At 54.8% G+C, this 54,340-nt stretch carries 38 protein-coding genes (1 of these 38 only partly in view); 26 read left to right on the plus strand and 12 right to left on the minus strand.

Annotated elements, in window-relative coordinates; genetic code table 11:
* Nucleotides 1–627, minus strand: the 5' portion of a protein-coding gene (locus Poly51_RS25605) for a sugar transferase (RefSeq protein ID WP_146461450.1). The gene continues 177 nt to the left of window position 1, outside the view; the window shows 627 of its 804 coding nt (coding positions 1–627); the start codon lies at nucleotides 625–627; the stop codon falls past the left edge of the window.
* Between the two features lie 749 nt (nucleotides 628–1,376).
* On the opposite strand from Poly51_RS25605, the gene Poly51_RS25610 reads away from it, so the two are divergent.
* The 3 genes from Poly51_RS25610 (at nucleotide 1,377) to Poly51_RS25620 (ending at nucleotide 7,887) form a co-directional block, all read left to right on the plus strand.
* Nucleotides 1,377–3,512, plus strand: a complete 2,136-nt coding sequence (locus tag Poly51_RS25610) for a TolC family protein (RefSeq protein WP_146461452.1) — start codon at nucleotides 1,377–1,379, stop codon at nucleotides 3,510–3,512.
* A 353-nt stretch (nucleotides 3,513–3,865) separates the two neighbouring features.
* Nucleotides 3,866–5,971 carry a hypothetical protein gene (locus tag Poly51_RS25615; protein ID WP_222435926.1) on the plus strand — a complete coding sequence of 702 codons (2,106 nt, stop codon included), beginning with the start codon at nucleotides 3,866–3,868 and terminating at the stop codon, nucleotides 5,969–5,971.
* 437 nt (nucleotides 5,972–6,408) lie between these two features.
* Nucleotides 6,409–7,887 carry a tetratricopeptide repeat protein gene (locus Poly51_RS25620; protein ID WP_146461456.1) on the plus strand — a complete coding sequence of 493 codons (1,479 nt, stop codon included), beginning with the start codon at nucleotides 6,409–6,411 and terminating at the stop codon, nucleotides 7,885–7,887.
* Between the two features lie 12 nt (nucleotides 7,888–7,899).
* On the opposite strand, the gene Poly51_RS25625 is transcribed toward Poly51_RS25620, so the two are convergent.
* The gene (locus Poly51_RS25625; RefSeq protein WP_186775806.1) at nucleotides 7,900–10,836 is read right to left on the minus strand and encodes an O-antigen ligase family protein; all 2,937 of its coding nucleotides are present in this window, start codon (nucleotides 10,834–10,836) and stop codon (nucleotides 7,900–7,902) included.
* Nucleotides 10,837–11,231: 395 nt separating this feature from the next.
* On the opposite strand from Poly51_RS25625, the gene Poly51_RS25630 reads away from it, so the two are divergent.
* The 12 genes from Poly51_RS25630 (at nucleotide 11,232) to Poly51_RS25690 (ending at nucleotide 26,552) form a co-directional block, all read left to right on the plus strand.
* Nucleotides 11,232–12,476 carry a glycosyltransferase family 4 protein gene (locus tag Poly51_RS25630; RefSeq protein WP_146461459.1) on the plus strand — a complete coding sequence of 415 codons (1,245 nt, stop codon included), beginning with the start codon at nucleotides 11,232–11,234 and terminating at the stop codon, nucleotides 12,474–12,476.
* Nucleotides 12,473–13,471, plus strand: coding sequence for a GDP-mannose 4,6-dehydratase (locus tag Poly51_RS25635; RefSeq protein ID WP_146461461.1), 999 nt, complete (start codon nucleotides 12,473–12,475; stop codon nucleotides 13,469–13,471). The genes Poly51_RS25630 and Poly51_RS25635 overlap by 4 nt, the downstream gene beginning before the upstream one ends.
* Before the next feature lie 534 nt (nucleotides 13,472–14,005).
* On the plus strand, nucleotides 14,006–16,696 hold the full coding sequence (locus Poly51_RS25640; protein WP_146461463.1) for an O-antigen ligase family protein: 2,691 nt from the start codon (nucleotides 14,006–14,008) through the stop codon (nucleotides 16,694–16,696).
* Nucleotides 16,697–16,756: 60 nt separating this feature from the next.
* On the plus strand, nucleotides 16,757–18,118 hold the full coding sequence (locus Poly51_RS25645; RefSeq protein WP_146461465.1) for a flippase: 1,362 nt from the start codon (nucleotides 16,757–16,759) through the stop codon (nucleotides 18,116–18,118).
* Between the two features lie 15 nt (nucleotides 18,119–18,133).
* On the plus strand, nucleotides 18,134–18,871 hold the full coding sequence (locus tag Poly51_RS25650; protein ID WP_146461467.1) for a class I SAM-dependent methyltransferase: 738 nt from the start codon (nucleotides 18,134–18,136) through the stop codon (nucleotides 18,869–18,871).
* Nucleotides 18,872–19,287: 416 nt separating this feature from the next.
* Nucleotides 19,288–19,947 carry a hypothetical protein gene (locus tag Poly51_RS30730; protein ID WP_186775807.1) on the plus strand — a complete coding sequence of 220 codons (660 nt, stop codon included), beginning with the start codon at nucleotides 19,288–19,290 and terminating at the stop codon, nucleotides 19,945–19,947.
* The gene (locus Poly51_RS25665; protein ID WP_146461473.1) at nucleotides 19,944–20,849 is read left to right on the plus strand and encodes a glycosyltransferase family 2 protein; all 906 of its coding nucleotides are present in this window, start codon (nucleotides 19,944–19,946) and stop codon (nucleotides 20,847–20,849) included. The genes Poly51_RS30730 and Poly51_RS25665 overlap by 4 nt, the downstream gene beginning before the upstream one ends.
* A 77-nt stretch (nucleotides 20,850–20,926) precedes the next feature.
* Entirely contained in the window at nucleotides 20,927–21,754 is an 828-nt protein-coding gene (locus Poly51_RS25670; RefSeq protein WP_146461475.1) for an FkbM family methyltransferase, read from the plus strand.
* Nucleotides 21,751–23,043 (plus strand): glycosyltransferase, encoded by a 1,293-nt coding sequence (locus Poly51_RS25675; RefSeq protein WP_146461477.1) that lies wholly within the window; start codon nucleotides 21,751–21,753, stop codon nucleotides 23,041–23,043. The genes Poly51_RS25670 and Poly51_RS25675 overlap by 4 nt, the downstream gene beginning before the upstream one ends.
* 157 nt (nucleotides 23,044–23,200) lie before the next feature.
* Nucleotides 23,201–23,956 carry an FkbM family methyltransferase gene (locus Poly51_RS25680; protein WP_146461479.1) on the plus strand — a complete coding sequence of 252 codons (756 nt, stop codon included), beginning with the start codon at nucleotides 23,201–23,203 and terminating at the stop codon, nucleotides 23,954–23,956.
* On the plus strand, nucleotides 23,953–25,146 hold the full coding sequence (locus tag Poly51_RS25685; RefSeq protein WP_146461481.1) for a glycosyltransferase: 1,194 nt from the start codon (nucleotides 23,953–23,955) through the stop codon (nucleotides 25,144–25,146). Before Poly51_RS25680 ends, Poly51_RS25685 begins: the two co-directional genes overlap by 4 nt.
* Before the next feature lie 59 nt (nucleotides 25,147–25,205).
* Nucleotides 25,206–26,552, plus strand: coding sequence for a hypothetical protein (locus Poly51_RS25690; protein WP_146461483.1), 1,347 nt, complete (start codon nucleotides 25,206–25,208; stop codon nucleotides 26,550–26,552).
* Here Poly51_RS25690 and Poly51_RS25695 read toward each other — a convergent pair whose 3' ends face one another.
* A complete protein-coding gene (locus Poly51_RS25695; RefSeq protein ID WP_146461485.1) occupies nucleotides 26,553–26,735 on the minus strand; it encodes a hypothetical protein in 183 nt (60 codons plus the stop codon). It lies immediately after the preceding gene.
* Here Poly51_RS25695 and Poly51_RS25700 point away from each other — a divergent pair.
* From Poly51_RS25700 to Poly51_RS25730, 7 genes are all read left to right on the plus strand, one after another.
* Nucleotides 26,734–27,885: a glycosyltransferase family 4 protein gene (locus tag Poly51_RS25700; RefSeq protein ID WP_146461487.1), complete on the plus strand. Its 1,152-nt coding sequence runs from the start codon at nucleotides 26,734–26,736 to the stop codon at nucleotides 27,883–27,885. The two genes, Poly51_RS25695 and Poly51_RS25700, sit on opposite strands and share 2 nt — an antisense overlap.
* A complete protein-coding gene (locus Poly51_RS25705; protein WP_146461489.1) occupies nucleotides 27,885–29,030 on the plus strand; it encodes a glycosyltransferase in 1,146 nt (381 codons plus the stop codon). The genes Poly51_RS25700 and Poly51_RS25705 overlap by 1 nt, the downstream gene beginning before the upstream one ends.
* Before the next feature lie 113 nt (nucleotides 29,031–29,143).
* Nucleotides 29,144–30,868, plus strand: coding sequence for an exosortase U (gene xrtU, locus Poly51_RS25710; protein ID WP_146461491.1), 1,725 nt, complete (start codon nucleotides 29,144–29,146; stop codon nucleotides 30,866–30,868).
* Between the two features lie 6 nt (nucleotides 30,869–30,874).
* Entirely contained in the window at nucleotides 30,875–32,656 is a 1,782-nt protein-coding gene (locus tag Poly51_RS25715) for a hypothetical protein (protein WP_146461493.1), read from the plus strand.
* Between the two features lie 285 nt (nucleotides 32,657–32,941).
* Nucleotides 32,942–35,410: a polysaccharide biosynthesis tyrosine autokinase gene (locus tag Poly51_RS25720; RefSeq protein WP_146461495.1), complete on the plus strand. Its 2,469-nt coding sequence runs from the start codon at nucleotides 32,942–32,944 to the stop codon at nucleotides 35,408–35,410.
* A 157-nt stretch (nucleotides 35,411–35,567) separates the two neighbouring features.
* The gene (gene xrtU, locus Poly51_RS25725; RefSeq protein WP_146461497.1) at nucleotides 35,568–37,334 is read left to right on the plus strand and encodes an exosortase U; all 1,767 of its coding nucleotides are present in this window, start codon (nucleotides 35,568–35,570) and stop codon (nucleotides 37,332–37,334) included.
* The gene (locus tag Poly51_RS25730) at nucleotides 37,331–38,908 is read left to right on the plus strand and encodes a tetratricopeptide repeat protein (protein ID WP_146461499.1); all 1,578 of its coding nucleotides are present in this window, start codon (nucleotides 37,331–37,333) and stop codon (nucleotides 38,906–38,908) included. The genes xrtU (Poly51_RS25725) and Poly51_RS25730 overlap by 4 nt, the downstream gene beginning before the upstream one ends.
* A gap of 127 nt (nucleotides 38,909–39,035) precedes the next feature.
* Here Poly51_RS25730 and groL read toward each other — a convergent pair whose 3' ends face one another.
* The 7 genes from groL to leuB form a co-directional block, all read right to left on the minus strand.
* On the minus strand, nucleotides 39,036–40,652 hold the full coding sequence (gene groL / locus Poly51_RS25735; RefSeq protein ID WP_146461502.1) for a chaperonin GroEL: 1,617 nt from the start codon (nucleotides 40,650–40,652) through the stop codon (nucleotides 39,036–39,038).
* Between the two features lie 54 nt (nucleotides 40,653–40,706).
* The gene (gene groES / locus Poly51_RS25740) at nucleotides 40,707–41,024 is read right to left on the minus strand and encodes a co-chaperone GroES (protein WP_146461503.1); all 318 of its coding nucleotides are present in this window, start codon (nucleotides 41,022–41,024) and stop codon (nucleotides 40,707–40,709) included.
* A gap of 280 nt (nucleotides 41,025–41,304) precedes the next feature.
* The gene (gene acpS / locus Poly51_RS25745) at nucleotides 41,305–41,691 is read right to left on the minus strand and encodes a holo-ACP synthase (RefSeq protein ID WP_146461505.1); all 387 of its coding nucleotides are present in this window, start codon (nucleotides 41,689–41,691) and stop codon (nucleotides 41,305–41,307) included.
* A 7-nt stretch (nucleotides 41,692–41,698) separates the two neighbouring features.
* Nucleotides 41,699–42,676 carry a tryptophan--tRNA ligase gene (trpS, locus tag Poly51_RS25750; protein ID WP_146461507.1) on the minus strand — a complete coding sequence of 326 codons (978 nt, stop codon included), beginning with the start codon at nucleotides 42,674–42,676 and terminating at the stop codon, nucleotides 41,699–41,701.
* A 103-nt stretch (nucleotides 42,677–42,779) separates the two neighbouring features.
* Nucleotides 42,780–43,559 carry a TatD family hydrolase gene (locus Poly51_RS25755; RefSeq protein ID WP_146461509.1) on the minus strand — a complete coding sequence of 260 codons (780 nt, stop codon included), beginning with the start codon at nucleotides 43,557–43,559 and terminating at the stop codon, nucleotides 42,780–42,782.
* A gap of 5 nt (nucleotides 43,560–43,564) precedes the next feature.
* Nucleotides 43,565–44,599 (minus strand): phosphatidate cytidylyltransferase, encoded by a 1,035-nt coding sequence (locus Poly51_RS25760; RefSeq protein WP_146461511.1) that lies wholly within the window; start codon nucleotides 44,597–44,599, stop codon nucleotides 43,565–43,567.
* A 2-nt stretch (nucleotides 44,600–44,601) separates the two neighbouring features.
* On the minus strand, nucleotides 44,602–45,675 hold the full coding sequence (leuB, locus tag Poly51_RS25765) for a 3-isopropylmalate dehydrogenase (protein ID WP_146461513.1): 1,074 nt from the start codon (nucleotides 45,673–45,675) through the stop codon (nucleotides 44,602–44,604).
* Between the two features lie 256 nt (nucleotides 45,676–45,931).
* Between leuB and Poly51_RS25770 the strand changes: the two genes are divergently transcribed.
* Nucleotides 45,932–47,179 carry a glycosyltransferase family 4 protein gene (locus Poly51_RS25770; RefSeq protein WP_146461515.1) on the plus strand — a complete coding sequence of 416 codons (1,248 nt, stop codon included), beginning with the start codon at nucleotides 45,932–45,934 and terminating at the stop codon, nucleotides 47,177–47,179.
* A 109-nt stretch (nucleotides 47,180–47,288) separates the two neighbouring features.
* Nucleotides 47,289–48,242, plus strand: coding sequence for a ThuA domain-containing protein (locus Poly51_RS25775; RefSeq protein ID WP_146461517.1), 954 nt, complete (start codon nucleotides 47,289–47,291; stop codon nucleotides 48,240–48,242).
* Between the two features lie 88 nt (nucleotides 48,243–48,330).
* Here the strand turns inward: Poly51_RS25775 and Poly51_RS25780 are convergent, their stop codons facing one another.
* Nucleotides 48,331–49,764, minus strand: a complete 1,434-nt coding sequence (locus tag Poly51_RS25780; RefSeq protein WP_146461520.1) for a sigma-54-dependent transcriptional regulator — start codon at nucleotides 49,762–49,764, stop codon at nucleotides 48,331–48,333.
* Between the two features lie 71 nt (nucleotides 49,765–49,835).
* Nucleotides 49,836–52,376 carry a PAS domain S-box protein gene (locus Poly51_RS25785; protein WP_186775808.1) on the minus strand — a complete coding sequence of 847 codons (2,541 nt, stop codon included), beginning with the start codon at nucleotides 52,374–52,376 and terminating at the stop codon, nucleotides 49,836–49,838.
* A 321-nt stretch (nucleotides 52,377–52,697) separates the two neighbouring features.
* Here Poly51_RS25785 and Poly51_RS25790 point away from each other — a divergent pair, with 321 nt between their 5' ends.
* Nucleotides 52,698–53,069, plus strand: coding sequence for a hypothetical protein (locus Poly51_RS25790; protein WP_146461524.1), 372 nt, complete (start codon nucleotides 52,698–52,700; stop codon nucleotides 53,067–53,069).
* 229 nt (nucleotides 53,070–53,298) lie between these two features.
* Nucleotides 53,299–54,255 carry a porin gene (locus tag Poly51_RS25795; protein WP_186775809.1) on the plus strand — a complete coding sequence of 319 codons (957 nt, stop codon included), beginning with the start codon at nucleotides 53,299–53,301 and terminating at the stop codon, nucleotides 54,253–54,255.
* The last annotated feature ends 85 nt before the right edge of the window (nucleotides 54,256–54,340 follow it).

Consider the following 54,340-nt stretch of genomic DNA (forward strand, 5'->3'; position numbering starts at 1 on the left):
GATTCGCAGGTCAAGAAGCGACGTCGCGCTGAAGATGTACTCAATATCGAGCTCGAACTTACGCTTCACACAATTGATGGTTTCGTCAGGATCCAAATTCACCTGTGCCAATCCGGTGACCCCGGGCATGACGCCAAGGCGATGGCCGTAACCCGGAATTTCGGCTTCGATTTTGGCAATGATTTCGGGTCGTTCGGGCCGTGGTCCGACGAAACACATTTCCCCGCGAATGATATTGACCAGCTGGGGAAGTTCGTCGAGATGAAACAATCGCAGGTAGTAACCGATGACCGTCACCCGGGGATCGTCCTTGGTTGACCACACGGCTCCCGTTTCGCCCTCCGCGTCTTCCACCATCGATCGAAATTTGTAGATATAGAACGGACGTCTCCACAGGCCGGATCTGACCTGCCGGTAAATGACCGGCCCAGGACTCGAAAAATGGACGGCCAACGCCAACACGCCAATCAATGGGCTTACAACAATCAACATGCCGAGTGCTAGCACCCTCTCGGTACACTGACGAAGCAGCGAAGGCGGTTGAATCGGAAGTGTCGGTTCAGCGGCTACCCGACCGTCATCAACCGTGACAGGTTGCCGAGTTAGGGTTGGAGTTAGATCACTCATGTCAAAATCTTTGCCGAGCTGTAAGTTTGCCGAACTGTGAAATTGCAAAAGGTGCGGGAGCTAAGTCGTGACCAGGGTGGCGAGGGAAGAGCGGCTAGAATCCATTCGGGTGGCACACTGAATTGATTGAGACCTGTACCAGCACGAGCTTCCTATCGACGATCTCGCGGACATGTCACGCAGGTCTCCCCAAAATATGGGCTGTCAGGGGCGTTTCGTCGCCCATGTCGTCTCCGATGATGTTAGGGGTGCCAGCAGCGAAGATCCAGATTCAGTTGGCCATATTCATCGATTTTTTCTGATTATTCGCTACAAACGTCACCCTTGCGATCGCATGGCCAGGCGCGCTGCACTCGATTTGATTCGCGTTGCGGTGCGGCTCGAACCTTTCAAATCGTGTTAACGACGGGATCGTTCCCCCAAGTTTCCGGACGCCGTCGATCCGAGACAGCTTTGGCGAAAGCGGGTTTCGTTCATGAAAACCGACCAGGACCCGACACCAGCGCAGCCACCAGGGGGGATACTCAAGTGTCCGCCTCGAAACCCCTACATCTGGGGTGCCATTGCGGATCTGGCAAACTGTGCCAGTTTTCACGGTATTTGCTCGAGTGCTCAATTTGCCGATCAAGCGGCCGGGGGATAGCCGAAATACTGTGGGGACGGTCCCACGCCACACAGTGGGAGTCTCTTCAAGCGTTGGGATCGAGATGGATATCGAAACGCATTGCAGTCTCATCAAGCGAACCGCTTTGATCACGGTACTTTTTGCCGGTACCGGCGCATTGACTCCGACCGCTGCCCAGAGCACCGCTGCCCAGAGCACCGTCGCCCAGAGCACCGCTGCCCAGAGCACCGCTGCCCAGAGCACCGCTGCCCAGAGCACCGCTGCCCAGAGCACCGCTGCCCAGAGCACCGTCGCCCAGAGCGTTGACTCGCTATCACCCCAATCGCCAGCGCCGGTCTCGACGTCTTTCCGTGTGGCGCGTCCTCGACGACTGGCCGGCGATGAACATTTAGCCGAAGCCAGCCAACTCACAGAATCGTACAGAGCCTTCGTCAAAGCCGTTGAATCGCCGAACGGCGTCCATCAAATTCCCGGTGCCATCGACGTCGACGAATCTGTGTCGAATGCCCAGGTGGTGCTGAACGCATTCGTTTTCACCCTTGAAGACGAACGTGAAGAAGAAGCGGGACCAAGCTTGTCGGCTCCATCAGGACCAAATCCGACGCCCAGTCCGTTGAATCCGCTTGACGGCGCGAACGAACAAACGACACCCATGGTTTCCGACCGACTCTCGCCTGACGTCGGCAGGGATGAAATTGAGCTAGGCCGACCGGACGGGCAACGCCTACCCGCGCCGGCGCCGGACGCGGACCCAGAATGGGAACTCTCGCTCGACGATTCGATTCGGTTGGGCCTGGCGAACAACAAAGAAATTTCGGTCATCACGCCGTTGCCGTCGGTCGCCGCGGCGAAGGTTTCCGTTGAGCGTGGCGACTTCGATCCGGTATTTGGGATTTCGACGTTCGGCGGCGAGACGGATCGTCAGGTTCGCAGCCGGATTGCCACGTTCGGGGCTCCCGTCGATTTCCAAGAGACTGATTTTTTTCGTCCCCTATCGGGTCGGAACCAGACGTATCTACGCCAGCAGTTGCCCACCGGCGGGAAATACGAAATCGGCATGGGAACGAATTACCTTCGTTACGTTCCCGACGCAGCCCAATTGTTGGTCCCATCCGGCTGGGAGACAGCGCTCAACCTTGAATACACGCAGCCTCTCTTTCGTGGCCGAGGACGGTCTGCCGCGCAGCGAGAATTGCGGATCGCGTCGGCCAGGCAACGACAATCGGAACACGAATTTCGCATCAGATTGCGGAACATTGTTCGTGACATTGACGTTGGATATTGGGAACTGGCAGGCACGACACGTCAGTCCCGAGCTGCCGAAGCCTACGTTCGCTTAGCAGCGGAATACTCACGCCAAGAAGCTGAGCGGGCCGAACTGGGTCAAAGCGCCCGAACGGAAATTCTGCAGGTTGCTTCGGTGCTGAATGAATTTCGCGTAGCTCGCGAAAGCACGTTGCGTGACCGCCGAGTGGCCGAAATGAAGCTGCGAACGGAACTCGGCCTAGCTCAAATGGTGTATCCCGGTACCGATGAACCAATGGGTTTCGATTCCGAAGTCTATTGGGACATTCATGCGACCGGTCAGAATATTGAACCCGTCCTATCGACACCGATCGCCGCCGACATTGCCAAAGCCATGACACGGCCCGAATTGGCCGTCGCGAACGCTCGGATCGAAGAAGCGCGTGCGAACCTAGCGGCGGCAAAGAACAAGCTGCTTCCCGATGTGAATGCACACGCGATGTACTCGAAGCTTGGTTTAGAGAAAGGACTCGACGATTCCGTCGCGACGATTTTTGATGACGACTACCACACGTGGGGTGCGGGTGTCAGCTACGAGCGTCGCCTGCGTCAGCGTTCGGAAAATGGCGAGGTCCGCCAATACTCATTTCAGATTGCGCATGAACAGGCGCGACAAAACGAACTGTCACACGACTTCGTTGGCAAGCTACGTGAACTGCGTGCGGCGATCAACGGCTGGGAACGCGTCCTGAAAGTGGCTGCGGAATACGTCCAGGTTTTGACGGAACAACAGATCGCGTTGGGCGAACTGTACAAAGACGGAAGAGTCAGTCTTTTCCAACGTCTTGAAAACCTGCGGGCACTGCAAGCAGCCGAGTTGGATATGCACGACAAATGGATCGAACTTGCGAAAGCGGTTGCCCACTATCGATACGAACGCGGTGACGATCCGTCGATGTACGGAGTTCAGATCGATTCGTGCGGGCGATATTCGGCGAGCGGGTTCGGAGGTTGATCCTGCCCTGGAAGCCGCCGCAGACCCCTCTTTTGCAGCAACGGCCTCGCGCGGCGTCGACTTCATCACCGACGTGATCGAGTGACGGTAAGGCCAGGATGACCATTCGGGGAGGGCATTTTCGGGCATGGGGAACGTGTTCTATTGACGCCCATGACTCGGCGTGTAGCCTACTCGCACGAGTGTTTTTCGGTTGTGCCACGACCGGTCGTTCCACTCTCACGCGACATTCGAACCCGTTTCCGAGCCACTGATGGAATTGCGGCTGAACGGTTCCCACGCAATTTCCCGTCCGTTCGCGCCTCCCAGGCACCTCATTGGCGGTCCATCATCGCCGGAGCCCCCGATCGATCGTGCAAGCCACATCTAGCCCTCACAAAGTTCAACTCAGGTCTCCGGTCGAGTTTGCGATGCGCGGGATGCTGCGTCGCCCCATCTACTTGGTTTTCAGCCTGTTGGTCGCGATCCTGACCGGCGGCGCCATGGCTCACTTTTTTCGTAGCGAGCGACATCATTATTTCGGGAAAATGATGTATGTCCCCAACCGAGTGACGGAACCACTTTACACGTCCCCAAATCTTCGTGACTTGACCGCTGCGATGGTGAATCCAGTCATGCTGGAGGAATTACGGTCGCGTTGGAACTTGCGAGATGAACTGCAAGACCTTCGCAACCGGTTGGCGTTTCAGATGGCCGGTGAAGCGTCGCTGGATACGTCTTTTTGGTCCAGCGATCCACAGCAAGCAGAAGCTGTTTTACAACATGCGATGGAATACTTCGTCGACCAGTCGCGTTCGTTTCGGTCCGACGCGATTGCCAATCACATTGACGACTTTGAACGAGAAACCGAAGCGTCGAAATCCGCCCAGCGGGCCGCAGGCATTCGGCTGGAGAAAAAACTGCGTGAAGTTAGATTGCAAACGCCAACCGAATTGGTCGCTGAAATCTTTGACCTGCGACGGTCGATTGCCCAATCCACCGAACAAGTTGTGGCGACCCAGGATCGACTACAACTCAGCCGTGCCCAATTCGAAAGCCTATTGGCGATGCGCGAATCGAAAGCAAGCAGCGACTTGGGAATCGGCAACATCGATTCCGAAACCGAATCGATCGCAGATCCACCAACGTCTTCCCAAGTTCAAAACCCCGATGAGAGTCCGGCCCAGGGTGTTTCACTGGCTGTATTCGAAAACGAGAATGAAGCGGCAAGTGTCACTCATGACTTGCGAAAGCAAAAACTGTTAGAAGACCGTATTCGCCGCGAGAAAGAGCGGGCGCGGGCCAACGTCGAAGTCGAGCTTTTGAAAAAGGAATTTGATCGTTCCTCGCTACTTCATCAGAAAGGATTGATTAGCGATGCGCTGCTGGAAAAAGCAAAAGGAGACCTGGAAGTTCTGTTAGTGCAGCAGTCACAGCAGGTCAAAGAAATGGAAGGCCAATTGGATGAAATCCATGAGCGAATCGAACTTCAAACAAACGCACCCATGTTGATCGAACTGAATGGCTCCGCCGCGTCGACGGGCAGCAAACCGGTCGCGTCGCCCGGCGAACCCAACGAAAAACAAACGATCGCGATGTTACGAGGCAGCGAGGTTGCAGCGGACATTCACCTTGAATACCTCACCGAGGAACTCGAAGGCAAAACCGCCCGACTGCGAATCCTCACTGCGATCCAAAAGCAAATCGAGCCACTGGTCAAGGACGTCGACAACGGGGCAACGAAGCTGGACCGCTTGAACGCCCGAAACGAAACCTTCATCCAGACTTTGCGTTCGGCCACCAACGAATTGATCATCGTGCAGAACGCGTCACCGATGATCGACGGCGTTACTACCAATGCCAGAACATTGTTTGCGGCGGGATTCATCGCGTCGCTGGGCTGCCTCCTGGTTCCCCTTTTCCTCGCTGACCTGAGAACGGCAAGCAAACATAAGCCGACTACGCAGAAGGTTTTCGGATTCCCCGTCCTGGGCCGTACACCCGACGCTCGCCGACTTGAAAATGATCCGACGACAGCGGAAGACGAGTTACGGCGGCTGGCAATTCGAATTCGTCACAAATTTGATCACCCGAAAGGCGTGATGACGGTTGCCAGCGGACTCGGTGTGAATGAACTCGACGTGGATGGACTGGTTGCCAAACTTGCTCTGCAACTGGAAAGCGAAAACAAGAAAGTCCTTGTGGTCGACATGGCGGACATCGACCGACACGCGATTGCTTCCCAAGATGCGATGGTCGGTCGGAACGCGACCTTCGCTGAATTACGATCCCAATCGGATTTCGTTTTGATCCGTGCGCCCATGTTCGCCAGCGCACTTCGGCGGGATATCGCCGCATCGCTAAGCGACGCGATCGTCTTGGTGGTGCCAAAGGACGAAGCGAATTCCCCTCGAATGCAACAAGCGATCGTCGAACTTACAGTTCTCGAAACGAGTATCGTGGGCGTCATCTTGGCTTGACGGTGGTTTGCGGCCCGGACGTTCTCGCGGCTCGGTTCTGCGGCACCCATTCGCAGATAGCAGTTAGGAGTTGGTCGAGGGTTGATCTTGGGTGTGAAGCGGAAGTACCCTGAAGGGACCTTCGCTCACGCCTAGCGCAAACAACCTAGAAGTGTCGACCTAGCACGCAAAATCCGATTGGGTCGGTTGTAACGAATAGAATCGCAGCCAAGCGAGCAAACGTGCCCCAGGATGTATGTTTCTATGCACGATAAGCGATTCAGAGAGAGAAACATGTTTGTCGACGCTTGCATCCATCCCGCCAGAAACTTGTCCATCGCAGTTTCGGATTCCATTGATTAAAATCCAGGGTGCCGGGCTGGTGCGATGAACCGTTCAGCGAAAAACGGGCAACTTCCTTACCCCTCAGCTAACACCTAACACCCACGTCCTTTCCGATGAAACGATTTTTGCTGCGGTTTTTAAAATTCTCGCCGGTCATCCTGGTGATCCTGCTTGTCGGCGGGCTGATCGTTCGGGCGGTTTCGAAAAAGGATGACATTGCTAGCGAATATCGCGTCGCGGCACGCCAGGCGGTGGCGGACAAAGATCTGGACCAAGCCAAGTTTTATTACTCTCGCTTGGTCGGTTCCGGCGATCGAGGCAGCGAACAAGACCAGATGAACTGGGTCTCGATCCTGGACGCGTCGGGCGACACACAGGCAGCGCGTGAGATGCTTGAACGGATGGCGCCGGATGATTCGGTAGGTTTCGCGTCGGCCCACCGGCAAAAAGCAATCATGATCGGGGCTGCGATCGCTCGCGAAGGCACATCGCCGGAGCGTGTCGAACAGTTGCAATGGCATCTGCGTCACGGGGCTCGCGATTCAACGCCCGAGAACGACATTCTGTGGGCAAACTATCACTTGGCCGTTGAACAGGTCGACAAAGCAGTCGATAAGTTCGAATCGGCGGCTAGCCGCAAGCCAGAACTGTGGTTCGACATTAGCAACCTATACCGACGGCTGGGACGTACCGAAGAAGCGAATCGGGCGTCGAAACGAGCCCAAGATTACTCTGCCCAGATCTTGCAGTCCGAGCCTACCAATATTGGGCAAAGGCTAAGGTTGCTGGTGCTGTTGGCCAACGAAAAGAAATTCGATCAAGTGGAAGCGATCCTTGGGGAAGGGCTGCGGCTGAACAGCGATAACATCGAACTGCGCAATATGGCGTCCAACTTGACGCTGATTCGCTTGGAAGAAATCAAGGATGACACTTTAGAAGCCAAACGAAATCGATTGACGCTTTTCGCGCAAGCGGCAAAGTTGAACCCATCGAATCCGAACGTCTATAAGGTGCTAAACCAATTGTACGCCTTGAGTGATTCGAAGACGGAGCAGGCAACCATTCGAGACCAACTTGAAAAATGGATCACCGATGGCCATGCCGTTCCCATGGCACACTTCACCTTGGGCAACTTGCTTTGGCAAGAATCCGACACCAAGGGCGCCGTTTTCCACTTGGAAGCGGCGTTGAAAATCGATCCTTCCCTGGCAATCGTGGCGAACAACTTGGCGTGGGTTTTGAGCCAGGCAGAGGAGCCGGATTTTGAACGAGCGGAAGAGTTGATCAAAATGGCGATGGAAACAGCTCCCAAGAATCACTCGTTTCGCGACACCATGGCAACTGTCTTGTTTGAGCAAGAAAAGTACAAAGAGGCGCTGCCCTATCTGGAACATGTTTTGCCGCATGCCGTCGGCGAAAAGAAAGCAAAACTGCACGAACAGCTTGCGATCGTCTACGAATCATTGGGACAGGAAAGCATGGCAAAGCGACATCGCGAGCAAAGTGTAGCCGGGGAAGCGGCAACCGAAACGCAAAGCGAAGTCACGGAAGCAAACGTTCCTGAATCGACGGAGCCTGACTCGACGGAGTAACACAGGCGTCGTCTAGTCTCGGTCCTTCCGCAGACCTTGCAACTGTTGTTGCAGGCGTTGGTCGGTGGGTCGCTGCAGGATCGCTCGTTGAAGATGCTTGGCTGCTTCGTCATGGCGTTTCGCTACGATCAATGCCGCCACCAATGCATCTCGATATCGCCAGTTCGATGGCGACAATCGAACGGCAACATCCATCGCTTCAATCGCTTCTTCCGTACGTCCCTTGGCCATCGATATACGCGCGGACGCAAACGCGATTTCGTCGTCGGCCATTGGGTCGCCCGCCGAGTCGACCGGCCGCGTCTGCAACAGTGCTTCCGCTCGATCGAGCATCGCTTGACGAAACTCCTCAGGAACTCGGCGGCTTTCCGCGGCAAAAAGAACTGCATCTAACCGATCAGGGATCGATCCTTGGATGGATTCGGGATCAGGAATCACGCGAATCAGCGGCCACATCGCGTCGAATCGACTGGGGCGTAACGAAAGAAACCGATGAACGAAGGGCTCGATCGATTCCGGTCCGGGGAAGACAAAGCACCATCGTATCGCCCGATCGATCACATCGGGATTGCCTGACTGTAACCGAACCAAATCCGTTGCCAGCTGCCTCGTCAAATCTGCATTGGGGCCATCCGATGGAGCACCCGCCGTCACAAAGTCCGTGCGAATGATCGGGATTCGAATGAACGGATGCAACGGGCACCGAACCATCGCGTCGATCGCCAACTGCCGGGCAAGACGGATCTGGTCCACGTCTTGGCCTTCTAACAATGCAACAGAATTACTGGCTCGATCGACGTCGACCTTTCCCAGGGTGATCATTCGACGAACGGAAAGCCGCGGGTCGTTTTTTACATCGACCAGGGTTGCCAAATCAACTTGGTCGACGCCCGCTTTGGTAGTAACGGATTTGCCCGCATTTGCGGACGCGGATTCCTGTTCTTCAAGAATCGCAAGGCTGGTCAAAAAACCGATGTGCGGGGCAATGCGATCGTTGGTTAAACCGTTGGTCGCGATCGACTTGATCGCGATCAACTTGGTCGGGGAAAAGCCGGGTCGCAATCGTTTCAGCGCGCTGATGGAACCTTCATTGGCTTCATTCCGAAACCACTGCTGGACCTGATACGTCGTACGACTCTCATGCGCAAGGTTGGCGGCGTGGGACGTGGCCAGCGTCAACATCGTCCCCGCGGTCAAAGCAACAATAGCACTGAAAGTAACGGCAACCACGGCGGCCAGAAATCGCGTCGTACCGGCGGTCGGTTGCGGACTCAATCCCGATTCATCAACTTCGGCCGCATCCGACATTTCCATGGATTTTGTTCGCATTGGCTTGTCGATCGTCCGAGGCGATGAGTGAGCTTCCGAGCGATTTGTCGGTTTCGGAATCATCCCCAGGAACGCCCCCACCAACACGGAGGCGGTCAAATAGTTGGCAGGCAGCATTATCCCGAAATCGAAACAGCAAGCGACCAACTGTGAAACCATCACAAACCACCCCATGGCCGCAACAGCGACCAAGTGACTTCGTTGACGTGCCGCCATCTTCGACAAACTGCTAACCATCACCGTGATCGCCAAACCGATGATGACGATGATCCAGATTCCGCCTTCCACGAACCACTCAACGGGCATCGAATCGGCATGAACGTTGATTCGGATACCGGCGGACGTTCCTTGAAACGGAAGTGCCGCGTATTGATAAGTGCCGATGCCCGAACCGAAGGGCAGGTAGTGGACAGCAGCTCGCATCCCATCGACGATCAATTCGAGCCGCCCGACTTGTGAACCTTCCGATAGCGTGAAGATGGAATCGACGCGTTGCCCCACGGATCCGTCCAAACCCAAGTAAACGAGAGCGAATCGGCCCAGGACCACCAAAACGATCACGGTCGCCACGATAGCCGGGCTAACCGACCGTTGGCGGCGAGCCAATTGCCAAGTAGCGATCGTGCCACCCGCCACCGCAGCCACCAGGGCGCCACGCGAGTGACTCGCCGCAATGGCAACCGTTTGGATGACCATTGCGGCCAAAACGATGATGGCAGGCCCATCAAGGTTTTTCACTAGCGACGAGAGCGTGAAGACAATCCGCTCCCATTTGTTTGACGGTGGAATGACGTAAGTTGGGTCCACGGTGGCTCGCTTGTTTGATTTCCGCACCGTCCACACGAACAGTCCCAGCGTCGCCGCAAGCGTCAAATTCAGATATCCGCCCGCGTTATTGCGGTTGATAAACGGCCCGAACGAAGACTCGATCGCGTTGGCCGTCATGGACCACGAAGTCGCGCCGCTCGCAGGACCAATACGCGACGTGTTCAGCAGTCCGTATGTGGCAACACTGGTGCCTGCGATAGCGACAATCACAAGCATAATCACCAATGATTGCTGATCGCGGACGGTCAGCATCAAAACCGTGATCACGACTGCTGACAGTGCATACGGAATCAACGAACGCTGGGTCGTCGAACGGCAAACCGTCGACGGATGTCGTTCAGGGTTGAAATCTTTGGTTGCCTCCGGATCGTTCTGAGTCGCTTCGATGCGGATCGATTCAGGCACCCAATCCCGATAGGCAGCATCCGTTGCCGGCGAAACCCAACGGCCAAGCGACGACGGAAGAGTCTGTGTTTGGGCCCATCCGATGCCAAAAACCGTTGCGGCAAGCATTGGAATCAACCACTGGATTCGCAGCGTGCCACGGACGCGGACAAACAGAAACGGTATCGACAGAATCGCCAGGACGACGACCGCCCAACAAGCGACCCACTGGCTCCACGGCAACACACCGCCGTAGTCCCAAACGATCGCAGCCGGAACCAATGCCGACGAACCAGCGATGCAGGATGCAATCGTTTTTACGCCGCTGGCACCTGCCAATCGATGTAAACGTTGGGGTGATTGTTTTACCGCCCTTGCGATGCGTCGCAGCCATTTGGGTCGGTGCATGTTGGCGCGGACATAGAGTGGAGAATTGTTAGTGAACAGTTTTGATCGAGATTCGACGAGATGCAACAGGGCTTCCCCCCCACCAGTGGTTCGCTCCGTACAACCAAGCGAATCGTCGGATCCGAGCATTGTTATGTTACGATCCTGACGAATCGTTCGATTTTTCCGATGCCGTCGCGGCCGACTCTACGATCGACACAGAAGGTCAATTGTCACGTCGGTGGCAAATGATCATCTTAGAAACGGCCCCGCGTTGGTATCGACGCACTGTTGCCTGAAAAATTCACCAAGCCGACGGCGTTCGCCGTAAGCGAGGGCCTGTCGATAGACATCTTTTGTGGGCAGCTCCCTCCTTTTCCACAGCCCTCTTTTCCCTAGCCCTCGTCACACGCCCCGTGTCTTCAAAACCGACGATCGCATTCCTGAACCGATGTTACTGGCCTGATTCCGAAGCGACGGGGCAATTGCTGACGGATCTCTGCATTGATTTGTCTGACCAGTTCGACGTGCACGTCATCTGCGGAGCACCCAATTCGCCAACGACAGATGACTTTGTTCGCCAGGGGATCGAGGTCCGCGACGGAGTCACCATCCATCGTTTGCCGCACACCCGATTCGCCAAACGCGTCCCGGCGGGCCGCATTCTGAACTTGATTTCGTTCTCGCGTGCGGCGTCGAAGTACTTAAAAACGTCGAGTTTTCGGCCACAGGCGATCGTTTGTGAAACAGATCCTTTCCTGTTGCCGATCGTGGCGGCGACGTACACAACGAGAAGTCGGACGAAGCTGGTTTGCTATCTCCAAGACATTTACCCGGATGTGGCCGAGGCGATTGGGAAAGTCCGATCGGGTTGGCTGACCAGTAAAATTCGCAGTCGGCTGCGGGTCGCCTATGAGCACGCCGATCGGGTGGTGGTGCTTGGCGACTGCATGAAGCAAAGGCTTGCGAATTCGCCGTGGTCGATCGACGCCGAAAAAATGCGAGTCCTGCCGAATTGGTCTGATTGCCAGTCCATTGAACCGGTCGACGCGTCGCAGAGCCAATTTCGTGTTCATCACGATTTGGTTGGCCAATTCGTCGTCATGCACAGCGGCAATATGGGGCTGACCCAGCGGTTGGATGTTTTGATCGACGCGACTCGACAACCTGATTGGCCAGCCGAAGCCGTATTGATGCTGATCGGTGACGGTGCCGCTCGCGAACAACTGGAATCACAAGCCGCTTCCATTGGAAATCATCGCGTCCGTTTTCTTCCCTACCAACCTCGTCATTTGTTGGGCGAAAGTCTGTCAGCGGCCGACTTGCACGTGGTATCAATGCACCCCGAGATCACGGGATGTTTGTGCCCCAGCAAGCTTTACGGCATTTTGGCGGCGGGGCGGCCGGTGTTGGCGATCGCTGACGCAGCAACGGATCTGTGCGAAACGGTCAGCCGAAACGGACTCGGGTGGACCTGCCCTCCCAAAGCTGCGGATTCGATCGCCAAGGCGGTTTCACAGGCTGCCAAGAACCCCGCTGAATTGGCCGCCGCCGGACGCCGGGCCCGTCAAATCGCGTTGGACCGATTCGATCGCCCCGTCGTTACGCGACAATTCGGAGAACTGCTAAGCGAAGTGCTCGCGATCGAGTCGACACCATGAAATCAGCAATGATCACCGGTATCACTGGTCAAGACGGTTCGTATTTGGCAGAGCTGTTGCTTGCAAAAGGCTACACCGTTCACGGCTTCGTACGCCGCAATAGCTCGACGACGCGACTGCGTTTGGACCCGTTGTTTCGCGACAAAAAAGTCTATAACGAACGATTGTTTTTGCACTATGCGGACTTAGACGATGCAACGACGATCCGCCGCGTGCTCAATAGAACCCAGCCGGACGAAATGTATCATTTGGCCGGTCAAAGTCACGTCGGCGCCAGCTTTGATATCCCCGAATCGACGTGTCAGTTCACAGCAATGGGCACGTTGAAGCTGCTGGAAATCATTCGCGACTTGGTCAAAAAACCAAAGTTTTTGCACATCAGCAGCAGCGAGATCTTTGGTTGCCCGGACGAAAGTCCGCAAAACGAATGGACACCGATGCGGCCGGTTTCACCCTATGGTGTTGCCAAGGCGTTTGCCACTCAAATGACTCGGTTGTACCGCGAATCGTTCGGCTTATTTGCTGTGAATGTGATTTGTTACAACCACGAATCGCCTCGTCGGGGCGAGTCATTTGTAACCCGAAAGATCACCCGAACTGCCGCGGAAATTTCGCTTGGCATCGAGGATAAACTAAGAATGGGTTCGCTCGACGGGCGCCGCGACTGGGGTTACGCCCCCGACTTCGTCGACGCGATGTGGCGGACGCTCCAGCAGGAAACGGCGGACGATTACGTATTGGCGACGGGGGTCACACACAGTGTCAAAGATTTCCTCGAAGCTGCGTTCCAATCCGTGGGGCTTGATTGGCGTGACCACTACCAATCAGACCCACGTTACATGCGACCAGCCGAGGTCACGAATCTGGTGGGAGACGCGACAAACGCACAGCGAAAACTCGGGTGGACGGCTACAACAAAGCTAGAGGGCATCGTTAAATCAATGGTGAAAAAGGATTTAGAGTTGGTCACAGAGTCGATCGCGAAGCAAAAGTGATGGTTCTGATTGAATCGGTTGTTTCGTCTGTTCCGAACTGAATTTGCAAAGTCGCTGTTATGGACGGAGTGAAGTTTGCATCGTGATTATCAAGCGGTCATCCTACGCCTAGGAACTCCCATTTTTCGTAAGGGTGGATCAGGGATGACGCGAAGGAGCGGTTTGCCCCGAAGTTGAAAAGCAATCCAAAGGACGCCCCTCCTTAACGAACGCGGCTTGGCCAAGCCAGTTCCAGGTTAGCGTCTTCTTGTTCTTGCGATTTTCGATTTGTTCCACCTCGCAACCTTCAAGGTAAGTCCGTTCGACACCCGATTGCCTGCACCGGATCGCCGACGCTTGATGGCGGGTATTCGCCGTCGGACGACATTGCATTTCGAGGGACTCGTCCAACGGACACAAACCATGGGGTGACACATTTTAACGTCACCCAAGCGGACGAAGTCCGCGCCGTTCGACGGTGATGAAACTGATGCTACGCTTACCCCCTCACCACATGCACCCCGCTTACCTCTTTTTGCAGCGTCGAACGACCGGATGAATTCGCTACGCTTATTCGCGGCTTTCACCACCGCCATCGCCGCATTCCTGTTGGCTCTGGTGCCGTTGGCGGTCGCATTGGACTTCGGTGGCGTACTTTGGTGGACCCAATACGTCGCCGGGTTGGCGGTCGTTTCGGCTTTCGTACTGGCTGTACCATCGGTTGCGAGTTGGTGGACTTATAACCGCCCCCGTCACGCCCTGGTGATGATTCCGTTGGTGGTATGGCTCGCCTATTCGTGGTTTCAAACTGTCGATCTTTGGCCGTCACTTGTGGGAATGCTAAGCCCGGGGTCTCAGACCGCTTACACGGATTGGCTGGAACCGGTCTTACCCGCCAACACGTTGCCAACGGCGTTTTCAATATCGATCGCACCGGACGATACTTCACACGCTGTCGCCTTCTTAGCCATCATTGTGGTTTTGGCTTGGACGTCGCTACGCGTCTTCAACAGCCGCGCCAGATTGATCGGCCTGCTCAGCGCCGTCGCCATCACCGGCGCCGTGATCTCGGTACTTGGCATCGTGTCACTGACGCTTCCCGATTTGAAGTGGGTGAGGTTCTTTGACGAAGCCACCACTTCTCATTTCGCCACATTCGTCAATCGCAACAATGCGGCACTGACATTGAACTTGGGGCTGGCGGCAAGTTTTGGATTGTTGGGATGGCGTCTGTCCGCATTGACCGGACAAGAAATCGACGGTGACGAATTCGAGTTCGGCGAATTGTTCGCGCTGGCGAGTGACCGCGATTCCATCATTGGCCTTGGTTGTGCAGTGCTTTGCGTCGCCGGTCTGCTGGTGTGCGGATCTCGTGGCGGACTGGGGGCCGCGGTACTTGCGACCACGATCTCATTCGGTTGGATGCGTCGGCGCAAAGGCGTGGCGACGGTCCCAGTAGCATTGGCTGTCTTTGCGATCGCGGTGGCCATCTTGGTTGTTCCCCTGCAATTGAATCTGGAATCGATCAAACGCTTCGAACTTTTTTCCTCCCAAGCAAAAACACTGACCACGGACGGTCGATTTTCGCACTGGCCCGAAGGCGTGGACGCAGGAATTGCTCACCTACCAGCCGGTTCGGGCTTGTCGACCTATGCCTATGCGTATCTGCCTCATCAAAATGAAATCCCCAAAAATTGGTGCATTCATGCGGACAACTTGTGGTTGGAACTGTTCGTCGAACAAGGCATCGTAGGTATCGGACTTGCACTCTTCATCTTTGCCGCTTTGATTTGGTGCTTGTCAACCATTTCAGAAACGCATGATGCACTCGATCACGGCGTACGCATCATGGGATGGTACTGTTTATCGGCCGTCGCCTTCTCGCAGTGTTTTGATTTCGGATTGATCATTCCGGCGAATCTTATGATCTTCGTGATGTTAATGGCTGCGATGGTATCGCGGTCGGCGGAAGCAGAGGTGCTGATTCCCGACTCGACCGCGCGTCCTTCACTTCTGTCCAGGATCATCAACGGCAATGCAACGGCGATGACCGCAGCGGTGGCTTCGCCTGTGATGGTATTGGCCGCCCTACTGGCAGCGTTTGCATCGCTACCAAGACTGCATGATGACGCAGTGCTGTCGACTCGAATCCGCACAGCAAACATGCGAATGGCGGCCGGGCAAGGCGACGCGGAACGCCTGAAGTCATTAAAAGAATCACTCGATTCAACGCCTGGTGAATCATTGGATGCGGCTTTGATCTTTTCGCCAGCGACTTTACCAGTCAGCCAACTGACGATGCAGGCACAACTCGAACATCGATTAGCGCGCTTCGATGAAGTTCGAACGAAGCAACCCGAAACGGCGAACGAGGCCAAAGAATTGTACTTGGTCACATCGCCAAACTATCGCCGCCTGGTCGGTCGCGACGCTTCGCAATACATCGACGGTTTGCCACCGGGGCTCGAACAGATAGAAGCCAAGTCGATCCCCGACGGATATCGAAAGGCCATCGAAGCGTATCAAGAAGCGCTCAAACGGTTGCCGCTCGACCCAGAAATTCGAGGCAAGTTGGTTGCGTTGGATTTCGCCATGACGCCTGCGGACAATCCATCGGACGGTTCATCGATCTCCGAGTCACTCCTTAAGCAACTCGGAATGCTTCATCGTGCTCATCCGTTCCAACTAAGAGACATCGCGGTCTTGGCGGCGCAAATCCGCTACAACGAAATCGCTGCCGACTTCTGGAATCAATCACTGGTACACTCGCCCCAATGGACCGCCCATGCGATGAACTCGATCTTGCGATACAAGCAGGTCAACTTGTTGGATGCGTTGCCAGCCGACCCGAAAGTGATGCGGACGGCGGTCAACGAAATATTGATGCGCCAGTTCGAAGCATCGTACCCGCTTTTGGATGCGATGACAAAAGAACTGAAGTGCGAACAATGCGAAAGTATCGACGACAAATCGAAGTGCTTGCGATTGACCGCTCTCGCGCTAATGAAGCTAAACCAGTTCGAGAAAGCAGCCGAGTATTTTGAAGAAGCCGTTTCCCTTGCGCCCAGCAATGCAACGTTCCGTTTGGATCTAATTGCGGCTCTGCGAAAAACGGGGAACCGGCAGGCCGCTTTGCAACAGGCTCGGATGGGTCGTCAAATCGATAGCTCGGACGTGCGGTTCGACAACGTCATCAAACAAATGGCGCAGTTCGAACTTGAATCGACCAAAGCGGCGAAACCATAACATCGTTTTCGAATTAAAAATCATGCCCCCGACGGTTTGCTTGCCGCTTATCGCCGCTAGATGAATCTGATTGGTCGCATTGAAAACGTCGCCGCTATCGCATCATTGCGTCAGCGATTTCCGATACTTGGCCAAGCGTTTCGAAACAGCGGATGGATATTCGCGTGCGGCATTCTTTCGAACGCGACCGCGTTCGTTGCAAGTGTGCTCGTCGCCCGGCATCTGGGTGCGACGGAAATTGGCGCAATTGGCTTCGCCGCATCGATCATCGCGATCGTTCGCATTTTCGCCAGCCTCGGCTTGGACGAGGTTGCACTTCGCGAGATTTCCCAAGATCCTGGTTCATCGGCAAGGATCATTCATTCGTGTTTGTTGATCCGCTTCGCATCGACGATACTTGTCCTTCCCGCCATCGCTGTCACCGCACTCGTCTTCACTCCGGACGCCCTGCAGGGGCGGGTCTTCATCCTGCTCCTCCTGAGCATCGGCTTGATCGGTGTTCCGTTCTCATCGGCAAGCATCTTTTACGCCAGCCGACTTCGAGCCTCCGTACCACAGATAATCAATGCCAGCCTAGCCATCATCTATATGATCGCCGTCGCTTTGGGTGTCTACCTGCAATGGAGCGTGATCTACTTCGTTTCGGTCATCAGCATTCAACAGATTCTCAGTGGCTGGATTGTCTATCAGTTTTACCGATCCGAGATGCGACCAACGGAGAATTGGAAATCAGTACAACGGACCACAAAGTCTTTGATTCGTGATTCGTGGCCGCAAACCCTTTCAGGGTTCGGAATTTTGGTTCAGGCATACAGCGATCAAATCATGCTGGGCGAAATGAGCGGCTTGGATTCCGTTGCGCAATACAGCATTTCGCTGAAAATGACGGGCGTACTTGCGTTCATGCCGCTGGCGATTTTAACAAGTTTTATGCCAAGCCTATCGAAACGATTTAAAGCGGATCGCGAACTGTTTTGGGTTGGATTCCATCAAGCCAACCGACTTGCATCAGTGGTGTGCCTCGCCTTAATCACGATTGTTTACTTGGTTGGTGCAAAGCTTGTACTTGCAACGTTCGGAATCGAATACCTCGGCGCGTCGGCATTGTTCTTCGTCATGTCACTTCGAATTTGCTTGACTTCGATTGGCGTCTTACGGAGTTCGTTCCTGGTCAACGCGAATATTTTACGGTACTCCCTGCTTACCGTGATTGCCGGAACGGTGCTAAACATTGTGCTGAATTTGCTTTGGATCCCCAACCATCACGAGTTCGGCGCCGTGTACGCATCACTGGTCTCGTTTTCCGTAACGACCATCGTGATCGACCTGTGCTTTTTGAAGACGCGCCAAGGCATGTTGATCGCTCTTCGCGGATGGCTTTTTCCTTTTCTAAATTACAAAAATCAATTTCTTCGTATCTAGCGATGGACGGATCTGTTGAATCGTTTCACTGAATTTTTCTTGAGTTTCAAATGGACGTTGAAGGCTATCCTTCAAGCCGTCAACCGAAGTCGACCGCGTGACTGGCTGAGATTTTGGTCGGACAAACGCCGCTATGTCGCACAAGGTTCTGGTGAAGAAATCGTCCATTTTCCCATCATCAACGAATGGACGCAGCAGACACCGATTGACCCCGTCTACTACTACCAAGACGCCTGGGCGTTTGAACGCATTTTCAAGTTCGGTCCTGAACGCCATATCGATGTCGGATCCCACCACAAGCTGGTCGCTCTGCTGTCAAAGGTTGTCCCGACCACGATGGTCGACATCCGACCGCTGGCGCTCAGTCTGGATAGTCTTGAGTTCATCGAGGGATCAATCTTAGCCCTGCCGTTTGCTGATCAGAGCCTGACGTCCGTGTCGAGTATCTGCGTGGTCGAACACATTGGTCTTGGCCGGTACGGCGACCCCATCGATTGCGAGGGAACGAGAAAGGCAGCCAAAGAACTCATTCGAGTCCTGCGTCCAGGCGGAAGACTTTTCATCTCGGTTCCGGTGGGAAACCGCGACTTCGTTTACTACAACGCCCACCGTGTTTTCACGGAAGCGTCTGTACTTCAGCTCTTTGAACCCCTGCGTGTGATCGAAAAACGGTACATCTATGGCAATGAATTCGTAAACGATTTGCGGTCCGATACCGGCACCGGTTGCTATGAGTTCGAACGATTGTCATGAATCGGAAAAGCCGGGCGATCGGAACTCGGATTCTTGGGCAAGTGCGATTTCGCAGCAAACGTCTGTCGTCGCGAGTGTGCCGACCCTTTTTTGGGTGGGCGTTGAATCAAATAGACCAATGCTCTCAACTGAGGGGAAAACGGATCCTTTTGGTTTGCGACGACTATGGGCGACTCGCCAACCGCTTAACACGACTTTGCAATCTAATCGGGATCGCGGATCATCTTGGAGCCGTCTTGATTGATACATGCTTTACGGAATACCGCGACGATCTTCAAGCCTTCCAAAACTCCCCCTATTTTGTCCACCCATCCGAAGCGGCGCCTACCTTTACGCGAAAAATGCGGCTTGCTTGTTCCATCATTCGCGCTTGCCAGTTCCGCGAGAACGATCTGCCAAAATTGAACCGTCGTGACATGAGAATCGTCAAAACGGTAGACGAATTTGGCGGGCAACGGCCGGTCGACGTTCGCACCGCGGAAGAATGGAACACCGATCCAACGATTCAGATGTTTTCCCTCTTCGGTCTTTACTACGAAGGGGAGCCAAGCTCACCCGAATCGCTTTCGCGTTGCCGAGCCATGTTGGGTCCATCGGAGAAGATGACCAGGCAGATCGAATCGAAACGCATTCGCTCGCAGAACTCAAACGAACCACCGGACAGATTTACGGTGGGTGTACATATCCGCCAAGGTGACTACCGCACTTGGCTTGACGGCCGATTCTTCATCAGCCCGGAACGATTTGGTGAGGCGATGCGGGACGTCAATAATTGTTCCGAACAGCAGGATATCCACTTCTTGGTTTGCTCGGATGAATCGGCTAGCGGCCAGACGTTTCAAGGACTCGATGTTCAGTTTGTCGGTGGAACGGCAACGGAAGATTTGTTCGTTCTTTCCGGCTGCGATTTGATCCTGTCCACGTTTTCGAGCTTTGCATACTTCGCATCGTTTTTCGGAAACGTACCTATCATTGACTTATCAGCCCAAGAAGCTCTGACTGCGACCAGCATTAAGAACGCCAGACCAATCGATTGGCCACGATTGGGAGTGCCCGAAACGGTTGACCAGCAATGATGAACGCGCCCGTCCTTCTGATCGTTTTCAACCGTCCCGAGCATGCCCGCATCGTTGCCGAGGCGATTTGCAAATCCGATCCGCCAATCGTTTACATCGCGGCGGATGGTCCGCGGCCCGATGTCCCTGATGATCCTGCGAAATGCAAAGCCACGCGTGAGGCTGTCGAGTCGGTCCAGTGGAAGTGTCCGGTCGAGACTTCGTTCCAAACGAACAACCTAACCTGTGCAGCCGCAGTCACCCATGCGTTGAATTGGTTCTTTGACAAAAACGAGTGTGGCATTGTCCTCGAAGATGACTGCCTTCCCGACCCGTCTGCCTTCAACTACTTCGGCAATCTCCTGGATCGGTTCCGCGACGAAGATCGAGTCGGTTGTATCACAGGAAACAACTTCCAACACGGTCGCAAACCGTGCTTGGAAAGCTACTACTTTTCCCGATACAACCACTGCTGGGGCTGGGCGACGTGGGCTCGGCAATGGTCACTGTTTGACTTCAATATGAACTCGTCTCAGAGCGATAGTGAAATCATCAAGTCAATGGGATGCGGTGATGTGGAACGACGTTACTGGCAGCAACAGTTTGCCAGAACGCGAAGCGGTCAAATCAACACATGGGATTACCAATGGATGTGGTCGCTGTGGCACGCGAATAAGTTGACTGCAACGCCCGCCGTCAACCTAGTCGAGAACATCGGGTATGGAATCGGCGCAACCCACACTTACGGCAAGTCACCGGGGATCCATGCCGAGCCGATGGAGTTTCCACTTCGCCATCCGGATATTTTTGCCGCGAGTGCCCAACGAGACCATTATGTCGCCATGAACCACTTTCGTCTTTCCCGTTGGCATCGATTCCGATCGTCGACGGGCCGGATCCTAAGATCCATGAACCTTCGTTGACGCGTACTCCAACGCACTCAACGATCTGAACAATTGCGTCCGCTCCAACTGAACCAAACTTGAATGACATTGAAACTGTGAGCCTCAAGAAAATAGCGAAGCGATCCGTCAACTACTCACTTGGTTTTCTGAGCATGCGAATAGTGGAGCATTCCCGGTCGCCCTTCGAGTCGCTAAGCAAAGCATCTCGGTACGTGCCCGGCCAGGCAATGATCCGTGGAAAGCGATTCCAGTACGTCGACGAAGCGTCCTTCCGAGCCAGCTATCGCGAGATTTTCATTGATCAAATTTATGATTTCGAATCGTCGTCGGATGAGCCACGGATTTTGGACTTGGGTTCCAACACGGGACTTAGCGCTATCTATTTCAAGCAACGTTTTCCGCGATCGAGACTGACGTGTGTCGAAGCGGATGAGACTCTTCTTGAAGTACTACGTTCTAACCTTGTTTCTTTTGGCTACGAAGACACCGAAGTCCTTCATCGCGCGGTGTGCGACCGAGAAGGAACGGTTGTCTTTAATCGAGAAGGTTCGGATGCCGGTCGATTGTCGCGGGGCGCGAACGACGCGACTTCGGAATCAACGGAAGTCGAAGCGATGACGCTGGACGGATTGCTCTGCGAACCCGTCGACTTTCTAAAAATGGATATCGAAGGCGCCGAGGTGGACGTACTCTCCAAGTCGACTCTGCTCCGAAACGTTTCCCAGTTATTTGTTGAGTTTCACTCATTTTCGAATTCCGAACAGCGGTTGTCCGAACTACTTCTTTCACTGGAAAACGCTGGCTTTCGCTACTACATCAAGACTCAATTTTGCTCTTCAAAACCGTTGCTTGAAGAGCGACATCAGCTAGGAATGGATCTTCAGCTGAACATTTGGTGCAACCGAAATGAGCCAACGTCGTGAAAGTCACATTGATGAGCGATAGCGACGTTCGTGGCGGTGCCAATGTCGCGGCCTATCGATTGCATGTTGGACTTCGGCAAGACTGCGTTGATTCTCAAATGCTAGTGCGGCGACGATTCAGCGAAGACGCTTCGGTCCGATCGATCAGCACGATTCCCTACCGTTGGCGTTTCCTCAGCCGCGCGTTGACACGGTGGCACCAAAGAGAGGTCAAGCGGCATCGACTTGGTTCTTCGTGTGATACTTTTTCGAGCCCCCACGCATCGTTTGCGAACATCGATCGACATTGTGCCGGTTCCGATATTATCAATATGCACTGGGTGACCTTTTTCCTTGACCTACCCACCGTTTTGAGTCGGCTGACGTCGATGGTGCCTGTTGCCTGGACGCTTCATGACATGAATGCCTTCACCGGCGGATGCCACTATTCGGGACCCTGCGACAGGTATCGCAGTGTTTGCGAGCGTTGTCCGGAACTGAATTCGGACCGTTCTGATGATCTTGCGAATTCGATATTCCGGAAGAAGGTAGATTATTACAGTCGACTTGATCCCGAACGCTTCTGTCTGGTTGCACCTTCGCGATGGCTACAACAAGCCAGCCAAGAGAGCGTCTTGCTATCGCGATTCCAGTGTGCGCATATCCCCTATGGCGTCGATACTCGCCTCTTTTCACCCGGCGACAGGGTGGCGTGTCGAGCGCGATGGAACCTTCCCCCGGACAAGTTTGTATTGCTGTTCGTAGCGAGCAGCACTTCGAATCATCGGAAAGGCCTTGATCTGCTGATCGCGTCGATGAAAATGCTGAAGAATACGAATGACGTCGTGTGTCTGTGCGTAGGCGATGCGCCGCCGCAGGGTTTGTCTTCGTCGATCACCGTTCAATGCACCGGAGTTCTCCGTACGCCCGCTGATATGGCAATGGCTTACAACGCCGCGGATGTGCTAGTTGTTCCTTCGCGACAAGACAATCTGCCCAACACAATCCTTGAATCATTGGCCTGTGGAACACCGGTGATTGGCTTCGCTGTCGGCGGAATACCTGACATGGTTCGCGATGGTGAAACTGGCTACATTTGCGAAGATCCCAACTCGTTTGAACTGGCAAAAAAGATCGAATTGGTTCGCGACGAATCCGCCGAAGGCGTCGACTTTTCCAGTTCTTGCCGCAGAGTTGCTTTGGACGAATATCGATTAGAGATTCAATCCGCTGCGTACAAACGTTTTTTCGAAGAGAGAATTCAAGCATTTGCATCGGCCAAAGAGAAAGCAACGACGAACCGAGGATGAAGACACTTTCGATTCCTCAATCGAGCACCGCTGCGGGCACCAGAGCGGGGCGTTCCCTCTTCTCGGGAACGGTCTTTTCGAGAAATAAATCGAGCCAATTTACCGCTGATTTCGTAGCGGGACTTTACAACAATCTGCCCGTGTTTGTCTGATTTTAATGCAAAAGCTCCACAGACTGCTTCTGTCGACTCGATTTTCGAAGCCGATCACTCGATGGGTCGGCGCAAAGGTGAAAAAGGTTGCGGGTGCAGCCGATGCCACACTCGACATGCGCCGTGTCATTGAATCGGGAAAACCGATTGCCATCCTGGATATTGGCAGCCACGTCGGCGAAACGATCTCACGGTTTCGAGAATTCACAGAACTCCCGATCTTCGGATTTGAACCCTCGCCCGATACGTTTGAACGACTTCAACGACGCTTTGCGAATCAAGCCAACATCACCGTTCATCCCATTGCGCTCTCGAACGGCAACGGTACGGCAACATTCAATCTGAATGCGAATGAACAAACCAATTCGTTGCTTGCCAACGATACGGGGAACGAGACAATCCTTTCGGAATACACGCGGCCCGTTGCTTCGACTGCAGTTCAAACGCGTCGACTAGACGATTGGTTGGAAGAGCATTTGCCAGAGGGAGATATCTTTATCAAGAGTGATGTCCAGGGTGCCGAGGGTTTGCTCATCGAGGGTGGACCGTTGGCGTTTGCTAACCGCGTGGTTGGTTTTTTCGGTGAGGCGCAACTCGGACCAATGTACAAAGGACAAAGCACGCTTTGGGATCTGAACGAAACACTGACGAAGCAGTTTGACTTTGCCCTCTCGAACATTTACCCGGTTTACCGTGACGCCGGAGGGCGTGCTCTGCAAACCGATGCGTTGTGGATCCACAATCGGTTGCTCGAAGCTTGATCCGCACGCTCGTTTTCGAAACGGCGGTAACGGGACACCGAGCGTTCTACGTTCGCGTTCTTTGTGAAGAACTGCTGCGACTTGGTGCCCATGTTGCCGTTGCGATTCCCGAATCGGCGATCGATTCACGTGAGTTTGCCGTTCACCTTGCACCGATTCGCGGTGATATCGAATGGCGAACGATCGCGAAGGGACCATCACGCGGTCGAGATGCCTCGATGTTTCTCAGTGCCGTCGCCGGCGGCAAGTGGGACCACGTGTACTGTACGTGCGGCGATGTCATTGCCCGACAACTTGGCAAGCCTATGAGTGGATTCCGACGCGATCCCCGTCAGGTAATCGAAACGCTAATGATGCGGATCAATGCCGCCTATCCAGCTTCAACGATCGCAGGCCGCGGCAAGGACCGACTTGCGGATTGGATGATCGGCCGCAACCCGATCGATCGACTGCACTTTCTCGATCCGATCTCCTGGCGACACTTTGTTCAAACGAATAGCGCATCCGATCGGGCGTTCTTGATGCCTGAGGTAACGGAGCCGCTTTCGGTTACGGATCGGTCGCAGGCCTGCGAAATCCTGGGGCTTCGAGCAGACGCTCGATACGTCACTTGCCCCGGAACAATCCAAGATCGCAAGGGAATTCGTGAGCTGACACGAGCTTTTCAAGCATCAGAGGTGCCTGATACCCACCTTGTGCTGATTGGAAAACAAACAGAATCGATGTCAGATTTCTTTCGCCAAGAGTGTCAAAGTCTCATAAAATCCGGACAATTGATTTTATCGGATCGATACGTAGATCCGATCGAGTTTGATTGCCTTTTCACGATCGCTGATCTTGTCTGCGTGCCTTACCCGAGACACCTTGGATCGGCCAGCATACTGGTACGCGCCGCTCAATCGAATCGTCGAATCCTGGCGTCCCAATGGGGATGGATAGGATGGGCGACCAATCAATTTGGACTTGGGCGGACGTGTGATGTCACCAATGCCAACGACTTTTCCGAAACCCTTCATTCTTGCCTCGTTGATCCCGATCAAATCGATGCAGTCAGTCCTTTACAAGAGGCATTTTCAAGATTCCATACACGGGAAAACCACGTTGCTCACTGGACTGCCGAACTTTGCCGTCGGCATGGACTTCCCCAACGAGCTCGAATCGATTTCCCGAATGCGATGGTTGAAGGATAGCCATTTCACGCCATGGTGGCGTGTGACATTGCCACGCTCACTGAGCTAACAGACTTTTCGTGCTTACACTCGTCTCATACGCAACAATCGTGGTCGCCGTCTTTTTGGCTTACAAGTCGAAAGATCGGATGGGGTATGCGCTGGGGCTGATGTGGTCGATGTACGCGTGGGAGCAATTGCTTCAGCAGGGGAATTCGTTTCTGCTCCAACGCAGTTCCTTCATCAATATCGGTTTGACGTTGCTGGCGATCGGGGCGGTTCTTCTGGCGTACCCGCGCGGTGAATTGAAGTACTTTCGTTTTCAGATGCCGCACCTGACCGTCATCTGCTTGCTCACTTTGGCGGTCGCTTCGTCACTTTGGACGGTCAGTCCGCGCGATACTGAAGAACAACTGATTACGGCGGCGCCGTACTTGTTTGCGTTTGTGATCGTCTGCCCTTTCTTGGCCCAAAATCCAAAGGCCGTTAACGATGCCATTACGGTGACGATCTATTTTGGAGCCCTGGTGCTAGTTGGACTTCTGTTCAGCAATTTCGGCGTACGCGGGGTCGTGCTTGCGAAAGTCGCGGGTGTCGAAATTGAAGGCAACCCTTTAGCGACGGCTTCCTACGCCGGGATTGTGGCGATCTGTTCCGGATTCTCGGTCTACAACGACCGTTCGAATAAGGTGCTGATGTTAGTCAAGCTTGCGATCATCATATTGGCACTGTGGACGGTCGTCCGAAGCGGTTCCCGGGGTCAAATGATCGCCCTCGTCGTTTCGACGTTGTTGATGCTGCCACTGTCGGCGAAGTTGACCGTCAAACGATCGACGGTTATCCCGCTACTAACGATCGCGGTGTTTTGCTTGGGAGCGATCTTTGCGATCGACTACTTCTCGTTATCGGCTCGCTGGCGATGGGAGAGCATCGACGGCGCTCGTCATGGACGTTTCCAAATGGTGGCACGACTACTCGAGTTCTGGGCCGATCGCGGTCCGTTCACTTGGATCGGCGGCCTTGGTTCAAGCAGCTCATTTAAGATCGTCGGCTTTTATCCCCACTGCGTTCCCGCGGAGGTCTTGGCGGAGCTCGGTTTGGTCGGTTTTGGACTGCTCGGCCTCTTCGTTTACGGCGTGACTAACCGAGGACTTTCGTTTCTGAAGTCGACATCGATTGATCCGTCGACGCGATTGGTCATCGGTACGCTGTTCACCATGTTCTTTTTTGACGGACTCCTTGCCCTGAAACAGGGAAGTCTCCTGGGATCACCGTTCTTTCTATGTCACGGAATATCAATCGGGTTGGCTTGCGGCACGGCAATGATGCACGAAAAAAGCAAGCGTCCTATTCAACGCCCGGCCCGAGCGACCGCGGCCATTCCCAGCAGTGATAGGAATCCATCTCGGCGAGGATTGATCCAATGATCAAATCAGCGTATCGTCGCAAATCATCGTTTCGGTCGGGCGGATTTCGGCCCCGGTATCACTGCACTGGAATTGAGCGGACAAAGCAAACGTCCGAACGACGGACGTTGATGGGATACGAACGATTTTACTTCCGTGACTTGGGTGATGTGTTTGCGTTTGACCAGCGGAGTCGATTGTCATGAACGATTCCTACTTCGACGGCACACTCCTGGTACGGCAGCGAAGCTTGCCTTCGTATCGCGTACCTCTGTTTCAGCGACTCGGGCAAATGTGCCGGCGTTTGGTGTTGATCACATCGCAGTCGCCGACGGAGGACTCGATGGTCGAGGCCGAACAATTGAATCACGCCGAGTGGACTCGATTGACCGGCAAATCGCTGGGCAAAGGCGTGTCGCTAATTTATTGGCAGTCAGGATTGACTCAAGCGATCCGAAAAGTTGACCCCGATGTCATCATCACCGAAGCCAATCCGCGTTTTGCTGATAACGGCCGACTACGGAAGTGGGCCAGCCAGAATCGCTGCCCTTTGCTGGGCTGGGGCTTGGGAACGACAAACTTTTTTGGGCATGGATATACCGGGCTTCGACACTGGCATCGCGTTCGAACACTTGCACGATTCGATTCGTTGATCGCGTACGGTTCGCTCGCGAAAAAGCAATATTGCGAGGACCTGGGCTGGTCACCCGAACGCGTTTACGTTGCTCACAACGCCACGTCTGATGTGCCGCGGATCGACGCGGAAACGCTTCAGCGGCAACAAAACAATCGAATCGGTGAAACGTTTCACGTCCTGACAATCGGAAGATTGATCGCAAACAAGAGTCTTGAGTTGTTGCTTGATGCGAGTGCGATCCTGAAGCGTCGTGGCATCCCCATAAAGTTCACCTTCGTCGGCGACGGATCACATCGCGAATCCTTGATGGCGTACGCGAAACAACTGGGAGTGACGATCGACTTCCCCGGACACCTTGAAGGAGACTCTCTTGAAAAAGTCGCTAGTCAAGCTGACCTTTTCGTCTTGCCCGGACTCGGTGGTTTAGCGATTCAACAAGCCATGGCCTTTGGGTTGCCGGTCTGTGTGTCAGAAGCCGATGGAACAGAGTTTGACCTCGTGCGTTCGGAAAACGGGTGGAAGGTCCCGCCAGGTGACTCCGATGCTATCGCCGAGGTCATTGCCGCTGCTGCGGCGGACCGTCCAGCAACTTTTCGCATGGGACGTGAATCTCTGCGAATCGCGACCGAAGAGATCAACATCTCGACGATGGCGAGTAAGATGATTCATGCGGTCAATGAATCGCAACTTATCAAATTTCAAGGTGTAAATCGCTAGTGTCGTTGCGCGTCATCAATCTCGTCGATTCGCGCCGCCAGATCAATTTTGGGGTTTGGAATGCTGCAATTGCAACGTCGCCGGCGCTGCGAAAATTGGCATCGATCAAATCCGAACTTTGGTTTCCTAGGGAAACCAAAACGGCTATCCCGCCTGAGTTCCATACTCAGATCGATGGTTTCGAAGAGGTTGCATCTAACTCATCCTTCCGACGCCTGTTGCAGAGTCGGATGCAAGGTGACCTGCCTTTGGTCGTTGTCAGCCATGGCGCATGGCGAGATCCCACTCGATGGGCGGCCCATGCAAAGAGTCGTGGAATTCCTTGGATCTACACACCGCATGGAATGCTAAAACCTTGGTGCATGGACCAAAAATGGATCCGGAAAGCGATCTATTTTCGATTTTTCGAAAAGCCGATGCTACAAAAGTGCGATGTCATTCGTGCTGTCAGTTTGCCGGAGCATCGCGTTTTGGAAACGTTGCTGCCTTACAAGGATGTTGCCACAATTCCTAATGGAATCGAAATGCCGCCTATGACACGCAAGCGAGCTGGCGGAGTGATACGATTCGTTTTTTTGAGTCGACTTCACAAAGTAAAAGCGGTTACGGAATTGGTGACGGCGTTCTGTCGATCATCGCTTCGAAACAATCCGCAATTTGAACTGATCATTGCCGGACCGGACGCGGGTGAGGGCCCTCGGATCCAACAATGCATTCAAAGAACCACTACCAACAATGTTAGCGTACTGGGCGCCGTCTACGATGACGAGAAGTTTGAATTGTTAGAGTCGTCTGATTTCTTCGTTCTTCCATCCTACAGCGAAGGTTTTCCAACTTCGGTGGTGGAAGCGATGGGTCGAGGCTGCATACCGATCCTGTCCGAAGGGTGCAGTTTTCCGGAGGCCGAACCGCTGACGATCTTGGCATCTCCCGATGTCGACAGTATCGAGCTGGCATTGTTGAAAGCGGCTCATCTATCATCGACAGCCCGCCAAGAGTGGTCCGAATCGGCCGCAAAATTTGTACGGAATTGCTACACGGTTGACCAACTTGCACATCGTCAGATTGAGCTTCTGAGGCGTTTGACCAATATGGACCTTCCCATTTGCCCGGCGGTCGAAGTGAGCCAAGTCAATGCAGGCTGACAAGGCCAATCCACGTTTTGGAAGAGCCATTGCACCAGCGATTGCCGGTTCAGTAACCAACCCGGTCGCCGTTTCGTATTGGATGCAAACGCAATCGTGAAGAACGTAACGAAATGATCGAAGCTCACTCACCGACAAGAGAATCGACCGAGCCGTTCGCTGCCTCTTCAGCTTCCGAACCGTTAGTTCGTGAGGAATCCGTCCGCGCATTCGTTCTACATCGACGTGATCATGCGGCGGCATGTTTTTGGGGTGCCGTGCTGTCAGGCGTATTGCCGTTTTTGGTTAAGTATTGCGCAGCGATGTGGAACCAAGACCTCTACCAGTACTTTCCATTTCTACTGGCGGCCGTCTTTGGGCTAGCCTACTCTCGATTCGACCATCGCCTTTCTCTACCCAACGGATTTTGGGCTTGTTTCGCGATCGTACTGGCCGTCGGATTCTTGGTGCCTGCTGCGGCATTGCAATCGAGTTGGTTGGGTGCGATCGGATTTATCTTGTTGACGTACAGCTTTTTGGCGTCACAGACTGGACGCGATGGACGCTCGCTCGCCTATCTGGCGATCCCCATGCTGATGTTCTTACGAGCACCGTTGTTAGCGACTTACACCGTAATGAACCGGTTGCAGTTAATCACCACGGACATGTCCAGTATCTTTTTGGATGTGGCGGGTGTGCTTCACAACCAATCGACAAATACGATCGAGCTGGTTTCGAAGAATTTGTTCGTGGCCGAGGCTTGCAGTGGCGTTCAGTCACTCTTTACCGTTTGCTTTCTGTCTCTCGTGTTGTTGGTCTATCGGCGCCGATCATTGGCGGTCGTCCCCGTTTACTTGGTATTCGCTTTTCTATTTGCGATCGCCGGTAACGTAATTCGAGTGACGGCGATCGCATTGGCCGAAGAATGGTTCCGCGTCGATATCACGACGGGCTTCCACCACGAAGTGGTGGGCTACCTTTGTTTGGCGATCGCGGCGGGCATGCTGGTTTCGTTTGATCATTTGATCGGGTTGGTACCGGGTTTGACGCCGCGACGCCAGCAGAACGTCGCGGCCGCAACGCCGGTCCTCGGCGCACGCGAAACGAACGAGCCAGCCGAATTTTCGGTTGCCCGATCGGTACGAGACTTCAATCGTTTCCAACTGATTTCGTCGGGGCTGGCAATCGCATGTGGCCTGGCAATGGTCGTGCGTTATTCGATGAGCGAACCCGATATTCGACCGGTCGTGGCGACGGACAAGGTCTTGTTCGAACCTTCCCCGAGTTTCTTGAGCAGCGTCAACGCGCCGCTTCGCGTCGTATCCCACGAAGTCAATCGCGATGCACATGGCAATCGCAATGCGCGGCACGGAATGAATTCGGACGTGTGGACGTGCGGTATCGGATCGCAATCAGGGCAATTCGTACTGAGCCAGCCGTACATGGGGTGGCACGAGTTAACGATTTGCTACAAGGTGCAAGGCTGGAAGATGACATCTCGCGCGACCGTTGCGGTCGCGGGTGAACGAGAGCCCGTTGTGGTCGCGGACTTCGACTCTGAAGACGGCGTGCATGGTTGCCTCGTTTTTTCCGGTGTGAATTCAAACGGCAAACTTCCCCGAACACCCGGCCACTCGCCCTATTCCCGTGTTCTATCGCCCATTTATCCGCTTGTCATGGACGACTTTGCCGAAACATCCGGCAGCGCGCAAACATTGATGCTCCAGTACTGGATGATACAACCGCAGCCCTTTGACGCTTCGGCGAAGCAGGCTGCCGTCGACGCGATGGTGAAGATTCGCCGGCGTATCGCCGAGGACATCGGCCAAAAGTTCCAAGACGCTCTGTCGCAAGGCTGATCGGAAATGACGAACGATCTGAATAGCGGAACGCCGAACCCGACGCTGACGAAAAATGACAATCGTGATTTGACTTACGCTTCAATCACGATGGTTTTTGCGATCAGTGTCGCATGTGTACTGTTTTACGGGGCATGGTGGCGACGAGCAAAATTGCCGGAAAAGTACCGCGTCGAACACGACGCAGCAGTGACCCTTTACGAACGTCAAGTTGAAACCGAGATTGAAGATCGCGACCCCGATGGCTTTTTTGAATTGGGATCGCGGGTAGACGTACTGTCCAAACGACTGTATCGATTCACAACCGACCCGAGTCGACAATGGCAACGGTCCGAATTCTTGAGAGCCCACGCTCATCGATTGGACCAATTGGTTCAATCGCCGGATCGTTGGTCGGACCCGGGATTGCTTGAAGATGCGTTACAGAGAATTCGCGGATACTCGGCACAATCGGACGAATTGGCCGAAAAGGTGATGCGTTCCGAGTCGCCGTTCCAAAGCGAGGCCAACGTGCGTCGTATCGAAGACGCGATTGCACATGCGATGCCTAGTAGAGAATTGGCGCAAGCGTACCGAGAGGATCTGCGTGCGATCTGGCAATCCGATGCTGAACGGAAAACCGAAAACACACTTTCGCAATCGCCGACCGAAGCTGCGTTGGTCGCGGACCCAATCGCGGCAAAACGGCGAGCTTTGTTGATGATGACAGTCTTGACGATGGAATCGGCTTGGGATTCGGCATCTGCATCAATGCCGTTGATCGCCAACGAGACCGATGCCGCCGCGGCGGTTCAAGATTTGGCTGAGTTGAGGTCGGCCGTCGCATCGGAAACGGGTATCGAGGCGCACTTTTTGGATATTGCGCTCATCCTATGCCGGGCTCAGATCGAACCGGAGAAAACGGGCGAGTCTTCTTCGGACGTCACGTTGGGCGACGAGGTGGACGCGATCTACACCGATTCGATCATCCGTCAATCAAAATTGAAAACATCGACGCACGTGATTGATTGGTTGCCTGGCTTGGCTGCGTGCTGTTTGCAGGCCGATTGGTCTCGGGTCAACGAATTGCTTTCGAAGTTGTCTCGCCAGGACACATTGTCGAACTCCGAAATTTCGATGGTGCGACGATGGACTGCTCGATTGATATGCCGCTTGATCGTTTCTCTGGATCGTTCGCTTTTGAATGAAGTCGATGGCGCTACCGTTTCCAATGGTTTAAGTTTGGCCATTGCCTTGGATGCAGGTGGTGCAGAGACATGTTCGATGCTGCATACGATCGCACTTTTGCGGTCGGACATTCGCGAACCAAGTGTCGAAGAGGGCATCACATCACGGTTTCATGCTGCGATGGATGCGGCATTGGCGATGCCCAGCCAGCCTGCGAGTTTTGTTTCAGGTGTGATCGCGACAGGTTTTGACGACGACTCGCAAAGGCAGACCGAGGTCGCCGAGGCTGCTGAGATGCTGCAATCGGAACTACCGATGCGAGTTGCCTTTGTTGCTCTGTGGCAGTACGGGGTCACCGAAGGGGATTCATCGCCAGAAATAGGCTCTGCCGACGAGGCGTCCCAGTGGTGCCGAACGCTCGAACTGTTGCTCACATATCCCGAGGCCGATTCGTCCGGCAAAGCGTACTGTCAAATAGCCTTATCAGCGTGGCAGTTTCGCAACGGGCGCTTTGATGACTCCTATGCGAATTTGCTCCAGGCACGCGACCTTTTGGGTCCGGTTCCAGTTGTGGGACAGCTAGAACGGGCTCATGCCGCTCGCCAGATGTCAAAGCCGTAACCCTTGGTCCGCCCGGGGAACCATTGCCAGGAATTAGCGTCTTAACGGTTATAACGAAGATTGCTCTTACTATTGCCTTGGCGCTTGCTAGTCGCCGCAATTTGAGCTTGTTTTCGACGCTATCACGTTAGACTAGAGGCGTTCTCTACGTTCCTCGCTTGTCGGCGTGGTTGGCCTGAGAAGGTAGTGCACCTTTTCGCCGGTCGACCGCACTTCGGACAGGGCAGGGAAAGTAAGTTTCATGCCAACCATCCCCACCAACTTTTACCCCGCAGAATCTTCCGGATGAAAGTGCAACAGCTTACCGAGCCACGATTTTCTGATCCGAGTGGCGCTTTTGCAGCCCCTTCGGAAGCCGAAGACAAGGCCGTCAACATCGCCGATGCCGTCTGGCGATATCGATGGGCGGTCGCGATTCCGGTTGTCGTCGGTGCCGTATGTGGCCTGCTAATTTACTTGCAATTGCCGGAAACCTATCGCAGCACGACTCGCTTGATGATCGAGTCCGATAACCAAGCAGTCTTGGAATCGAAGAGTGGCGACGTGGTCGGTGGCGTTCCAGGACTGGACATCGTCGAGTCGCAACTGTTTAGCGATCGAGTGATGGCAACCGCATTCGGCAACGAACGGATGCGCCCGTTCCAAGTTGAGTTCGAAAGCAACCTTCGCGAGTTCAATGAAGTTGCGATCAAATCACTCGAACTCGAACCCGAGGTGGATGACCTTCGCACCGCCCAGTCGGTGGTTGCATTGCTGCACTTCGAAAGCGATGTCGAAGAGTTGTGCCAACCCGTTGTGCAATCGTTTAGCGAATCGCTTCAGGCTTACTACAACGAAAACTATAAGAGCAATCGTGGCGACTTGATCAACTTGATCGCCAAGGGAATGGAGCAACTCCACCCGAAAATGCTGGACTTGGAAGCACGTTACCGCGAATTTCGTCGCGACGCACCTTTGGCTTGGGATTCCGAAGGAATCGCTATCAACCCGCACCGGGAACGGCAACTTTTCCTCGTCGGTCGTCGCAGTGAAGTCGTCGAAAAACTACGCGAGAAAGCTGTCGAGGTCGCGGCGCTCGAATCGATCATTCGCGAGTCCAAGTCGGATCCGCTTCTGGCGCTCAATATCATTGGCGAATTATTGGGCAAGAGTTTTTCGATGCCCAGCACGCAAGGACGCCTGGAAGACCTGCAGCAAGGCGACGCCGAGCTAGCGAAAAACAACCTGGCCCAAGAATTGGTGCCGTTGATGATCGAACGAAACAAGTTCGAAGCCGAATACGGACCAAGTCACCCCTCGGTCAAAGTGCTTGATTCGCAGCTTGAGACGATGCGAAGCGAACTCAAGAAACTGGTTGAAGCGAAAACGTCTCGCGTGATGGAACTGATGAGCGAAACCTTAGCCGATCCAAGGGAGCGCGCCGTCGAGGCCGTGAGCGCCGTAGTCCTGGCATCGAAAGCACAGGTTGAACTGTTGAATTCGCAAGTCCGAGAGTTAGACGAACAGATTGCGGTTGAGCGACAATCGGCCGCCAAGTTGGCCCAATTCGAACAGGAAAATCACGCACAACTTCGCGAGATCGAACGGACTCGCGAGTTGCTCGACCAACTCGAAGAACAAATGGCTCGCGTCAATCTGGTCGAAGACGAACGAGGCACGCGAGTGATCGAATTGACGGCTCCTTCGCTGGCGTACAAAGTCGGACCAAGTTTGATCAAGACTGTTGGTGCGGGAAGCATTTTGGGCATCCTGCTCGGTTGTGGCTTGGCGATCTTGCTTGAGAAAAATGCCAATACGTTCCGCGATCCCGACGAAATTGCCGACATTTTGGGCGTCCCAGTCCTCACTCACATCCCCTTCTTTAAAGGCAAGGTGAAAAAGAGCATCAAGGGAGACATGAACCCGTACGAGAAATTCGACGGGTCGTTGGCGGTCGTTCACATGCCAGCATCGATTCCCGCCGAGGCGATTCGCTCGTGCCGTACTTCGGTGTTCTTTGAACTGGCAGGTTCCGGTGGCAAGGTCATCCAAGTTACCAGCCCGTTGCCCGGTGACGGGAAGAGTACCATTGCCGGAAACCTGGCCTGCTCGATCGCCCAAAGCGGTAAGCGGACATTGGTTATCGATTGTGACCTTCGCCGGCCTCAATTGACAGACAACTTTGATATGGCGGATCAGCGCGGATTGACGCATGTCCTCAATTGTGAATGCGAACCGCTTGACGCCTGTCACGCCACGCCGCTTCGAAACTTGTTCGTGATGCCAAGCGGTGCGATCCCGGCAAACCCGGCCGAAGCGTTGACGTTGCCCGAAATGGGCAACATGATGGAAATGCTGCGAGAGAAATTTGATTACATCCTTTTGGATACACCGCCACTTTTGGTCGTGACCGACCCTAGCATCACGGCCAGCTTGGTCGATGGAGTGGTTGTGGCACTGCGGATTCGCCGCAAGAGCCGTCACAACGCGAAAGAATCGCTCAGTATTCTGCGTTCAGTTCATGCTCGGATCCTGGGCATCGTCATCAATAACTCGGACGAAGCCGGATCGAGCGATGGATACCGCGGCTACGGATACTATCGCTACGGTCGCCACACCAGTCGCTACTATCGATCGGGCAAGGCCGGGAAGTCCCAAAAGCAGTCTCAGCCGCTTATCATTTCGGGCAGGGGATCGCGTACAGCTCCTGCGGCCGCGCAAGCGACTCAAACCGCGATGGGCTACGAAGGACACGATGATCATCTGGACTCGTAGCAAGCCCTGCTGACCGCCAAAATCTCAGCGGTCACACCGGATCGATTCGATACCATATCGGGGCCGTAATATTGCGGCCTCGTTTTTTTTACCTTGATTGATTTGTGAACGGTCTTGATCGTTCACTTGATTTTTCCCCTTTACGAAGCTCAGACGAATGTCTTCGGATGAATCCTTGGCGGCGATCAATCGCCAACTTGATGACCTTCACGGTGCACGCCCTCAATCTTTTTTGAATGGCCGCGACGGTGGAGCGATGTTTTGGCTAGTTTGCCTGCTGCCGACGTTGCCATTTTTGCTGGTCTATTTGTACGGGTTCGCGGGCGCGAGCGAGTTTGCATACGTGCCGCTTGCCTTTCTGCTTCCGGTTGGTCTGTATTTCCTTCGTGCCGACGGAGCGATCCGTCGCCCGCAGACGGCCAAGGGCTGGTTTCCGATCATCGTGGCGATGGTGTCCGTTGCATTGGCCGTGGTGCTGTCCTACCCATGGTTTTCGGTAGTCGGATTTGTCTTGATCGCGGGTTCGTTCCTGAGTCACGTTCCGGGAAAGTTGCGAAAATCGCTTGTCTATTTGACCGCGCCGCTACTGTCGATCTTGAAGCCGCCGTTTCAGCTCGATGCCTTCGTCACCGGGTGGGTGCATCGGCAAACCGCGTGGTATTCGAGCATCTTTTTGGATTTTCTAGAAATCCCTCACTCGATCAACGGAAATGCGATCCAGCTTTTCGAATTGGAAATTTTGACCAGTGATGTCAATGCAGGCTTCATTTCTGTCTACGCCATTCTGTTTCTCGCATTCGCGATGATGGCGTGGAAACGGGTGAGCCTCTGGCTGGTGCCTGCGTACGCCATTGCGGCCGTCATGACGACAATCGCAATCAATTCGGTTCGTATCGTGGTGCACGTTTTTGCGATCCAATCTTTGGAGATCGAAATCACAGAAGGCTGGAGAGCCGCAGCCGTTACCGCGGTAACCACCGCGTTAGCGTTTGCCGTTTTGTACTCGTTCCATTTTCTAATCACGGCCTTCTTTCACTTTATCGAACCGAACCGTGAAGCCGGCGTGAACCCACTGATCTACGTGTGGAATCAGTCTTCGTACATGAACGAGAATCGTGCGTTCGAAGAAATGTCTCGGTTCCAATCTCGCGAACGTGACGGCGAAAGGACGTTGATGTCAAAGTCAGCTTGGGTTGCGATCGTGGCATCCGGCTTGGTCTTGGCGTCGTTGTCCACATTCCAGGCCTTTCGCGCATCCCCGTCGACGGACGAGAGTGTGTTGGCTACCGAACCACTGTTGATACCGGACGAAAGCCTTTTCACTTCGGTTGAAGGTGTGTCGACGAAAATCGAATCTCATGATTTTGTTTTGTCGGAAGCTTTCCAGGGCGGCTCGATGCGAAGTGATACGTGGGAGGGCACCTACGGCAAATCCAGCGTGAAAATCCAGATAACCCAACCGTTGGTCGGTTGGTGGGAACTGTCGAATGGATACAAGCAACTCGGTTGGGAAATTCTTGACCGCGACACCATCGATGTGACGGAGGACGGCTTCGCCATCGAAGAAGACGATCCTACACATTTGGCGATGCCGTTTGTGTACGCTCGCCTACGTCAAACAGAGCCCGAAGAGTTGCAAAGTTACCTATTCTTTTCGTCCGTCGATTCGGCCGGCCTGATCGGTGGAGCACCCACCGCATTTGAATCCTTCGGAAAACGACTTCGGCGGCGGATGGGTTTAAGCGCAGACAACCTTGAAGCGGTTGCGATGATTCAGATGTGGGTCGTATCGGCCGATCGGTTGTCACCGTCAGATTTACGTGAACTGCGCGTTGCGTTCGTCAAGTATCGCGATGCGTTGTCTGCCAAACTTCGCGGACCCAAGAAATCCGACACATTTATGACAACGGAGGCGTCGCAATGAGCGAGTATTTGAACCCCATCAAGTGGATGCGTTGGGCCAGCCAGTTTGTTTCGAATTGGTTTTTGTCGCTGCCGCTTCGCGATTTGCCCAAGGGCGCACTTGCCATCATCGTGGTCGGCGTGATGTTCCTTTGCGCGATCGCGGCTCAGTCGGAAACTTCGGATTGGCGCGGGCGATTGCTTGACCGCCAACTTCAATCTGCGTTCGAACGCGACGACTTTGGAACTGCGGAACTCGTATTGAATCGCAAGATCCGCAAAGCCCCCAATGATCCGCAGTTGTTGTTCCGCCTTGGGTTGACCAAGGACGCATTGAACGAGAAGGAAACCGCATCCAGTTTGATGCGAGACTTAGTCGCGGTGAAGCGACATGATCCCGCGGCGCGATGGTTGTTGCAGAACAAATACATCGGGAAAGACTGGGCCAATCTTAGCGAAGAAGAAAAAGCCGAGTTCGGAAGCCTGCTGGCGTTGATTTACAAAGAGGCACCCGATGATGTCTCGATCAAACAGATGTACGCTGACTATTTGATCGCTTCGATGGACTATTCCAAAGCCATCCCGTTGCTGGATGACCTGGCTCGAACCCAGCCGATGCGAGGACTTCAAGCAGCCGCCCTTTCACGTGTTCAAGGCAACACGGCGATGGCGGATCGATTGGCGAAGAGAACCTTAGATTCGGTTGAAAAATTGTTCGAAGAAGATCCAACCAATTCGGTTCTCGCGCTCGCGGTGGCACAGAATCAACTGTTTCTGGAACGCCACGCCGAAGCCGTACGAACGCTCGAACGCGGTATCACGCGAGCAAAGTCCGACGAAGACAAAGCCCGCTTGTCGATGGCGATGGGCGATTGCATCGTATCTTGGGTCAATTTCATTCAAGCTCAACCGTCAGTCACCAATGCTGATCGAATGCGTATTTTGAAGATGCTGCAAGTAGCACTTCGTTTTGCACCCAACAGCCCGCGCGTTTTGACGTTGGTTGCCGACCAAGTGCTTGCAATGATGAACGAAGAAGACGAACAGTTGCTAGCCGTTCGCAATGCACTGGTCCAAGGAAGTTCCCCCGGTATCGCTCACTTCATTCGCGGGACGGCGGCCTTGATCAAGGGCGACATTGCACGGGCGGAAACATCGCTGCAGTTGGCGGCGACCGAGTTGCCGCAGAGCGGCGCGATCTTGAACAACTTGGCGGTTGCCTTGACCATGAAAGGCAATGACCACTTGGAACGAGCACTGAAGATCTCGCAACAAGCCATCAGCCAGACTCCGCAAGCGACGCCCCACTTTTTTGAAACGCGGGGCCAGATCCTGTATCGCCTAGGTCGATTCCAAGAAGCGGTCCCCGATCTCGAACGTGCACTCTCCGTCCCCGACTTGGCAAGAAACGCTCACGTTGCGCTGGCGGCCTGCTATCAAGAACTCGACGAACCGGAACTTGCCAAATTGCACGCCGAAGCGGCGGAAGAAAACGCCCCCGCTGAAAAGGAAGCAGAGCCAGCGGCGGTCGAAGATTTCGAAATTGAAATCAAAGAAGAGCAGCCCGAAACGTCCGACGCGGAAAACGCAAAGTGAGTCTCCGTTGCCACTTGTCTTAGTACCCCAATAAAAAACGGCCGACATTTGTCGGCCGTTTTTCGTAGGTCAGGAATTTCTGCCTGACGCGTTTGATCGAATCGGTCGGCGAAGGCCGACCCGATTCTTAGTACATGTCGTGGTCGCCGCCGGTGCCGGCCTTCTTGCCCGTCGGCTTCTCAGCAACCAACGCATCGCTGGTCAGCAACAACGTCGCAACCGAAGCCGCATTGGCCAATGCCGTGCGAGTCACCTTGGTCGGGTCGATGACGCCAGCTTTGACCATGTCTTCGTAGACGTCGGTCAATGCGTTGTAGCCATCGTTGCCTTTGCCGGCCAACACTTTCTCGCAAACGATGCCGCCGTCTTGGCCCGCATTTTCCGCGATCATGCTCAATGGTGCGCGGCACGCACGGATAACAATGTTGTAGCCGACGATTTGGTCTTCGGTCAGCGTGTCCGCTGGCTTGACCGACGCAGACGAACGCAGCAACGCGACGCCACCACCTGGCAAAATGCCTTCTTCGACAGCGGCACGTGTGGCGTGAAGGGCGTCTTCGACGCGAGCTTTCTTTTCCTTCATTTCGCTTTCGGTTGCCGCACCGACGTTCACCTTCGCGACACCGCCGGCCAACTTCGCCAATCGCTCTTCCAGCTTCTCGCGATCGTAGTCGCTGGTGCTGTTTTCGATTTCGCGGCGGATTTGGTCGATCCGAGCCTTGATGTCGGTGCTCTTGCCCGAGCCTTCGATGATGGTCGTGTTGTCTTTATCGACAATAATCTTCTTGGCGCGACCGAGCATCGGCAAGTCGACGGTTTCCAGCTTCGTGCCCAGGGCTTCGAAGATCGCTTGGCCGCCGGTCAAGATCGCGATGTCTTCCATCATAGCCTTGCGACGATCGCCGTAACCGGGTGCCTTGACTGCGCAAACGGTGAAGGTGCCGCGAAGGCGGTTGATGACAAGAGTCGCCAACGCTTCGCCATCGACGTCTTCGGCGATGATCAGAAGTGGCTTGCCTTGTTGGACGACTTTTTCCAGCAGTGGCACCATATCCTTGATGTTGCTGATCTTCTTTTCGAAAACCAGGATGTAGGCGTCTTCCAACACGACCGACATGGCTGCCGAATCGGTCACGAAGTACGGCGACAAATAGCCGCGGTCGAACTGCATGCCTTCGACCCATTCTTGTTCCGTCTTCAGGCTCTTGCCTTCGTCGACGGTGATGACGCCGTCTTTGCCAACCTTGCTCATCGCATCGGCGAGCAAGTCGCCAATTTCACGGTCATTGTTGGCGGCAATCGTGGCGACATTCGCCATGGCTTCTTTGTCTTTGACCTTGGTGGCCATCTTGTGAAGCTTTTCGGTGATGTCAGCGACGGCGATTTCGATGCCGGTTTTCATCTGGATCGGGTTAACACCCGCAACAACGGCCTTGAGGCCTTCGTTGAAGATCGCTTCGGCCATCACGGTTGCGGTGGTCGTACCATCGCCGGCGACGTCGCTGGTCTTCGACGCGACTTCGCGGACCATGCGGGCGCCCATGTTTTCAAAGACGTCGTCGAGCTCGATTTCCTTGGCGACGGTCACACCGTCTTTGGTGACGGTCGGGCTACCGAAACTCTTTTGAAGGATGACGTTGCGACCCTTCGGTCCGAGCGTGACTTTGACGGTGCGAGCCAGTTTCGAAACGCCGCGGCGAATCGCTTCGCGAGCTTCCTGGTCAAATGCAATGATTTTGGGCATGAGAGTAATTCTCGTCGGTGAAAAAAAGTGGTTTGTAAATGGACGGGGATGGGCTTACTCGACAACCGCCAAAACGTCGTCTTCTCGCATCAACAGGTATTCGACGTCATCAATTTCGACGGTTTCACCTGCATAGCTGCTGAACAACACCATGTCGCCAGACTTCAATTGGCTGGCCGCACGCGTGCCGTCGTCGAGCAGTTTGCCGCTGCCGATGGCAACGACGGTTCCCCGAGCGGGCTTCTCACGAGCGGAATCGGGAAGCACGATGCCCCCGGCGGTGGTTTCTTCGCTTTCGACGCGTTGAACGACAATTCGCTCGCCCATTGGTTGCAAACGGACCTTCGACTGTTTTTTCGTGGCTGTTGCCATCTCCGGGTACCTTCTTCTTTAGATGATGAAAGGGATGTGAGTGTTTTGATAGAACGCCATTCCGCGCAGCTTTGGCAGGGAAAGCGATGTGAACGTGCCAAAGAGCAATCGCTGTGCCAGAGACAAAAATGCCGCTGCAAGTCATTTCCAGGCATGGACTTGCGCAACATGGCCTCGTGCCGCACCGAACCTCTTCAACCATTTTGGCAGATCATTCGGATCGATGATCCCGCGTGACGATTTCACTAACCCCACGGTCGGGCGGGTTCACCCTTTGGGTTCATTCAAGTTCATCGGTCGCCAACACATACGCAGTGGCGTGGGTCCGACAGGCACCCAACGAAACGTGCAGCTTTTCGATCCCGACTTGCTCGGCCCACTGGGCTGCCGATCCGGCCAGGACGATCGTGGGTCCCTCGCCGGGGCAGACATCGATCTCGATTTCGGTCCAGCGCACACCTTGGTTACGACATCGCATCGCTTTCATCGTGGCCTCTTTCGCCGCCCAACGCTTAGCAAAGTGTTGCGTCGCGTTGGCCGCGCCAATGCAATACGCGATTTCATTGGCGGTATAAACACGCTCCAAAAATTGCTCGGCGTGCGCTTCGATCATCTTGGCGATGCGAACGCATTCGACGATTTCCGTTCCGGTACCGAGGATTGGCATAGCAACCCTATCTTAACCCACACGCGGTTTGGGCGCGCTGCAAGACATCGCCGGCGACGTTACGGGCCCGCTCGGCACCCTGCCGCAACGTATCGTGTACGAAATCGAGGTTCTTTTCGAGGTCGGCGCGTTTTTCGCGGGCCGGCGCAAAGAACGCTTCGCTGGCTTCGGCGATCGCTTTCTTAACTTCGCCATACCCGAAGCCACCACGCCGGTACGTCGCAGCCATCGCTTCGATGTCAGCGTCCGAGGCAAACAAGCGGTACAGATCGAAAAGATGATCGCCTTCGGGATCCTTGGGATCTTCCATGGCACGGCTATCCGTCGTGATCCGCATGATCTGCTTGCTGATCGTCTTGACGGTGTCCAGGTTCTCGTCACAGAACAACGGCAGCGTGTTGTCGTAGCTCTTGCTCATCTTTTGCCCGTCCGTTCCAGGCACCTTGGCCCCATTTTCGAGCGTCTTGGCTTTGGGAAGTACGAACGTCTCACCAAATAAGTGATTGAAGCTGCCGGCCAAGTCTCGACAGACTTCGATGTGCTGAACCTGGTCTTCGCCGACGGGCACGATTTCCGCGTCGTAAGCCAAAATATCGGCCGACATCAGCACCGGGTACGTGAACAGACCTGCGTCGGCGACTAATCCTTTCGCCTTCTTTTCTTTGTACGCGTGACACCGTTCGAGCAGTCCCATCGGTGCGCCCGAAAGCAGAATCCAATTCAGCTCGCTGACCTCGGGAACGTGCGATTGGACGAACATCGTCGCCTTCGCGGGATCCAGTCCAAGCGCGAGCAGGTCGAGCGCCGCATCGATCACAAACCCACGAAGCCTGGCCGGGTCACGGACCGTCGTTAAGGCGTGCAGGTCGGCGATGAAATAAAACCCATCGTTGTCTTCTTGCAGGTCAATGTACTGGCGAATGGCGCCAAAGAAGTTGCCCCAGTGGGGACGGCCGGTGGGCTGGATTCCAGAAAGTACGCGCATGGGAACCGGAATAGGTATTAGGGAACAGGTTTTAGGTATTAGGAAACGGGTGCCCCGGTGACCCCGGTGACCCCGGTGACCCCGGTGACCCCGGTGACCTCGCTTAGGGTAACTGGAAAAGTCGCTTGGCGTTTTCGGTGGTGACACCCGCCAAGTATTCGGCCGTGACACCGCGGACATCCGCTAAGCACCGCAGCGTGTGTTCGACACGCGCGGGTTCGTTGGGCCGCTTGCCTCGCAGCGGCTCGGGGCTCAGGTACGGCGAATCGGTCTCGATCAGCAAGCGGTCCTCGGGGACTTGTCGCGCAACATCACGCAGTTCTTCGCTCTTTTTGAACGTTACCATTCCGGCGAAGCTGATGTGCAGATCCAACGTCAAAAATTGATCTGCCAACGCCATCGAACCGGTGAACGAGTGCATGATTCCGGGCGGCACGGTCGATTGCCGAGCCAGTTGTTCGTAAATCAGATCGCCGCTCTCACGCATGTGGATCACAACGGGCAGTTTCGTCTCGCGGCACAATTGCAAGTGGCGATCGAAGTATTCGTGCTGGTCGGCGATCGGCGTGTCGTCCCAATAGCAATCCAGCCCCGTTTCACCAACACCGCGAACGCCCGGATAGCCGGCAAGTTCTTCAATGATCGCAAAATCACCGTCGGCAGCCTCGGCAACGGAATTGGGTTGAATACCGACGACGGCGTACAAGTACCCTGGATACTGGGCCGCCAACTCGCAAGCCCTGCGACTGGTCGCGACATCGATCCCAATGACTCCGATGCCCGTGACGCCGACGGCACGTGCTCGATCGATGATATCGTCGACACCGTCGGCAAACGTATCGGAATTCAGGTGCGCGTGTGTGTCAAAAAGGTTCAACGTCATCGGTATCAGGCTGACCAAAAGAAACGGGTCAAGTGGTAAAACACAGGCGCGGCGAAACAGATGTTGTCGATCTGGTCGAGCACACCGGCGTGCCCTTGCACCAACGTCCCCGTATCGGTGACGCCACGGTCGCGTTTGATCGCGCTCATCGTCATCGTTCCCGCACTGGCCATCACCGTGGCGACGGCCCCCAGAATGCCCGCCTCCCACGGATAAAACGGCGTTGCCCAATACAGTGCGGCCGCGACCAATCCGGTGGTCACCATCGACCCGACAAAGCCTTCCCAGGTTCGCGAAGAATTGATGCGTTCGGCGATCATATGACGCCCGGCCAACTTGCCCCATGCTCGTTCGAATACTGAAGCCAATTGAGCGATCAGCACGAAAAAGACCAGGACGCTGGCCGTGCTGCCCTTCCAAACGGTGCCGTCGGTCTGCACCAATCTCAAGTCCAAAAGGGCAGGCGCGTAACTGAGCGAATAGACACAAATCAGCAGGCCAAACTGAATCTTGGCGCATCGTTCCAAAAACCGTTTGTAGTCGCCCGCAATCGCCGCTCGCGCGGGAATGAACAAGCTGGCGTATACGGGAATCATGATGCTGTAGAAATCGTAGTAGTCGATCCCTTTGTGACCGCCCAACGATCCTGGGGGCGTGCTGCCTAGCGCGATCAAAACGTATTGCAATGGCGTGAAGATGAAGAACACCCAAAACAAGGTTCGGTGGTCGCCACGCCGCGTCGGCGTCATCGTGATGAATTCGCGCAGTGCCCAAAACGACACCAGCCCGAACATCATCACGACACCGATACGCCCCAACAACAAACCAAAGGTGAAGATGGCGACCATCATCCACCACACTCGCAGCTTGTGATTGAAACGGCGAACGATCGCCGACTCGATACCGATCTTCTCACGGCGCGCAAGAATCAGACCCACGATCGACGCAATCACGAGCGTCCCCAGGATCACCGCCAACAGGATGTAGATCCGGGGGTCGCTCCACTGCGACGTTGCCAGTTGGGCCACGATCCATGCCATTTTCAAACGCTCAATCGCTCGATGACCGCGGCGCCCATGGCGGTGGTGCTGATCGAATCAACACCACGAGCGATGTCGGCGGTCCTCAATCCGTCCGCCAAAACACGACCGACGGCGGCTTCGATGGCGTCGGCTTCGGTCGGCATGTTGCACGAATGACGCAGCATCATTGCAGCGGCCAGAATCGTCGCCAACGGATTGGCGATGCCCTTACCGGCAATGTCGGGCGCCGAGCCGTGAATGGGCTCGTACAAACCGGGGCCTCCGTCGCCCAGCGATGCGCTGGGCAACATGCCAAGTGATCCAGGCAACATCGATGCTTCGTCGGTCAGAATGTCGCCGAACATATTGCCGGTCACGACCACATCGAAGTCTCTCGGCCGATTGATCAAGTGCATCGCCATCGAATCCACCAAGACGACGTCGTACTTCACGTCCGGAAATTCTTCTGCCATCACCCGCGCGGCAACTTGCCGCCACAAACGGCTCGGTTCCAGCACGTTCGCTTTATCGACACTGGTCAAGCGACCGTCGCGGCCTTGGGCGGCCTTGGCAGCCAAACGAACGATGCGTTCGACTTCGGGAACGCTGTAAACCATCGACTGGAATGCCGATTCCGTTGCGCCGCTGCCGGTGCGTCCGGACGGGCCGAAGTAAATGCCACCGGTCAATTCTCTTAGAAACAGAATGTCGGTGCCTTCGATGATTTCTCGCTTCAACGGCGATGCATCGACCAATTCCTTGAACAACTTGATGGGGCGCAGGTTGGCAAACAACCCAAGTTCCCTGCGAATCTTCAACAGCCCGGCTTCGGGCCGTGTCTTTGCCGAGGGATCGTCCCATTTGGGACCACCCACGGCCCCCAACAGAATCGCGTCGGCCGCACGACAGGCATCCAGCGTTTCGGGCGGAAGAGGATCACCGCAAGTGTCGATCGCGATGCCGCCAATGATGTGGGATGCGAAAGAAAATTCGTGGTTGAACAAACCGGCAACGGCAACCAGGACCGTGCGAGCTTGTTCGACAATTTCGGGGCCGATGCCATCACCGGGCAGCAGGACAAAGTGAGCTTTCAACGTCGGTCGCTCTTGGATTGGAAGGGATGGGGAGCGGAAAGGGGATGTCGGTACGTCGCCCCCAATCTAGCCCAGCGATGTCAAGAAAAGTAGCCGCGGACGCGGGCCGCACAATCCGGACGACCAATACAGCTTGCCCGCCTTGGCTGATCGGCAGTCTTACCCGTGATTTGGTCGCTGCGTGGCCAGATGGAGCGACCAAGACTTTGGCAAGTCGTTTTCTCCGACGAAGCCCCTCCTTTTGCTGACCTCACGCATGCTTTCACATACCAACCCAGCGCCCGTCGATTCGGCCTCTCTGGCACCCGCCGGCTTGAGCCCCGTCACGGTCAACCCAGTCATCGTGATCCCGGCGACCAAGCCACCAGGGCTTACGCCGTCGATCGATCTGAAGGTACTGCATGTCGTCAATGGCGAACACTTTTCCGGCGCCGAACGCGTTCAGTCGCACCTAGGACGCTGTTTACCGAAATTCGGCATCGGTGCAGGTTTTGCATGCGTCAAGCCAGGCAAATTCGCGGCGATGTTAAAAGAACCGGGTTCCGATTGGGGCGACGGTCACGACGCATCGATGACGAACCGTTTCGATCTGCGCGCCGCAGCTCGAGTTCGCGAACTGGTCATTGCACACGGCTATGAACTGTTGCACGCGCACACGCCACGCACCGCCATGATCACATCCATTGCCGCCCGCATGACGGGGCTACCTTGGATCTACCACGTCCATTCGCCAGCGTCGCGAGACTCATCCAACGCGATGGCAAACCGAGTCAACGCTTGGATTGAGCGACAAGCCCTACGAAGCTGTTCCCATTTGATTACGGTTTCCGAAAGCTTGCGAATGGACTGTATTCGCAAGGGTGTCGCCGAAGAAAAAGTAACGGTCGTTCACAACGGCGTACCGGCCGTTCGTCCGCCAAGAACGGTGTTCCCCACAGTCGGTGGCCGATGGACGATCGGCATGATCGCGTTGATGCGTCCTCGTAAGGGACTGGAAGTCGCGATCGATGCGTTGGCAAAGCTGAAAGAACGCGGCCACGACGTGACACTGCGGGTGATCGGTCCGTTTGAAACAACCGTTTACGAAGCCGGCATTCAGTCGCAAATCGATGCACTGGAGATCCAAGACCGCATCGAGCGATTCGGATTCACCAAAGACGTCCCCGCCGCGCTCGCGGAATTGGACGCGATGGTGTTGCCCAGCCTGTTTGGTGAAGGGTTGCCCATGGTCGTATTGGAAGCCATGGCGGCGGCGGTGCCCGTGATTGCGACTCGCGTCGAAGGTACGCCCGAGGCGGTCACGCACGGTGTCGAAGGCTTACTCGCCGAACCACAAGACCCCGAAAGCCTGGCCGACGCTATCGAAGAACTCGTCACCGGGCGACAGGACTGGCACAGGATGTCCGAATCGGCATTTCAAACCCATGCCCAAAAATTCTCGGATCTGGCAATGGCATCCGGTGCGGCAGAGGTTTATCGGCGATTGCTCAACCATATTCTGTAATCCGAATTCTCTTGCCAACGCTGGCAACGCGAAAACGCGAAGGGTGTACAATGAGCGGTGATTTGCCGCTGCACTTGGCATCCTTCCTTCTTCGCGAGAATCCCCTCCCATGCGTGCTCGTTCTCTTTTGGCGTTGTGCTTCGGCATCGTTGCGACCGTTTCGGCATGTTGTCCCGTGGTCCACTCCGTCGAACCCAAGCACGTATTGATGATGGCCGGGGCGCCTTCGCACGGATACGGCGCCCACGAACACTTTGCGGGACTGAAGGTTCTGCAAGAATCGATCGAGGCCAGTTCTGAAGACGTCGAAGTAACGGTCGTTCGCGGTTGGCCCAAGGATGAAGCGTTGGTTGCGAAAGCCGATGCCATCGTCATTTACTGCGACGGGGGCAAACGCCACTTGGCGATCCCGCACCTTGAAAAATTGCGAGACAAGATGAACGACGGATGCGGGCTGGTGTGCCTACACTACGCCGTCGAGATGGAGAAAGGCCCATCAGGCGACGCGCTGGTCGCATTGCTCGGCGGGCACTTTGAAATCAACTACAGCGTGAATCCACACTGGATCGGCGATTTCAAATCAATGCCCGAACACGCTGTGACACGCGGCGTTAAACCGTTCGCAACCAATGACGAATGGTACTTTCACCTAAGGTTCAGCGATCAAGGCAAAGTCACACCGATCTTAGCCGCGGTCGCCCCCGAAGACACGATGCGGCGTCCCGACGGCGAACACAGCGGCAACCCGTCGGTTCGCAAAAGTGTCGCGGCAGGCGAATTGCAGACCGTTGCGTGGACGTACGAGCGCCCCGAGGGCGGCCGAGCCTTCGGATTCACCGGCGGCCACTACCATTGGAATTGGGGACACGATGACGTCCGCCGCTTGGTCGTCAACGCGATCCGTTGGGCCGCAACTGACGAAGTGGGCGATTCCGGTTCGTCGATGGGAGAATCCGTTACCGTGGGCGAACTTCTTGAGAACCAAGACTACGATCCACCAAAGAACTTCGACGCCGAAAAGATCAAGAGTGAATTCAAATTGGATCTGGTCACCGCGCCGTAGTGACTCACAAAGACATGCGCCAGCGAAATGAGCGTTGCAGTTCCAACTGCGTCGACTAGGCATTTCAGCCTAACAACCGAAACGCTTTTCATAGAACGTCAAACAATTCAAGCCGCGACCGCAGTGTTGTTCGCGTGATGCCAAGTCGCTTCGCGGCTTGCGTCAAGTTGCCATCGGTGTGCTTGAGCACTTCGGCAAAGATTTCCTTTTCGGCGACACTGATCAACTCTCGGTGGATGTCGTCGCTGCCCGCAGCCAATCGCTCGCGCGTCATCGCGGCGAAGTCGAACCCAGTCTTTGCCGAACTCGCCTGACTCTGGGACTCCGCCCGTTTCGTAGTCGACTGTTTTTCACGAATCGAATCCGGCAAGTACGCGGGCACAATCACTGGCCCAGTCGCTTCCAACAACGCATGTTTGACCGCACTTTGCAATTCACGAACGTTACCGGGCCACGCATAGGCGTTGATGATATCGATCGCCTCGGCTGCAAACCCGGTTACCTGCTTATCAAGTTCTTTCGCGAACCGTCTTAGGAAGTAGTTCGCAAGCAACGCGATGTCCTCACCACGTTCTCTTAGCGGCGGCAATTTGATCTTGTAGACATTCAACCGATAGAACAAGTCGCTGCGGAACTCTTTGTCCTCGATCGCTTGTTCCAAGTTGCGATTGGTCGCGGCAATGATCCTCGCATGGGTGCGAATGGTTCCGGTGCCGCCGACTCGCTCGAACGTTTGATCCTGCAAGACTCGAAGAATCTTCGTTTGCATCAGCGGCGTCATGTCACCGATTTCGTCAAGAAACAATGTGCCGTCGTTACACAATTCAAACTTGCCGACCTTCTTGCGTTCGGCACCCGTGAACGCGCCTTTTTCGTGACCGAACAATTCACTTTCGAGCAAATTTTCCGGAATCGCGGCACAGTTGATCGCAAGAAAACGCCCCGCTGATCGCTGGCTGTATTGATAGATTGCTCGAGCAATGACTTCTTTGCCGGTGCCGCTTTCGCCAAGAATCAGCGCCGTCACATTCTGGCGGGCAACGCGACCGATCGAGCGATACACTTCCTGCATCGCCGGACAATTTCCAATCAACAGATCGTTGTCGCCGTCGAACGAGACTTCATCCTGCGAATCGTCGGGCACGATGGCGCGAATGCGCGTCATGCGACTTGTTTCGGCCGCATCTTCGATCAACGGGATCAGCGTATCGGGGTCCAACGGCTTGAGAACGTATTCAAACGCGCCGCGTTGCATGGCTTCGATAGCGGTTTGTGCCGTCCCACGTCCGGTCATCAAAATGATGGGCACCTTGGCGTCGATGCGGTGCAGTTTTTCAAACGCTTCCATCCCCGACATGTCCGGAAGTCGAATGTCGCACAGCACAACGTCGGGCAAAGATTTTAAAAAAGCATCGATGCCTTGCCCAGCCGTCACGCAAGTCGTGACTTCGTCGTCCGGAAACGCCATTTCGATGGCATCCAGGATCAAAGGTTCGTCGTCGATGACTAAGATGCGGGTCATTTATCGAGCTCTTTCGTAGCCGGACTATCGGGAGTTGGAAGACGCGAGCGTCCGGTTCTTACCGACTTCCGCTACGGCTTGGATGGTTGGTGAAGGACGCTCTGAACCAGTCTCAGCAACTGCTCATCGTTGTAAGGCTTCGCGAGGAATCCATTGAAGTCATCCATCTTGCCACCTTCTTGGGCCGGACGACGCAAACCACTGCTAGCGATGATCTGAGCCGATGCGTTCAAGCGGCGAATCGCATCTTTGGTCTCGATTCCGTCCATTCCTGGCATCATCATATCAAGCAACACCAGATCAATCTTGCCACCGTGACTTGTATAAATCGCGATCCCTTCGGTGCCGCTTCCGGCGACAAGAACCTGATACTGATTCGCCTCGAGCGTCTCTTTCGCGGTTTCCAAAATCAAGCGTTCATCGTCAACGATCAGGATCGTTTCGCCGTCCCCTGCTTTGACGGTATCATCCCGTTCCGAATCAGCGATCTCGGTCGATTGTTTCGACGACGGCAGATAGATCGAAAACTTCGTTCCAGCGCCCAATTCGCTGAAAACCTGAATGTCACCGCCACACGAACGAATGATTCCGAGCGTCGTTGCCAAGCCCAAACCCGTCCCCTTGCCTTGAGCCTTGGTCGTAAAGAACGGGTCAAAAATACGTTCGATGATTTCCTTGGGGATGCCATGACCGCTGTCGGCGACTGTCAACAAGACATGTGGACCGGCGGTCAATCCAATGGTCCGGTTGGCGTGGGATTCATCCACGTCAAAGTTCTCGGCTTCAATTTCCAAACGACCACCATCGGGCATCGCATCGCGAGCATTGACGGCAAGGTTCATGATGACTTGGGAAAGTTCAGTGCTGTCACCGTCGATGTTTCGCAAGTTTGCCGGAACTTTGACATGCACGTCGATCGTTTGTTGCAGCGTGTGACAGAGAATTTCTTGAAGCTCGCTCAGGACTTCGCCGATATCTACGCGACTTCGCACTCCATCGCTGCCGCCCGCAAAAGCAAGCAGCTTTTTGATCATGCGTCCGCCACGGTCGGCGCTGGTGATGATGTTGTCCACCAACCGCTCGGGCGACTTGCTGCCGCGTCGCAGCAACTTCGCACTCATCACGATCGGCGTCAGCACATTGTTAAGGTCGTGAGCGATTCCGCCGGTCAACGTTCCGATACTTTCGAGTCGCTGATTGCGACGCTCGTTTGCTTCTTCACGAATTCGATCGGTAATGTCGATCAAGAACAACAACTTCCCGACAGGAACGCCCTCGTCGTCGCGAATCAGCGATCGGCGTTGTTCCAGCACGTACTCGCGACCCTGTGGAGAAACCCACGATCGCTGGGACGTCGATCGTCCCGTTTGCATCATGGTCTCGCTATCCTGCTGCCAGACTTCGTCTTCGGCGGATAACAATTCAGCGGCACGCAAGCCGATCATCTCGGACTCGGTATGACCAAAAAGTTTTTCCGCAGAGTCGTTACACGATCGAACACGCCCATCGAGTTCGCAAACCAAGACTGCGTCTTCGATCTGTTCTAAGATCGCGGCATACTCCCGGCGTTTCGCCTGACTGTCTTTCAAGTCACTGATGTCGCGGAACTTGACCGTCACCAAGTCGTCCGTTGCGGTCTTGGTGCGTACCGAATTTCCCGATACCGCGAACTCAGTCCCATCGGATCGAACCATCACATGATTGTTGAATTCGAACATTTGCTCGCTGGACGACTGAAAGTCATCGGCAAACGTTCGAACCCCATCGTGTCGATTGCTGGGAACGAAGTCCAACAACGATCGGCCAACGGTATGTTCGACTTTCACACCCAAAATTCTTGCTGCAGCGGGATTGATCAATCGGATCCGAAAACTCTGATCTCGAGTGACAATCCCTTCAAATGCCGAATCGATAACAGCCGCCAATTCGGACTGTTCGGCCAATAGCGCTACTTCGGCAGCGTCGCGTTTCTTGCGGTCATGCCGAGCGGCCAGCCCAGCCGCCACGATCAAACTGAGTGCCAGCACGTGCCCAGCGGTGATGGTGGTTTGCGATAGGTTCGACAGGTAGTTCGCGTGCGTTTGAGTCGCCTTGAGAACCTTGGTTTGATTGGCCACGATCGTTTCGGCAACCGATCGAGCTCCATCCATAGCTATCCTGCCTCGCCCCGATTTCACCAAATCAAGCACTTCATCGGTAACCCGCAACGACGGCTCGCGGCGACGCATTTCGATCGTTTCCTGCAAGTGAGCGTGCTGCTTTTCAAATGAAGCACGCAATCGCTTGACGTTTTCGATCAATTCGCCGTTTCCATCCGCCAGAACGTTCAGTTCGCTGAACCGCGCCTCGGCCTTCGCGACACCGTCGTGGTAGGGAATCAAAAATTCGACGTCGCCGGTCAGCAGGAATCCTCGCTGGCCCGTCTCGGCGTCTGTCATGGCCGACAACAACTGGCTTGTGGCTTCGCGAATTGCGAAGGATTGCGCCACCTTGTCTTCGCTTTCGCGGATCGAAAGCGTATTGACGTAGGTGATGATTCCAAAGACTGCAACCGCCACAAAGGCAACAACGATGACGCTAGGAAGCCAATAGGTGCGGCTCGGATTTCTCATGTCTGGATGGCGGATTTCGCCATCATTGTTTTGTGATTGGAATGGAAACGGGTCAGGTCGATGCCCGTGGTCCGTCGATTTTTTTAACCGCGACGCGTAAGCGGCCGGGTCTGTTCGCATTACCCGATTGCCTCAAGCTGGCTGAATCGTGGTCGGCCGGCGAAAACGTTCGGTAAGTACTAACAGGAAATGAAATTGTAGTCCTGACCACGGTTCAGTGGTACACGAAGTGCAATGCCCTGCTTGCCAACAATACAAATCACCAAGCTCCCCGTTTCAGAACACGGTATCCCACTGACGCCTTCACCCATTACAAACGAAATGCTTGATAGCTTGTACCAAGCCAACGAAAACGAATGGACTGGATGCCATTGGCAGACCGAGTTCGGGCCCCGTCATTTGAATCTGAGCCGGGTTCGGTCGCATCAAGCACGCTGGATGGCCGAGGCGACGTCGGGCGAGGAATCCAACGATTGGGAAGAGGCGACTCGGTTCTTAACCCAAGTAGAGACCGATTCACAAACGGCTCGCTGTGCGGCGAAACGAGCAGTAGCGATGGCCAAGTCAGGCGAATTCTGCACCGCAATGGCGGAGGCTCAGATCGCGGTGGATTTGGAAAAACAGTATCCGAAAACGAGTCATTGGAAAAAACTTTTGGATGCGATCGCGGCGATGAAATCGAATAAATTTTGATCGCATAGGACAGACTTCGTCCGCCGACCACGGTGACGCGTTGTAAATCGGAGTTGCTATCCGTTGCATTCCCTTCATTCAATAAGTTGAAACGATTGGGGCAGGGTTATCTAATCAAAGCTGCCGGATGATGTGCTACCGCCGATCGAGTCGACAAAGTCGGAGTGGGACTTTGGTTTCAGATCGGACCAGCCACGTGAGACCACCAGGGCATTCGAGAGACGGAATGATGAAACGTTGGCAAGCAGTCAGTCTGGCGTTGGCAGGATGTGTTCTGGGTAGCAACTACGCGGTTGCTCAGTCCACCGCGGAATCATCCGTAGTGTCAGCCCAACCGATGCACGTGGAACCACTCGAAGACAGCGGTCTGATCGATGCCGGCGATCCTGTTCAGGAACTTGTAACGATTGAGCAGTTTAATCGTTTGCAACAACAGCTTGATGATCTGGTGGCCGGACAAGCGATGGCGTCTACGCCCGCTGTACCTGAAACGAAAAAGTCCTATCCAGACTTCAAAATCACGGGATTTTTTCAGCTCGACACAGCCTACTTTGACCAATCCGATGCAAGTGTCGCGACGCTTGGCGATATCCAAGATGGCACAGGTTTCCGACGAGCGCGAATCGCAGCCGTTGACAATTTGACCGAACGTGCGTCGTACCAAATGGAGTTCGATTTCGCTCAGGCGCAGGCTCGGTTTGTCGACGTCTGGGGCCAAATCAAAGATACGCCGGTCGGCAACGTCCGCATCGGACGTTTTCGTCAGCCGTTCGGCATGTCTGAATTGACCAGCATTCGCGAATTGCCGTTCTTGGAACGTCCAACGGTCTTCGCACTCGCACCATTTCGCCAAACCGGCATCATGCTATTCGACACCGCCGTCGACGAACAAATGACGTGGGCCGTGTCAGGTTTCCGAACACTTTCCGACAACTTTGGTAACGTCTACGGCGACAACGGCGGCTACGGAACGGCGGAACGCATCACGGCCTTGTTGATTGATCGTGGCGACTGCCGAGTGCTGCACGTTGGGCTCGACCACAGCTACTTGAATCCCGGCCGCGACCAAATTCAGTACGCAAGCCAAGACGAGATTTTTGTCGGGCAACAACCCAACTTTGGACCGACCGGTCTAAGCGTCTTGGGGTGTCGTCTCGCCAGGGCGCGAGTTTACGCGGCCAATTGATGGTTCGTGGTAGCTTTGGGTGCGTAAGGTCGTATCGACGCCTCATTAGCCTTCAAGACCGCGCCATAGGTTGACTCCCACGTTC

It is taken from the genome of Rubripirellula tenax (genome assembly GCF_007860125.1).
Lineage (GTDB): Bacteria > Planctomycetota > Planctomycetia > Pirellulales > Pirellulaceae > Rubripirellula > Rubripirellula tenax.

Bases quoted from the DNA above. Each gene is read 5' to 3' on its own strand.
- Poly51_RS25780 (WP_146461520.1), bottom strand. From the start codon at position 49,764: ATGACCCGCATCTTAGTCATCGACGACGAACCTTTGATCCTGGATGCC.
- groES (WP_146461503.1), bottom strand. From the start codon at position 41,024: ATGGCAACAGCCACGAAAAAACAGTCGAAGGTCCGTTTGCAACCAATG.
- Poly51_RS25785 (WP_186775808.1), bottom strand. From the start codon at position 52,376: ATGAGAAATCCGAGCCGCACCTATTGGCTTCCTAGCGTCATCGTTGTT.
- Poly51_RS25665 (WP_146461473.1), top strand. From the start codon at position 19,944: ATGATGAACGCGCCCGTCCTTCTGATCGTTTTCAACCGTCCCGAGCAT.
- xrtU (WP_146461497.1), top strand. From the start codon at position 35,568: ATGTCTTCGGATGAATCCTTGGCGGCGATCAATCGCCAACTTGATGAC.
- Poly51_RS25720 (WP_146461495.1), top strand. From the start codon at position 32,942: ATGAAAGTGCAACAGCTTACCGAGCCACGATTTTCTGATCCGAGTGGC.
- Poly51_RS25695 (WP_146461485.1), bottom strand. From the start codon at position 26,735: ATGACAATCGACTCCGCTGGTCAAACGCAAACACATCACCCAAGTCAC.
- Poly51_RS25700 (WP_146461487.1), top strand. From the start codon at position 26,734: ATGAACGATTCCTACTTCGACGGCACACTCCTGGTACGGCAGCGAAGC.
- trpS (WP_146461507.1), bottom strand. From the start codon at position 42,676: ATGCGCGTACTTTCTGGAATCCAGCCCACCGGCCGTCCCCACTGGGGC.
- Poly51_RS25755 (WP_146461509.1), bottom strand. From the start codon at position 43,559: ATGACGTTGAACCTTTTTGACACACACGCGCACCTGAATTCCGATACG.
- Poly51_RS30730 (WP_186775807.1), top strand. From the start codon at position 19,288: ATGAGAATCGTCAAAACGGTAGACGAATTTGGCGGGCAACGGCCGGTC.
- Poly51_RS25640 (WP_146461463.1), top strand. From the start codon at position 14,006: ATGAATTCGCTACGCTTATTCGCGGCTTTCACCACCGCCATCGCCGCA.
- Poly51_RS25620 (WP_146461456.1), top strand. From the start codon at position 6,409: ATGAAACGATTTTTGCTGCGGTTTTTAAAATTCTCGCCGGTCATCCTG.
- Poly51_RS25795 (WP_186775809.1), top strand. From the start codon at position 53,299: ATGAAACGTTGGCAAGCAGTCAGTCTGGCGTTGGCAGGATGTGTTCTG.
- acpS (WP_146461505.1), bottom strand. From the start codon at position 41,691: ATGCCAATCCTCGGTACCGGAACGGAAATCGTCGAATGCGTTCGCATC.
- Poly51_RS25770 (WP_146461515.1), top strand. From the start codon at position 45,932: ATGCTTTCACATACCAACCCAGCGCCCGTCGATTCGGCCTCTCTGGCA.
- Poly51_RS25730 (WP_146461499.1), top strand. From the start codon at position 37,331: ATGAGCGAGTATTTGAACCCCATCAAGTGGATGCGTTGGGCCAGCCAG.
- Poly51_RS25760 (WP_146461511.1), bottom strand. From the start codon at position 44,599: ATGGCATGGATCGTGGCCCAACTGGCAACGTCGCAGTGGAGCGACCCC.
- Poly51_RS25775 (WP_146461517.1), top strand. From the start codon at position 47,289: ATGCGTGCTCGTTCTCTTTTGGCGTTGTGCTTCGGCATCGTTGCGACC.
- Poly51_RS25635 (WP_146461461.1), top strand. From the start codon at position 12,473: ATGAAATCAGCAATGATCACCGGTATCACTGGTCAAGACGGTTCGTAT.
- Poly51_RS25715 (WP_146461493.1), top strand. From the start codon at position 30,875: ATGACGAACGATCTGAATAGCGGAACGCCGAACCCGACGCTGACGAAA.
- Poly51_RS25645 (WP_146461465.1), top strand. From the start codon at position 16,757: ATGAATCTGATTGGTCGCATTGAAAACGTCGCCGCTATCGCATCATTG.
- xrtU (WP_146461491.1), top strand. From the start codon at position 29,144: ATGATCGAAGCTCACTCACCGACAAGAGAATCGACCGAGCCGTTCGCT.
- groL (WP_146461502.1), bottom strand. From the start codon at position 40,652: ATGCCCAAAATCATTGCATTTGACCAGGAAGCTCGCGAAGCGATTCGC.
- Poly51_RS25790 (WP_146461524.1), top strand. From the start codon at position 52,698: ATGCTTGATAGCTTGTACCAAGCCAACGAAAACGAATGGACTGGATGC.
- Poly51_RS25680 (WP_146461479.1), top strand. From the start codon at position 23,201: ATGCAAAAGCTCCACAGACTGCTTCTGTCGACTCGATTTTCGAAGCCG.
- Poly51_RS25625 (WP_186775806.1), bottom strand. From the start codon at position 10,836: ATGCACCGACCCAAATGGCTGCGACGCATCGCAAGGGCGGTAAAACAA.